At 72.8% G+C, this 57,671-nt stretch carries 48 protein-coding genes and 1 pseudogene (1 of these 49 running past the window's edge); 36 read left to right on the top strand and 13 right to left on the bottom strand.

The genetic code is table 11. The annotated features are described in order from the left end of the window. Together ACYVHU_RS24705 and cobO are read left to right on the top strand one after the other, a co-directional pair. Positions 1-1,326, top strand: partial view of a magnesium chelatase subunit D family protein gene (locus ACYVHU_RS24705; RefSeq protein ID WP_498949614.1) — the 3' portion only. Its footprint begins 711 nt before the window's first position; the window shows 1,326 of its 2,037 coding nt (coding positions 712-2,037); the start codon falls outside the window, past its left edge; its stop codon occupies positions 1,324-1,326. 28 nt (positions 1,327-1,354) lie between these two features. Then, positions 1,355-1,957 (top strand): cob(I)yrinic acid a,c-diamide adenosyltransferase, encoded by a 603-nt coding sequence (cobO, locus tag ACYVHU_RS24700; RefSeq protein ID WP_498949612.1) that lies wholly within the window; start codon positions 1,355-1,357, stop codon positions 1,955-1,957. Between the two features lie 36 nt (positions 1,958-1,993). Here cobO and ACYVHU_RS24695 read toward each other — a convergent pair whose 3' ends face one another. Both ACYVHU_RS24695 and ACYVHU_RS24690 read right to left on the bottom strand, forming a co-directional pair. Continuing rightward, a complete protein-coding gene (locus ACYVHU_RS24695) occupies positions 1,994-2,569 on the bottom strand; it encodes a GNAT family N-acetyltransferase (RefSeq protein WP_235001173.1) in 576 nt (191 codons plus the stop codon). Beyond that, the gene (locus ACYVHU_RS24690; RefSeq protein WP_078763850.1) at positions 2,566-3,942 is read right to left on the bottom strand and encodes a cobyrinic acid a,c-diamide synthase CobB; all 1,377 of its coding nucleotides are present in this window, start codon (positions 3,940-3,942) and stop codon (positions 2,566-2,568) included. The genes ACYVHU_RS24695 and ACYVHU_RS24690 overlap by 4 nt, the downstream gene beginning before the upstream one ends. A gap of 166 nt (positions 3,943-4,108) precedes the next feature. Between ACYVHU_RS24690 and cobI the strand changes: the two genes are divergently transcribed. The 17 genes from cobI (at position 4,109) to ACYVHU_RS24605 (ending at position 27,564) form a co-directional block, all read left to right on the top strand. Further along, positions 4,109-4,849 (top strand): precorrin-2 C(20)-methyltransferase, encoded by a 741-nt coding sequence (gene cobI, locus ACYVHU_RS24685; protein ID WP_078763851.1) that lies wholly within the window; start codon positions 4,109-4,111, stop codon positions 4,847-4,849. Continuing rightward, on the top strand, positions 4,846-5,676 hold the full coding sequence (gene cobM, locus ACYVHU_RS24680) for a cobalt-precorrin-4/precorrin-4 C(11)-methyltransferase (protein WP_498949610.1): 831 nt from the start codon (positions 4,846-4,848) through the stop codon (positions 5,674-5,676). Before cobI ends, cobM begins: the two co-directional genes overlap by 4 nt. Continuing rightward, positions 5,673-6,827 (top strand): cobalt-precorrin-5B (C(1))-methyltransferase, encoded by a 1,155-nt coding sequence (locus ACYVHU_RS24675; protein ID WP_078763853.1) that lies wholly within the window; start codon positions 5,673-5,675, stop codon positions 6,825-6,827. The genes cobM and ACYVHU_RS24675 overlap by 4 nt, the downstream gene beginning before the upstream one ends. Positions 6,828-7,079: 252 nt before the next feature. After that, complete coding sequence (cbiE, locus tag ACYVHU_RS24670) at positions 7,080-8,336, top strand: precorrin-6y C5,15-methyltransferase (decarboxylating) subunit CbiE (protein WP_432939318.1); 1,257 nt, start codon at positions 7,080-7,082, stop codon at positions 8,334-8,336. 58 nt (positions 8,337-8,394) lie between these two features. Beyond that, entirely contained in the window at positions 8,395-10,146 is a 1,752-nt protein-coding gene (cobJ, locus tag ACYVHU_RS24665; RefSeq protein WP_078763855.1) for a precorrin-3B C(17)-methyltransferase, read from the top strand. Between the two features lie 467 nt (positions 10,147-10,613). Beyond that, positions 10,614-10,880, top strand: coding sequence for a 4Fe-4S dicluster domain-containing protein (locus tag ACYVHU_RS24660; protein ID WP_432939323.1), 267 nt, complete (start codon positions 10,614-10,616; stop codon positions 10,878-10,880). Then, entirely contained in the window at positions 10,877-11,515 is a 639-nt protein-coding gene (locus ACYVHU_RS24655; protein WP_078763857.1) for a precorrin-8X methylmutase, read from the top strand. Before ACYVHU_RS24660 ends, ACYVHU_RS24655 begins: the two co-directional genes overlap by 4 nt. Positions 11,516-11,594: 79 nt before the next feature. Then, positions 11,595-12,518 (top strand): sirohydrochlorin chelatase, encoded by a 924-nt coding sequence (locus ACYVHU_RS24650; RefSeq protein ID WP_078763858.1) that lies wholly within the window; start codon positions 11,595-11,597, stop codon positions 12,516-12,518. A gap of 113 nt (positions 12,519-12,631) precedes the next feature. Further along, positions 12,632-13,681, top strand: a complete 1,050-nt coding sequence (gene cobC, locus ACYVHU_RS24645) for an Rv2231c family histidinol phosphate aminotransferase CobC (protein ID WP_078763859.1) — start codon at positions 12,632-12,634, stop codon at positions 13,679-13,681. 213 nt (positions 13,682-13,894) lie between these two features. After that, positions 13,895-16,318, top strand: a complete 2,424-nt coding sequence (cobT, locus tag ACYVHU_RS24640; protein WP_498949608.1) for a nicotinate-nucleotide--dimethylbenzimidazole phosphoribosyltransferase — start codon at positions 13,895-13,897, stop codon at positions 16,316-16,318. A gap of 260 nt (positions 16,319-16,578) precedes the next feature. Further along, positions 16,579-17,898, top strand: coding sequence for a uroporphyrinogen-III C-methyltransferase (gene cobA, locus ACYVHU_RS24635; protein WP_078763861.1), 1,320 nt, complete (start codon positions 16,579-16,581; stop codon positions 17,896-17,898). Between the two features lie 32 nt (positions 17,899-17,930). Continuing rightward, a complete protein-coding gene (locus ACYVHU_RS24630; RefSeq protein ID WP_078763894.1) occupies positions 17,931-19,718 on the top strand; it encodes a GTPase in 1,788 nt (595 codons plus the stop codon). Continuing rightward, positions 19,715-22,213: a GTPase gene (locus ACYVHU_RS24625; RefSeq protein WP_078763862.1), complete on the top strand. Its 2,499-nt coding sequence runs from the start codon at positions 19,715-19,717 to the stop codon at positions 22,211-22,213. The genes ACYVHU_RS24630 and ACYVHU_RS24625 overlap by 4 nt, the downstream gene beginning before the upstream one ends. A gap of 609 nt (positions 22,214-22,822) precedes the next feature. Further along, on the top strand, positions 22,823-24,103 hold the full coding sequence (locus ACYVHU_RS24620; protein WP_235001175.1) for a GGDEF domain-containing protein: 1,281 nt from the start codon (positions 22,823-22,825) through the stop codon (positions 24,101-24,103). 62 nt (positions 24,104-24,165) lie between these two features. After that, positions 24,166-25,266 carry a DUF4192 domain-containing protein gene (locus ACYVHU_RS24615; RefSeq protein ID WP_498949606.1) on the top strand — a complete coding sequence of 367 codons (1,101 nt, stop codon included), beginning with the start codon at positions 24,166-24,168 and terminating at the stop codon, positions 25,264-25,266. A gap of 18 nt (positions 25,267-25,284) precedes the next feature. Then, the gene (gene ettA / locus ACYVHU_RS24610) at positions 25,285-26,949 is read left to right on the top strand and encodes an energy-dependent translational throttle protein EttA (RefSeq protein WP_078763865.1); all 1,665 of its coding nucleotides are present in this window, start codon (positions 25,285-25,287) and stop codon (positions 26,947-26,949) included. A 132-nt stretch (positions 26,950-27,081) separates the two neighbouring features. Then, positions 27,082-27,564, top strand: a complete 483-nt coding sequence (locus ACYVHU_RS24605) for a globin (protein ID WP_235001176.1) — start codon at positions 27,082-27,084, stop codon at positions 27,562-27,564. Here ACYVHU_RS24605 and ACYVHU_RS24600 read toward each other — a convergent pair. The 3 genes from ACYVHU_RS24600 to ACYVHU_RS24590 form a co-directional block, all read right to left on the bottom strand. Beyond that, positions 27,545-28,741, bottom strand: a complete 1,197-nt coding sequence (locus ACYVHU_RS24600) for an MFS transporter (RefSeq protein WP_078763867.1) — start codon at positions 28,739-28,741, stop codon at positions 27,545-27,547. The two genes, ACYVHU_RS24605 and ACYVHU_RS24600, sit on opposite strands and share 20 nt — an antisense overlap. 45 nt (positions 28,742-28,786) lie before the next feature. Continuing rightward, positions 28,787-29,188, bottom strand: coding sequence for an acyl-CoA thioesterase (locus ACYVHU_RS24595; RefSeq protein ID WP_498949604.1), 402 nt, complete (start codon positions 29,186-29,188; stop codon positions 28,787-28,789). Positions 29,189-29,369: 181 nt separating this feature from the next. After that, a complete protein-coding gene (locus tag ACYVHU_RS24590; RefSeq protein WP_078763869.1) occupies positions 29,370-31,469 on the bottom strand; it encodes a prolyl oligopeptidase family serine peptidase in 2,100 nt (699 codons plus the stop codon). A gap of 346 nt (positions 31,470-31,815) precedes the next feature. Between ACYVHU_RS24590 and ACYVHU_RS24585 the strand changes: the two genes are divergently transcribed. Both ACYVHU_RS24585 and ACYVHU_RS24580 read left to right on the top strand, forming a co-directional pair. Continuing rightward, on the top strand, positions 31,816-32,316 hold the full coding sequence (locus tag ACYVHU_RS24585) for an HNH endonuclease (RefSeq protein WP_078763895.1): 501 nt from the start codon (positions 31,816-31,818) through the stop codon (positions 32,314-32,316). A gap of 105 nt (positions 32,317-32,421) precedes the next feature. After that, entirely contained in the window at positions 32,422-32,619 is a 198-nt protein-coding gene (locus tag ACYVHU_RS24580; RefSeq protein WP_078763870.1) for an FmdB family zinc ribbon protein, read from the top strand. Positions 32,620-32,682: 63 nt separating this feature from the next. Here the strand turns inward: ACYVHU_RS24580 and ilvD are convergent, their stop codons facing one another. Both ilvD and ACYVHU_RS24570 read right to left on the bottom strand, forming a co-directional pair. After that, positions 32,683-34,554, bottom strand: a complete 1,872-nt coding sequence (ilvD, locus tag ACYVHU_RS24575) for a dihydroxy-acid dehydratase (RefSeq protein ID WP_078763871.1) — start codon at positions 34,552-34,554, stop codon at positions 32,683-32,685. 247 nt (positions 34,555-34,801) lie between these two features. Continuing rightward, positions 34,802-35,470, bottom strand: coding sequence for a nuclease-related domain-containing protein (locus ACYVHU_RS24570; protein WP_432941671.1), 669 nt, complete (start codon positions 35,468-35,470; stop codon positions 34,802-34,804). A 349-nt stretch (positions 35,471-35,819) separates the two neighbouring features. On the opposite strand from ACYVHU_RS24570, the gene ACYVHU_RS24565 reads away from it, so the two are divergent. Beyond that, positions 35,820-37,250 (top strand): amidase, encoded by a 1,431-nt coding sequence (locus ACYVHU_RS24565; RefSeq protein ID WP_498949602.1) that lies wholly within the window; start codon positions 35,820-35,822, stop codon positions 37,248-37,250. A gap of 24 nt (positions 37,251-37,274) precedes the next feature. Here ACYVHU_RS24565 and ACYVHU_RS24560 read toward each other — a convergent pair whose 3' ends face one another. Then, positions 37,275-38,486: an MFS transporter gene (locus tag ACYVHU_RS24560; RefSeq protein WP_498949601.1), complete on the bottom strand. Its 1,212-nt coding sequence runs from the start codon at positions 38,484-38,486 to the stop codon at positions 37,275-37,277. Between the two features lie 154 nt (positions 38,487-38,640). Here ACYVHU_RS24560 and malQ point away from each other — a divergent pair, with 154 nt between their 5' ends. Then, a complete protein-coding gene (gene malQ / locus ACYVHU_RS24555; RefSeq protein ID WP_078763875.1) occupies positions 38,641-40,698 on the top strand; it encodes a 4-alpha-glucanotransferase in 2,058 nt (685 codons plus the stop codon). 18 nt (positions 40,699-40,716) lie between these two features. Here the strand turns inward: malQ and ACYVHU_RS24550 are convergent, their stop codons facing one another. Continuing rightward, the gene (locus ACYVHU_RS24550) at positions 40,717-41,988 is read right to left on the bottom strand and encodes an SLC13 family permease (protein ID WP_078763876.1); all 1,272 of its coding nucleotides are present in this window, start codon (positions 41,986-41,988) and stop codon (positions 40,717-40,719) included. A 477-nt stretch (positions 41,989-42,465) separates the two neighbouring features. Continuing rightward, positions 42,466-45,009, bottom strand: a complete 2,544-nt coding sequence (gene pepN, locus ACYVHU_RS24545; protein WP_498949600.1) for a M1 family aminopeptidase — start codon at positions 45,007-45,009, stop codon at positions 42,466-42,468. Positions 45,010-45,239: 230 nt separating this feature from the next. Here pepN and ACYVHU_RS24540 point away from each other — a divergent pair, with 230 nt between their 5' ends. The 5 genes from ACYVHU_RS24540 to ACYVHU_RS24520 all read left to right on the top strand — a co-directional run bounded on the left by ACYVHU_RS24540 (position 45,240) and on the right by ACYVHU_RS24520 (position 48,525). Next, complete coding sequence (locus ACYVHU_RS24540; RefSeq protein WP_078763878.1) at positions 45,240-45,851, top strand: mycothiol-dependent nitroreductase Rv2466c family protein; 612 nt, start codon at positions 45,240-45,242, stop codon at positions 45,849-45,851. Positions 45,852-45,877: 26 nt separating this feature from the next. Beyond that, the gene (locus ACYVHU_RS24535) at positions 45,878-46,036 is read left to right on the top strand and encodes a hypothetical protein (RefSeq protein ID WP_200813762.1); all 159 of its coding nucleotides are present in this window, start codon (positions 45,878-45,880) and stop codon (positions 46,034-46,036) included. A 101-nt stretch (positions 46,037-46,137) separates the two neighbouring features. Further along, positions 46,138-47,562, top strand: coding sequence for an aldehyde dehydrogenase family protein (locus ACYVHU_RS24530; protein WP_078763879.1), 1,425 nt, complete (start codon positions 46,138-46,140; stop codon positions 47,560-47,562). A gap of 239 nt (positions 47,563-47,801) precedes the next feature. After that, entirely contained in the window at positions 47,802-47,939 is a 138-nt protein-coding gene (locus tag ACYVHU_RS24525) for a hypothetical protein (RefSeq protein ID WP_200813763.1), read from the top strand. 118 nt (positions 47,940-48,057) lie between these two features. Continuing rightward, the gene (locus tag ACYVHU_RS24520; RefSeq protein ID WP_078763880.1) at positions 48,058-48,525 is read left to right on the top strand and encodes a ribose-5-phosphate isomerase; all 468 of its coding nucleotides are present in this window, start codon (positions 48,058-48,060) and stop codon (positions 48,523-48,525) included. Between the two features lie 20 nt (positions 48,526-48,545). On the opposite strand, the gene ACYVHU_RS24515 is transcribed toward ACYVHU_RS24520, so the two are convergent. Beyond that, a complete protein-coding gene (locus tag ACYVHU_RS24515) occupies positions 48,546-48,776 on the bottom strand; it encodes a hypothetical protein (protein ID WP_498949598.1) in 231 nt (76 codons plus the stop codon). 491 nt (positions 48,777-49,267) lie between these two features. Between ACYVHU_RS24515 and ACYVHU_RS24510 the strand changes: the two genes are divergently transcribed. The 6 genes from ACYVHU_RS24510 to ACYVHU_RS24485 all read left to right on the top strand — a co-directional run bounded on the left by ACYVHU_RS24510 (position 49,268) and on the right by ACYVHU_RS24485 (position 54,309). Continuing rightward, positions 49,268-50,371: a PP2C family protein-serine/threonine phosphatase gene (locus ACYVHU_RS24510; RefSeq protein ID WP_078763882.1), complete on the top strand. Its 1,104-nt coding sequence runs from the start codon at positions 49,268-49,270 to the stop codon at positions 50,369-50,371. 275 nt (positions 50,372-50,646) lie between these two features. Next, complete coding sequence (gene mgtE / locus ACYVHU_RS24505) at positions 50,647-51,987, top strand: magnesium transporter (RefSeq protein ID WP_078763883.1); 1,341 nt, start codon at positions 50,647-50,649, stop codon at positions 51,985-51,987. 94 nt (positions 51,988-52,081) lie between these two features. Beyond that, entirely contained in the window at positions 52,082-52,339 is a 258-nt protein-coding gene (locus ACYVHU_RS24500; RefSeq protein ID WP_078763884.1) for an antitoxin, read from the top strand. Positions 52,340-52,472: 133 nt separating this feature from the next. After that, the gene (locus ACYVHU_RS24495) at positions 52,473-52,709 is read left to right on the top strand and encodes an antitoxin (RefSeq protein ID WP_078763885.1); all 237 of its coding nucleotides are present in this window, start codon (positions 52,473-52,475) and stop codon (positions 52,707-52,709) included. 97 nt (positions 52,710-52,806) lie between these two features. Further along, entirely contained in the window at positions 52,807-53,001 is a 195-nt protein-coding gene (locus ACYVHU_RS24490) for a hypothetical protein (RefSeq protein WP_078763886.1), read from the top strand. 480 nt (positions 53,002-53,481) lie between these two features. Next, complete coding sequence (locus ACYVHU_RS24485; protein WP_078763887.1) at positions 53,482-54,309, top strand: M23 family metallopeptidase; 828 nt, start codon at positions 53,482-53,484, stop codon at positions 54,307-54,309. Between the two features lie 8 nt (positions 54,310-54,317). Here ACYVHU_RS24485 and ACYVHU_RS24480 read toward each other — a convergent pair whose 3' ends face one another. Next, positions 54,318-55,109 (bottom strand): ABC transporter ATP-binding protein, encoded by a 792-nt coding sequence (locus tag ACYVHU_RS24480; protein ID WP_078763896.1) that lies wholly within the window; start codon positions 55,107-55,109, stop codon positions 54,318-54,320. A gap of 187 nt (positions 55,110-55,296) precedes the next feature. Here ACYVHU_RS24480 and ACYVHU_RS24475 point away from each other — a divergent pair, with 187 nt between their 5' ends. Continuing rightward, a complete protein-coding gene (locus ACYVHU_RS24475; RefSeq protein ID WP_432939356.1) occupies positions 55,297-55,833 on the top strand; it encodes a (2Fe-2S) ferredoxin domain-containing protein in 537 nt (178 codons plus the stop codon). Between the two features lie 596 nt (positions 55,834-56,429). Continuing rightward, positions 56,430-57,134, top strand: a pseudogene (locus ACYVHU_RS24470) (MerR family transcriptional regulator); the annotation flags it as partial. A gap of 127 nt (positions 57,135-57,261) precedes the next feature. Here ACYVHU_RS24470 and ACYVHU_RS24465 read toward each other — a convergent pair. Beyond that, positions 57,262-57,671, bottom strand: a 410-nt coding sequence (locus ACYVHU_RS24465; protein ID WP_498949595.1) for an ATP-binding cassette domain-containing protein, incomplete at its 5' end; no start/stop codon positions are given.

The following is a 57,671-nucleotide window of genomic DNA, read 5'->3' as shown; positions in this document are numbered from 1 at the left end:
GATGAGGAGGCGCGTCTGGCCGCGCACATCCGGGCCGCTCGGCGGCGTCTGCCCCGGGTCGTCCTCACCGACGCGGCGCTGCGGCAGATCACGGCCGTGTGCGCGGCCTTCGACGTGGACGGGTTGCGCGCCGACCTGGTCACCGCGCGCGCGGCGATGGCGCTGGCCGCCTGGAGGGACCACCCGGAGGTCACCTCCGACGACGTCCGCGACGCCGCCCGCCTGGCGCTGCCGCACCGGCGTCGGCGCGACCCCTTCGACGCCCCCGGCCTCGACGAGGACCGTCTGGACGAGGCGCTCGAACAGGCCGGGGCCGACGACCCCTCCGACCCGGGGGACGGCCCCGAGGGGCCGGACGGGCCGGACGGGCCCGGCGGGGGCGGCGGGGGCGGCCCCGCCCCGCGGCCAGGGGATCCCGACGCCGCGCCGCCCGCGGCCTCCGGACCCGAACGGCCGCAGACCACCCCCGAGGACACCCCTCAGGAGGGCGGCCCCGGCGGCTCCGGCGAGACCGCAGCCGATCCCGGCGAGACCTACCGGCCGCGGTTGCTCAGCGTTCCCGGGCTGGGAAGCGGCGCTCCCGGCCGCCGCTCCCGCGCCGAGACGCCCTCTGGCCGCACCTCGGGGGCGCGGCTGCCCCGCGGACGGATCGGGGCACTGCACCTGCCGGCGACCCTGCGCGCCGCGGCTCCGCGGCAACGCGACCGCGGGCGCAGTACCGGAGGTCTCGTCCTGGCCCGCAGCGACCTGCGCGAGGCGGTGCGTGAGGGCCGGGAGGGCAACCTCGTCCTGTTCTGCGTCGACGCCAGCGGCTCCATGGCCGCGCGTCAGCGCATGCGCGCCGTCAAGGGGGCCGTGCTGAGCCTGCTGCTCGACGCCTACCAGCGGCGCGACAAGGTCGGACTGGTCACCTTCCGCGGCCGTGAGGCGGAGGTGGCCCTCCCGCCCACCTCATCGGTCGAGGCCGGCGCGCGCCGGTTGCGGGAACTGCGCACGGGCGGGCGGACCCCCCTGGCCGCGGGCCTGACGCGCTCCGCCGAGCTGTTGCGGGTGGAACGGCTGCGCGATCCGCGCCGTCGCCCCCTGCTGGTGGTCGTCACCGACGGCAGGGCCACCCACGGCGGAACCGACGCGGTGCTGCGCGCCGGGGCGCGGATCAGGTCCACGGGGGTCGAGACGGTCGTCGTGGACTGCGAGGACGGTCCGGTGCGTCTGGGCGGGGCGGCGCGGCTGGCCGCCGTCACGGGCGGCAGCGCGGTCCGGCTGGCGGAACTGGGCGCGGACGCGCTGAGCGGACTGGTGCGGCACGCCCGCCGCGCCGCCTGAGAAGCATCGACGAGGAGACGACACAGCCATGCCCCAAGGCAAACCCACCCACGTCCCCGACGACGGGCTCACCACCCGCCAGCGCCGTAACCGGCCGCTGCTGATCGTCCACACCGGCCCGGGCAAGGGCAAGTCCACCGCCGCCTTCGGCCTGGCCACCCGCGGATGGGCGCAGGGCTGGGACATCGGGGTGTTCCAGTTCGTGAAGTCCGCGAAGTGGCGGATCGGCGAGGAGAAGGCGTTGCGCGTCCTGGGCGAGTCCGGCGTCGGTGGCCGTGTCGCCTGGAACAAGATGGGCGAGGGATGGTCGTGGATCCAGCGCCCCGGGACCGAGGCCGACCACGCCGCCGACGCGGCCGAGGGCTGGGAGCAGATCAAACGTGACCTCGCCGCCCAGACCTACCGGCTCTACGTGCTCGACGAGTTCACCTACCCCATGAAATGGGGGTGGGTCGACGTCGACGACGTCGTGGCGACCCTGCGCGACCGGCCCGGGAGCCAGCACGTGGTCATCACCGGCCGCGACGCCGATCCCCGCCTGCTGGAGGCGGCCGACCTGGTCACCGAGATGACCAAGGTCAAACACCCGATGGACGTGGGCCAGAAGGGCCAGCGCGGCATCGAGTGGTGACGCCGGCGCGCCCGCCCCGCCGGGCGCGCCACCCCGTCAGGCCGCGAGGTCGGAGGGGATGAGGCTGTAGACGGCGAGGTCGGCGCGGCCCACGTGCAACACCATCGCGTTGCGTTCGACGCCCTCGAAGACGAAACCGGCCTTCTCGGCCACCCGGCGTGACGGGAGGTTGCCGGTCGCGGCCTTCAACTCCACCCGTTCGAAGCGCTGGTCGCGCAGCGTCCAGTGGGCGACCGCCGTGACGGCCTCGGGCGCGTACCCCCGTCCCCGCGCCCACGGCCCCAGCCAGTAGCCGACCTCGGTGGTGCGCGCCGCCCACAACGTGCGCAGCAGACCGAACGCCCCCAGGAAGGCGCCGGTCGCCGTCTCCACGGCGGCCCACTGCTGCCCGTCCCCGCAGATCCTGCTCTGTGGCGCCTGCACCCGGCACCACTCCTCGGCGTCGGCCCGGGTGTACTCCCGGCCGGGTGCCGGAAGGGGCAGCCACCTTCGGGTCAGCGGGTCGGTCATGCCCCGCAGGACCCCGTCGACGTCGCCCTCGGTGAACGCGCGCAGGGTCAGCCGCTCGGTCTGGAGGATCACGCTCGGCATGACCTGGTGCGGGGTGGTCATGGTCTGGGCCTTCCGGTTCGCAGGCGGGCGGCGCGCAGGAAGCGGGTCGCGCACTCGGGCGCGCCGGCCCAGTGCAGGTGGAGGTAGGAGGCGATCAGCGCGGCGTTCGCGAAACCGTCGCCGCCGCCGTTCTCCCACCGCCAGGCCGGGACCGCTCCGTGGGAGGGGGAGAGCGCGGTGCGGTGGAACTCGTGTCCGCGCACCCGTGTCCCGCCGGCGGCGACCACCGAGTCGCGCGCGGCGACCGCGGTGCGGTACCCCAGCGTCAGCCGCTCGGTCATGTGGGCGTCGGCGGGAACGACACCGCACATCGGCGCGCCGTCCAGGCTGCGCGCGAGATAGAGCAGTCCCGCGCACTCGGCCACGATCGGCGCGCCCGCGCGGGCCAGGGCGGCGACGCGGCGCCGCAACGGGGCGTTCGCCGACAGCGTGGCGGCGTGCACCTCGGGGAAACCGCCGCCCACGACGATCGCGTCGCTGCCCTCGGGCAGCGCCTCGTCCCGTAACGGGTCGAAGGGGACGACCTCGGCGCCGCCCGCCTCCAGCAGCTCGGTGTTCTCGGTGTAGGAGAAGGTGAAGGCGGCCCCACCGGCCACCGCCACGTGCGCCCGGGCCGGAAGGGCGTGCCCGGCCCGGGCCAGCTCCGCCGCGGGATCCCACGGCGGCGCGCTCAGCGGCGCCGCGGTCTGGGCCAGCGCGACGATCGCCGCCAGGTCGCATGAGGAGGCGACCAGCGCGGCGAGCGCGGCGACCCCCTCGCGCGCCTGCGGGGCCCTCTCGGCGGCGGGGACCAGGCCGAGGTGGCGCGAGGGCGCGGCCACGGCGTCGCTGCGCCGGATCGCGCCGAGGACGGGCACGCCGCAGCCCGCCAACGCCCGGCGCACCAGGGCCTCGTGCCGCTGCGAGCCGACCCGGTTGAGGATGACACCGCCGACGCGGACCCGCGGATCATAGGTGCGAAACCCGTGCACCAGCGCGGCGACCGACCTGCTGGTGCGCGCGGCGTCGACGACGAGGATGACGGGCGCGCCGAGCAGGGCGGCGACATGGGCCGTGGAGGCGTAGTCGCCCGGGCCGGGGAAGTCGTCCGGTTCCACCGCGCCGTCGAAGAGCCCCATGACCCCCTCGACCACGGCGATGTCGGCTCCGGCGCTGCCGTGGCGGAACAGCGGGACGATCCGCTCCTCGCCGCACAGCACCGGATCGAGGTTGCGCGGTGGCCGTCCCGTGGCCAGCGCGTGGTAGCCGGGATCGATGTAGTCCGGTCCGGCCTTGTGCCCCGAGACCACCATCCCGCGCGCCGCCAACGCCGCCATGAGGCCCGTGGCCACGGTCGTCTTCCCGCTGCCCGAGGCGGGCGCCGCGATCACCACCCGCGGTACCTGACGCACGTCCCCTCCTTCACCGAACCGGCGTCCCAGGTTAAGGCCGATGGCGGGCGCGCGCGGCCCGGCCCCGGCCCACCCGCCCCGAAACGGCCGGGGACCCCCGGATAGCCTGGGCCGCGGCGTGATCGGTGATGCGGAGAGCACGGTGGGGATGAACACAGGCGTACGGCTCGTCGGGGTCGGGGTGGGGCCGGGAGACCCGGAGCTGGTCACGGTCAAGGGGATACGGCGGATGCGCGAGGCCGACGTCGTGCTCGTCCCGGTCATGTCCCACGACGAGCAGGGGCGCGCCGAGGCGACCGTGCGGGCCCACGTGGACGCCGCGCGGATCCGCCGGGTCGTGTTCGCCCTCAACGACCGCGGCGGACGCAGCGAACGGCGGGTGCGCGCCTGGGACGAGGCGGCCCGCACCGTCGCCCACCACTTCGCCGAGGGGGCGACCACCGTCGCCTTCGCCACCATCGGCGACCCCAACGTCTACTCCACCTTCACCTACCTCGCCCAGACCGTGCGCGACCTCGTCCCGCGGGTGGAGGTCGAGACGGTGCCGGGCGTCACCGCCATGCAGGACCTGGCCGCGCGCTCGGGCAGCGTGCTCGTCGAGGGGACCGAGCCGCTCACCCTCTTGCCGGTCACCGGCGGGGTGGAGCGGCTGCGCGGGGCACTGGCCTCCGAGGGCACCGTCGTCGCCTACAAGTTCGGCCGTTTCGCCGGTGAGGTCGCCGACGCGCTGCGCGACGCCGGCCGGCTGGGGGAGGCCGTGTACGGCGCGCGGTTGGGCCTGGCCGGCGAGGAGATCGCCCCCATGGCCGAGCTCGACGGCCGGCCCCTGCCCTACCTGTCCACGCTGGTCGCGCCCGCCCGCCGCGACATTCGAGGGGGAAAGCTGTGAGCGACGAACGCGCCACCCGACCACGCCCCGGCAGGGTCACCTTCATCGGGGCCGGCCCCGGGGCCGCCGACCTGCTGACGATCCGCGCGGCCCGCGCCATCGGGGCCGCCGACGTGGTCATCTGGGCGGCCAGCCTGGTCCACCCCGACGTGCTGGAGCACGCCCGCCCCGACGCGGAGATCGTCGACTCGGCGAAACTGCCGATGGAGGGGGTGCTGCCCTACTACGAGCGCGCGCTGCGCGAGGGCCTGCACGTGGTGCGCATCCACTCCGGCGACCCCTCCCTGTGGGGGGCGATGCAGGAGCAGCTCGAACGCTGCGCCGAGCTGGGGGTGGCCACCGAGGTGGTGCCGGGGGTGTCCAGTTTCAGCGCGGTCGCGGCGATCGCCGGGCGGGAGCTCACCGTCCCCGAGGTCGCCCAGTCGGTGATCCTCACCCGCCTGGGAGGGGGGAAGACACCGATGCCGGCGGGGGAGGAGGTCCGCGAGTTCGCCCGGCACGGCACCACGATGGCCCTGTTCCTGTCGGCCGCCCGCTCCGGGAGGTTGCAGGCCGAGCTGCTGGAGGGCGGCTACCCGCCCGAGACCCCGTGCATCGTCGCCTACCGCGCGACCTGGCCCGAGGAGCTGGTGGTGCGCTGCATCCTCGCCGATCTGGAGGCCACCGTCAAGGAACACCGGTTGTGGAAGCACACCCTGGTGCTGGTCGGCCCGGCCCTGGCCGCGGGCGGCACCCGGTCGCACCTGTACCACCCGGGCCACTTCCACGAGCATCGGCGCGCCGACCGCGCCGCCCGGCGGGCGCTGCGCGAGGCCGGGCGGGCATGAGCGGGGCCTTCGAACCGGGACCGGAGCTGCGCGAACCCGATCTCCCCCGCACGATGAAGGTGCGCCCCAAGGCGCTGCGCACCGGGTGGACGACGGGAACCTGCGCCTCGGCCGCGGCCAAGGCGGCGGCCCACGCCCTTGCCACGGGGCGGCCGGTGGAGGTCGTGGAGGTGGCGCTCCCCTCGGGCCGGCGGGTCACCTTCGCCCCGCAGCGCTGCGAACTGCTCTCGCCCGACCGGGCCGAGGCGGTGGTGGTCAAGGACGCCGGCGACGATCCCGACGTGACGCACGGGGCGCACGTCACCGCGACCGTGACCCGGCGCGCGGAGGCGGGGCTGGAGCTGGACGGCGGTGTGGGCGTGGGCGTGGTGACCCGGCCGGGCCTGGGGCTGGAGCCGGGCTCCCCGGCGATCAACCCGGTGCCGCGCGAGATGATCACCCGGGCGGTGCGCGAGGTGATCGACGTCGAACACCAGGGGGTGCGGGTCGTCATCAGCGTGCCCGAGGGCGAACGGATGGCGCGCAAGACCACCAACGCCCGGTTGGGCATCCTCGGCGGCATCTCGATCCTCGGCACCACGGGGATCGTGCGGCCCTTCTCCACCGCGTCGTGGCGGGCCAGCGTCGAACAGGCGGTGGCGGTGATGGCGGCCCAGGGGGAGACGACGCTGGTGCTGTGCACCGGCGGGCGGACCGAGAAGGGCGCGATGCTGCGCCATCCGGAGCTTCCCGAGGTGTGCTTCGTCGAGGTGGGCGACTTCACCGGTGCCGCGCTGCGCCGCGCGGTGGAGCACGGGGTGCGCCGGGTCGTCTTCGTCGGGATGGCGGGCAAGCTCACCAAGCTCGCCGCGGGCGTGCTGATGACCCACTACACCCGTTCGAAGGTCTCCACCGGGCTTCTGGGCGAGATCACCCGGGCCGTCGGAGGAGGGGAGGAGCTGGCGCGCGAGGTCGCCGCGGCCAACACCGGCCGGCACGCCTACGAGCTGTGGGAGGCCGCCGGGCTGCTGGGCAGCGCGGGGACCGAGCTGTGCCGCAGGGTCGCCCGCGTACTCGCCCGCTTCACCGATGGGGCGTTGGAGACCGAGGTCGCGATGGTCGACTTCACGGGGCGCCGGGTGGTGGCCGCCTCGTCGCCCGCGTCGGAATGAGGAGGGCCACCGGGCGCCCCGCGCCGAAGGGAGACCCGGCGGGCCGGGACGGCCGCGCGACCGCCTCCCCCGCCCCCGCACGCCGCCACGGGCGCCGCTTCTGGGATCCTTGGTGCCCGTGATCGACAATGGAGCCCGGTGGGGGCGCGCAGACGGACCCCCCACCATCGTGGCGACGCCCGGCGTCCGCCCGTCGCCGGCAGGGGACCGGCCGGGCGCAGGACCGCTTCCCCGCGCTGGGGGGACGGGCGGATGATCACCGTCATCGGCGTCGACGGCGGGCCGCTGGGAGCCGAAGCCGTGGCCAGCCTCGCCGGAGCGGCGTGCGTGGCCGGAGCCCAACGGCACCTGGACGCGGTCGAGGTGCCGGCCGGGACGCGCCGGATCGCGATCCGCGCCCTCGACGCCGCGCTGGAGCAGATCATGTCCGACCCCGGGCCGGTCGCCGTGCTCGCCTCCGGAGACCCCGGTTTCTTCGGGATCGTGCGGGCGCTGCGCGCGCGGGGGGCCGAGCCGAGGGTCCTTCCCGGCGTCTCCTCCGTCGCTTTGGCCTTCGCCCGGCTGGGGCTGCCCTGGGACGACGCGGTCGTCGTCTCCGCGCACGGCCGCGCCGAACAGGGGCGCGGCCCCCGGCGGGCGCTCGCCGCGGCCCTGGCCCACCCCAAGGCCGCCATCCTCACCGCGCCCGGCGGGGCCGGACCCGAGGCGTTCCTGCCCGCCCTGCTGGCCGCCGGCCGCAGGGTCCACGTCGCCCAGCGCCTCGGCACGGCCGACGAACAGGTCACCCTGGTGGGGGAGGGGGAGGCGTCCCGCCGGACCTGGGCCCACCCCAACGTCGTGGTGGCGGTGGACCCCGAGAACGCGGTCGCCGCCACGATGGCCTGGACGTCCGGCCACCCGGGCGCTCCCGACGGTTGGGCGCTGGGCGAGGACGCCTTCGAGCACCGGGCGTCGATGATCACCAAACCGGAGGTGCGCGCCCTCGTGCTCGCCCGTCTCGGGCCGCGTCCGGGGACCGTGGTGTGGGACGTGGGGGCCGGCAGCGGCTCGGTCGCGGTGGAGTGCGCCAGGTTCGGGGCCCACGCGATCGCCTTCGAACGTGACCGCGCCGACCGGGAGCGGATCCGGCGCAACGCCGCCGCGCACGGGGTGCGGGTGGAGGTGGTCGCCGGTACGGCTCCGGCCTCCACCGAGGCGGCCATGTCCCCCGACGCCGTGTTCGTCGGCGGCGGCGGTCCCGCGGTGCTCGCCGGGGTGGTGCGGCGGCGGCCGGCGCGGGTGGTGGTGGCGCTCGCCGCGGTGGACCGCGTCCGTCCGGCCCACGACCTGCTGGCCGAAGCCGGCTACGTGGTGTCGGGCGCCCAGGTGCAGGCGTCACGGCTCGCGCCGCTGCCGGGGGGCTCGCTGCGGTTCGCCGCGGCCAACCCGGTGACCGTGCTGTGGGCGACGGGCGCCGAGACGACGGGAGAGCAGGGCGGGGCCGTGTCGCGCGGGCTCGCCGGGGCCTGATCCGCGCGCTTCGCCGTCCCCGCAACGGGGATCGCGGCGCGCAAGACGAAAGGTGGACATGAGCGAGATCGGCGTCATCGCCGTCACGGCGGCCGGACGGGCGGCGGCGGAGCGGCTGGCAGCGGCCTGGCCCGGCGAGGTCGAGGTGGTCACGGCGCAGCGCCCGGCCGACGCGCTGCGTTCGGCCTTCACCCGCTGCCGGTCGGTCGTCGCCTTCCTCGCCGTCGGGGCGGCGGTGCGGGTGCTCGCCCCGCTGCTGGCGGACAAGCGGAGCGACCCGCCCGTCGTCTGCGTCGACGAGTCGCTGCGGTTCGCCGTCGCCCTGCTCGGCGGTCACCACGGGGCCAACGAGCTCGCCCAACGGGTCTCCGGGGTCTTGGGGTGCGCGCCTGTGGTCACCACGGCCAGCGACAGCGCCGGCGTCACACCGCTCGACGCCTACGGGGCCGATCTGGGGTTCGTCCTCGACGATCCGGGGCCGCTGGCGCGCGTCGGCGCGGCGGTGCTCTCGGGTGAGCCCGTCCGGTTGGAGGGCGCCACGGGGTGGCCGCTGCCGGCCCTTCCCGGCAACGTCTCCGCCGACCTGCCGGAGGGCGAGGCGGCCGCCGTCATCCGGGTGAGCGACCGGGCCGACGACCCGGCGGGTCCGCGGAAGACGCCCGTCGTGACCTATCGGCCGCCCTCCCTGGTCGTCGGGGTGGGCTCGGCGCGGGGGGTGACGGCCGAGGAGGTCGGCGCCCTCGTCGACGGCGCGTTGGCGCAGGCCGGGCTGGCGCCGGCCTCGGTGCGCGCCCTGGCGACGGTCGACCTCAAGGCCGACGAGGAGGGCATCCTCGCCGCGGCCCGGGAGCGCGGCTGGGAGGTGGTGACCCACGCCGCCGCGGACCTCGCCGCGGTCGAGGTGCCCAACCCCAGCGAGGTCGTCCGCTCCGAGGTCGGCACCCCCAGCGTCGCCGAGGCCGCTGCGTTGCGCACCGCGGCCGGGGCCGGTCGCGGGGCCGAACTCGTCGTGCCCAAGCGCAAGTCGGCCGCGGCGACCGTCGCGGTCGCGCGGCTCGTCCCACGCGGACGGTTGGCCGTGATCGGCCTGGGACCCGGCGCCCGCGACCTCACCGTGCCGCGCGCGGTGGCCGAACTGGAGCGGGCGTCGGTCGTGGTCGGCCTGGACCAGTACGTCGACCAGGTCCGCGACCTGGTGCGGCCGGGAACGCGCGTGCTCGCCAGCGGCCTGGGCCGGGAGGAGGAACGGGCCCGCAGGGCCGTGGAGGAGGCGCGCGGGGGAGCCGCGGTGGCGCTGATCGGCTCCGGCGACGCCGGCGTCTACGCCATGGCCAGTCCCGCGCTGGACTTCGCGGGAGCAGACATCGAGGTGGTGGGCGTCCCCGGCGTCACGGCGGCGGTCGCCGCGTCGAACCTGCTCGGCGCGCCGCTCGGCCACGACCACGCCTACATCTCACTGTCGGACCTGCACACGCCCTGGGAGGCGATCGAGCGCCGGGTCCGCGCCGCCGCCGAAGGCGACTTCACGGTGGGCTTCTACAACCCCCGCAGCCGCAAGCGCGACTGGCAGCTCCTCCGCGCGCTGGAGATCCTCGCGGAGCACCGCCCGGCCGAGACCCCGGTCGGCCACGTCCGCAACGCCGCGCGCGAGGGGGAGCGGGTCACCCTGTCCACGCTGTCGGACATGCTCGCCGGGGGCGTCGAGGAGGTGGACATGTTCACCGTCGTGCTCGTCGGTTCCTCGGCGAGCCGGATTGTGGCCGGACGGTTCGTCACGCCACGCGGCTACCGGTGGAAGGACGTCGGCTGAGCGCGCGCGCCTCGTGAGGGCCGCGCCGCCTCCTCGGACGCGGAGGGGCCACGACCCCGGCGGCGCGGGGCCGCTCCCGTTGCGAGGGCCGCAACGGGCGCCACCGGTGTCCGCGCTCCACGGGCGGAGCCGGCCTCCGGCGACGCCGGCCCAGCGCTGCTCCCGGGCGTCGGCCCGCCGGCCCCGGCCCGGCCCGCGGCGTCCGCGCGAAGCGGTGCCGGAAACCTCCAGAGCACGGCGGCGAGGAGTGTGAGGGGCCTGCGCCGGCCTTCCGGACGCCATGGCGGCAGGGCAGGGCGGCGCCGCACCGTGACAGCGCCGCACCGGTGCCCCGGGGCGGGCCCGGGAGCGCGGTCCCCGGCTCTCCCGGCCCGCGGTGGTGTCGCCGGGAGGTCGGGGACCCCGGCATGTACGCTGGTCGGGCTCGCCGAGGGAATCGGGTGTCCTACCAGGGGAGGGGCGTGGCCGTGTCGGACGTCGTAGTGGCGTCGGCCCCGGTCCTCGTCACGCCGGCGTGCACCGCGTGCGGCGCCTGCCTGCTCACCTGCCCCGAGCACGCGATCCGTCCCGTCCACTCGACGCCACGGCACGACGCCCAGGGGCGCGGCGCCGCGCTGGTCATCCTCGTCGACCGGTGCACCGGGTGTCTGGAGTGCGTCGAGGTCTGTCCGGCCGACGCCGTCGTCGAGGTGAGCGGTCCCGTCCACGAACACGCCGGGGGTATACGTCCGTGAGCCGTCAGGTCCACCCGATCGAGGTCGAGTCCTACCGCATCCTGCGTTCCCGGATCGACCTGTCCCACCTGCCCGAGTACAGCAGGGCCGTCACCGAGCGGGTCATCCACGCCAGCGCCGACCTCGACTACGCCTCCGACCTGGTGATCGACGACGAGAGCGCCGCTGCCGCCGCCGCGGCGCTGGCCGCCGGCGCCCCCGTCGTCACCGACGTCGCGATGGTCGCCGCGGGGATCACCGCGCGCGAGACGGTGTGCCGCATCGCCGACCCGATCGCCGAACGCCTGGCCCGCGGCGCCGGCATCACCCGGTCGGCGGCCGCCGTGCGGCTGGCCTACTCCGAGGTCGGTCCCGGGGCGGTGTGGGTGGTGGGCTGCGCCCCGACCGCCCTGGAGGAGATCATCGCCCGCAAGATCGAGCCGGCCCTGGTCATCGGCCTGCCGGTCGGGTTCGTCGGCGCGGCCGAGTCCAAGGCCGCGCTGCGCGCCAGCGGACTGCCCCAGATCAGCAACATCTCGGAGAAGGGCGGCTCGGCGGTCGCGGCGGCGGCGCTCAACGCCCTGCTGTACGGGCCCACCCCGGTGGCGGAGGAGGCGGCGGAGGAGGAACCCGCCGAGGCCCGCGCCCACGTCTGAACGTCCCCGCCGCCCACGGGACTCCCGGAGTTCCGGTGCCCCCTGGCGGGGTTCCCCCGAAGATAGTGAAAGGTGACGGATGAGACCCCCCTTGCTGCTCGTCGGACACGGGACCCGGGACGCCAAGGGCGTCGCGGGGTTCGAGGCCTTCGTCGAGCGACTGAGACACCGGTTCGACGACCGTGACGTGGCGGGAGGGTTCATCGAACTGTCCCCGCCTCCGCTCACCGACGCCGTCGGCGACCTGTACGAACGGGGCCACCGCCGTGTCGTCGCGGTGCCGATGATGCTGGTCGCCGCCGGGCACGCCAAGGGGGACATCCCGGGGGCGCTGGCCCGGGAGCGGGAACGCCGTGCCGGTTTCGACTACGTCTACGGTCGTCCGATCGGGCCGCACCCCACGATGCTCGACCTGCTGGCCGAGCGTATGGACGACGTCCTGGGCGCTGACGAGGACGGACGGGCGGAGGGGGAGACCGCGGTGCTGCTCGTCGGGCGCGGCTCCACCGATCCCGACGCCAACGCGGAGGTGTGCAAGGTCGCGCGCCTGCTCCAGGAGGGGCACGCCGCGCGGCGCGGCGTCTCCTTCGTCGAGCCGGCGTTCGTCTCGCTGGCTTGGCCGGGGGTCCCCGAAGGACTGGAACGGGTCCGCCGTCTGGGGGCCCGGCGCGTCGTCGTCCTGCCCTACTTCCTGTTCGCCGGGGTACTGCCGGACAGGGTCGTGGACCAGGCCACGGCGTTCGCCTCGGCCCACCCGGAACTGGACGTGCGGTGCGCGCCCGTGGTGGGCGACTGCGACGGGCTGGCCGACGTGATCGCCGAGCGCTACGACGAGGCCGTCGCCGGCGACATCCGGATGAACTGCGACACCTGCGTCTACCGCATCGCCCTGCCGGGCTTCGAGGACAAGGTCGGCGCGCCGCAGACGCCCCACCACCACCCCGACGATCCCGCCCACGGCCACGGCCACGGACATGGCCACGGACATGGGCACGGCCACTAGGGGCTGATCCGTGGCGGCGAGGGGCGTCCCCTCGACGTCCCCGCTCCCCGCCACCGGTATATGGTTCGCCCTGTTGTTGCGATCTGTCCTTTTCGGGTGGAGCGGAGTGGGCCATGCGCGTGGAGGAGAGGTCGGACCGCGCCGACGGGATCGGTGTCGACCTGCGTCACCACGGTGATTCCGAGGTCGGGCCGGACCTGCTGGACTTCGCGGTCAACGTTCGCGCGGGGACGCCGCCGCGGTGGCTGGCCGAACGTCTCGCCGCCTCCCTGGAGGACCTCGCCGCCTACCCCGACCCGCGCCCCGCCCGCGAGGCCGTCGCCCGCAGGCACGGGCGCGCCCCCGACGAGGTGCTGCTGACCGCGGGCGCGGCCGAGGCGTTCGTGTTGATCGCCCGGTTCGCCCGGCCGCGCCGCGCGGTCGTGGTGCATCCGCAGTTCACCGAACCCGAGGCCGCGCTGCGGGCCGCGGGACACGAGGTCCACCGGGTCCTCCTCCCGCCGGACTACACGCTGGACCCCGCCCTGGTTCCCGACGACGCCGACCTGGTCATCATCGGCAACCCGACCAACCCCACCTCCGTCCTGCACCCCGCGCGCACCCTGGCCCGGCTGGCGCGCCCGGGCCGGCTGCTCGTCGTGGACGAGGCGTTCGCCGACTGCGTGCCGGGAGAGCCCGAATCGCTGAGCGGCCGCGCCGACCTGCCGGGGCTCATCGTCGTCCGCAGTCTCACCAAGACCTGGGGACTGGCCGGCCTGCGCGTCGGCTACCTGCTGGCCGAGGCGGCGCTGGTCCGCTCCCTCGCCGAGACGCAACCCCTGTGGGCGGTCTCCACCCCGGCGCTGACGGCCGCCCTGGAATGCAGTTCCGACCGCGCCGTCGCCGAGGCCCGGGAGTGGGCGCGCGAGCTGGGCGGGGAACGCGACCGCCTCGCCGCCGAACTGGCCGGTCTGGGCCTGCGCGTCACCCCCAACGCCGCGGCGTCGTTCCTGCTCGTCCGCTCACCGCAGGCCGACCGGCTGCGCACCCGGCTGCGCGCCCACGGGATCGCCGTGCGCAGGGGGGATACGTTCCCGGGGCTCGGAACGGAATACCTGCGCATCGCGGTCCGGGATCGACAGACCAATGAACGGCTGACCCGAACTCTGGCAGAGTTGCTGTGAATCGTCTTGGGACCGCCGGCGAGGGCGGCGCCCGCACGCGGCGGACGCCGAGGGGGAGACCGGCACCGCCGCGACGGCAACGACGAGGGGAGACGACGTGCCGAGACCCGCAGGGAGCGGACGCACGGCAACGCCACGTGACGCGCTGACACCGCCCGTGGACGGCAGCCCTGTCCGTCCGCCGACCATGTTCCGCGACGCGGGAGGGATGCCATGACCGCTGACGACAACGGCCGCCCGCACGGAGCCGCCGTCCCGGACGAGCACGAGCACACCGCCAGGAACGCCACGCCCGAGCCGGCCGCCGTGGACGCTCCGCCGGTCCGTGAACCGACCCGGTGGGAGGCCCTGACATCGGCCCCGCCGGTGGGCGGCGGTGGACTCCTCGACGACCTGCCGGAACAGGGGCGCGGGGCATCCCCGCTGCGCCCCGGGACCGCCCAGGAGGGACCTTCGGCCGTCCGGCGCGGACTCAACCCCGAATGGCGCAACCCCTTCTTCCCGCCCGCGCACGGCAACGCCTCCGCCGACCCCCTCTCCGACCCGGACGAGCCCGAGACCTCCTCCCAGCGGGAGGAACCCGCCCCAGCAGAACCGTCGGCCGGCGGCGCGCCCCGCTCGGCCGACCCCCGTACACAGGACACGGACCACCTCTTGGAACCCAACGTCATCCCCTTCCGGGGGAGCACGCACGACCGGACCACGGCGTCCACCACGTCACGGCGCGCGGCCGTTCCCGCCTCCGAGGCGATCACCCCCGCCTCCGAGGCGATCACCTCCGCGGCCGAGGACGGCGCGGTCGCCGACCGGCCGGCGGAGCGGGCGGCGGCCCCCGCGCCCGAGCCGCCCGAATCCGCCCGCGCCCTTCCCACCGAGTCCGTGGCGCCCTCCCCCTACAGGGGACCCGCCAGGCACGCCTATCCCGCCGCCCAGCGTGACGCCGTCTACCGGGCGATCCGCGAGCGGCGCGACGTCCGTGTGGGCTTCCGCGGCGACCCGATCCCCCACGAGGTGCTGACCCGGGTCCTGGAGGCGGCGCACCAGGCGCCCTCGGTGGGCTTCTCCCAGCCGTGGGACTTCGTCGTCATCGATGACACGCAGACCCGGACACGTGTCCAAGAACTCGTGCGCCGCCAACGCGAGGCCTACGCCTCCTCCCTCCCCGGAGCGCGGGCCCGGGCCTTCTCGGGCCTGAAGGTCGAGGCGATCCTCGACACGCCGGTCAACGTCGTCGTCACCGTCGACCCCACGCGCGGCGGCCGGCACACGCTCGGCCGGCACGCCCAACCCCAGACCGCCGGCTACTCCGCCTCGCTGGCCGTCGAGAACCTGTGGCTGGCGGCCCGCGCCGAGGGTCTGGGCGTCGGCTGGGTCAGCTTCTTCGAGGAGCGCGCCCTCGCCCGCGAGCTCGACCTCCCCCCACACCTGGAGATCGTGGCGTACCTGTGCGTGGGGTACGTGGACGACTTCCCGACCGAGCCCGAGCTCTCCCTCAGCGGGTGGGCGCAACGCCGCCCGCTGTCGTGGGCGGTCCACCGCGACCATTACGGCCGCCGCGGCCTGCCCGGCGAGGCGCCGACGAGCCTGCTGGAGGAGACCGTCGCCGAGATCGGCCCGCCGAACGCGCGCGCCGTCGCCGAGGCGCGGGAACGACAGGGCCGTATGACCACGCCGCCCGGCGCGCTCGGTGTCCTGGAGGACGTCGCGGTGCAGCTCGCCGGTCTGGCCGGCGAGGCCCAGCCCCCCATTCCCGAGCCCGCCGCCGTCGCGATCTTCGCCGGTGACCACGGCGTGCACGCCCAGGGCGTGACGGCCTGGCCGCAGGAGGTGACGGCGCAGATGGTGCGCAACTTCCTCGACGGCGGAGCCGTGGTCAACGCCTTCGCCGGCCAGGTGGGGGCCGAGGTCACCGTCGTGGACGTGGGCGTCCTCGCCGACCTGCCCACCGTGCCCGGCCTGCTGCCCCGCAAGGTCGCCCGCGGCACGGCCGACTTCACCCGGGGGCCGGCGATGAGCCGGGTCCAGGCCGGATACGCCATCGAGGCCGGCATCGAGGTCGCCCGCGACCTCGTCGCCGCGGGCAATCGCTGCCTGGTCACCGGGGACATGGGAATCGCCAACACCACCCCCTCGGCCGCGCTCATCGCCGCCTTCACCGGCCGCGACCCGGCCGAGGTGACCGGACGCGGCACCGGGGTGGACGACGCGATGCACGAGCATAAGATCGAGGTCGTCCGCGCGGGGCTGCGCGCCAACCGGATCGACCCGGCCGACCCCGTCGGCGTGCTCGCCGCGGTCGGCGGGCTGGAACACGCCGCGCTGACCGGGTTCATCCTCGGCGCGGCGGCGCTGCGGGTCCCGGTCCTGCTCGACGGCGTGATCGCGGGCGCGGCGGCGCTGGCCGCCGCGGCCCTCAGCCCCGACGTCCTGCACGCCTGTGTCGCCGGCCACCGATCCAGCGAACCGGGGCACTCGGTGGTCCTGGAACACCTGAGGCTGCGCCCGCTGGTGGACCTGGAACTGCGCCTGGGCGAGGGGTCCGGGGCCCTGCTCGCGCTGCCGTTGCTCCAGGGGGCGGTGCGGGCGCTGCGCGAGGTCGCCACCTTCGACAGCGCCGGTGTGACCGAACGCTCCTGAGAGAGACCGCCCACGTGAGCCGTGGCACACGGGGGAGGAACCGCCGGGCTGTGGGCATGTTCCCGGCCCGGCACGGTATTTTTTGGGGCATCGCCGGATATGACGCTGCTGTTGATCACCAGGGGGCCGATCAGGCAGGGTGGACACGCCTGCGGCCGCGTGCCGCGCGGATCCGGTGCGCCGCGTGAGCGGCCGGTGCCCGGCGGAGCGCCACGTCCCCTGAGGCGCAGGGGAACGAACGGGATCTGGAGGCTGCCTCGATGACCTACCTTCTCGGGCTGCGGATGGAGGGACGCGACGTCCTGGTCGTGGGCGGGGGCCGGGTCGCCCAACGCAGGGTGCCCGTCCTGCTCGACGCCGGAGCGCGCGTCGTCCTGGTCGCCCCCGAGGTCACCCCCGCCCTGGAGGATCTCGCCGCGTCCGGACGCCTGATCTGGCACCGGCGCGCCTACCGGCCCGGTGACGTGACCGCAGACCTCTCCGACGGGTTTTGGCTGGTCCACGTCGCCACGGACGATCCCCACGTCAACGCGCAGGTCATGGCGGAGGCCGAAGGGGCCCGCATCTGGTGCGTCCGCGCCGACGACCGCCACGCCTCCAGTGCCTGGACCCCGGCCGCGGGGACGGCCGCGGGGGTCACCGTGGGCGTGATCGCCGACGGTGACCCGCGTCGTGCGGCGGGGCTGCGCGACGCGATCACCGAGGGGCTGGCCGAGGGCGCTCTCGACGCCCGGCGCGGGCGCGAACCGCTGCGCGGTGTCGCTCTCGTCGGTGGCGGGCCCGGGGACCCCGGCCTGATCACCGTGCGCGGACGCCAATTGCTCTCCCAGGCCGACGTCGTCGTGGTCGACCGTCTCGCGCCCACCTCCCTGCTGGACCAGCTGCCGGGCGATGTCGAGATCATCGACGCGGCGAAGATCCCCTACGGCAGATCGATGGCCCAAGAGCGGATCAACCAGGTGCTGGTCGAACGGGCCAAGGCCGGGAAGTTCGTCGTCCGCCTCAAGGGGGGCGACTCCTTCCTTTTCGGACGTGGAGGCGAAGAGGTCGCCGCCTGTGTGCGCGAGGGGATCCCCGTCACGGTCGTCCCCGGGGTGACCAGCGCGCTCGCCGCGCCGGCCGCCGCCGGGATCCCGGCCACCCACCGCGGGGTCGCCCAGGACGTGCACATCGTCTCCGCCCACGTCGCCCCGGGCGATGAGCGGTCCACCGTCGACTGGGCGGCTCTGGCCCGTCTGCGGGGGACGATCGTCGCCCTGATGGGGGTGGAGCGCGTCGGAGCGATCGCGGACGCCCTCACCGGACACGGCCGTTCCCCGGACACCCCGGTGGCGGTCGTCCAAGAGGCCACGCTGCCGAGCCAGCGTGTCCTCACCGCCACCTTGGGCACCGTCGCCACCGAGGTCGCGCGGGCCGGTATCCGACCGCCGGCGGTCCTCGTCATCGGAGAGGTGGTGAACACGGCTCGCGACCTTGACATACTGCACATGGGCGGGCACGTCGCCGGATCCGCTTTTCTTCCCGGCGGAACCGCCGGCACCGGAAGTGACACCGCCTCCGAGGGGAATCGGGTTCTGTGACCACGAAGGCCGACGAGAAGGGCGGAACCGCCATGCCCCGGCCGCCTGCTGAGCCGGACGCGACGGGATCGGGCAGGCCCGGAACGAGGGGAACCCCCCCGTCCGCCGCCCAGGGACGGCGAACAGGCCCCAAACACCGGGGGCCCGTCGCCAGCGACGCGCAACTGGAGAGACTCCTTGAGACGCTGCGCGCTCGGGTCCAGGGCATCCGCTTCGCCGAGGGGATGCCCGGTGCCAGCGAGGGCAAGACCGCCCGCAGCGACGTCCTCGACCAGCTCAACGACTACGTCCTGCCGCGCGTACGGCGTGCCGACACCCCGCTGCTGATCGCCGTCGCCGGCTCCACCGGAGCCGGCAAGTCCACCCTCGTCAACAGCCTGGTGGGCGAGCAGGTCACCACCACCGGTGTGCGCCGGCCCACCACCAACAGCCCGGTGCTCGCCTGCAACCCGGCCGACGTCGACTGGTTCAGCGAGGCGGCGTTCCTCCCGTCGCTGCCCCGCGTGCGTCAGCAGGGACTGGCCATGCCGGGCAAGGACGGCATGCTCGTCCTCGCCGCCAGCGAGTGCATGCCCGAAGGCGTGGCGCTGCTGGACACCCCCGACGTCGACTCCGCGGTCGCGGCCCACCACGAGTTCGCCGCGAAGTTCCTCGACGCGGCCGACCTGTGGGTGTTCGTCACGACCAGCCGCCGTTACGCCGACGCCAGGGTGTGGGAGTTCCTCCAGGTCGCCCGCGACCGTGACACCTCGCTCGCCGTGGTGCTGTCGAGGGTGCCCAGACGCGGCCGGGAACAACTCGTCGACCATTTCGGGGCGATGCTCGAGGCCAACGGCCTGGGCGGGGCGGCGCGGTTCGTCATTCCCGAAACCGACCAGATCGCCAACGGCCGGTTCACCGCGGGCACCGCCGACCAGGTCCGTGGCTACCTCGCCGACGTCGCCGGCGATCTCGCCCTGCGCGACACCGTCGCGCGCCGTACCTTCGCCGGGGTGCTCGACAGCTTCCGCACCCGTGTCCCCGAGCTCGCCAAGCAGGTCGAGATCCAGGTCGAGGTCGGCAGGACGCTCGAGGCGGCCGTCTCGGAGGCCTTCGGGACCGCGCACGCCGAGGTCGAGGCGGCCCTGGGCGAGGGCGCGCTGCTGCGCGGCAACGTGCTGGCCCGCTGGCAGGACGTCGTCTCCAGCGGAGAACTCCTCCGTTCCCTGCGGGTGCGCAGCCGCCGTGGCGCCAAGAACGAGTCCGCCGCCGAGGCGACACGGGTCCAGGCGCTGGAACAGGCCATCCACGACGGCCTGGAGACGCTGGTGGTGACCGCGGCCCAGCGCGCGGGCGAGGAGATCATGGACCGCTGGGCCCAGGTCCCGGGCACGCAGGAACTCGTCGAGCGGCACGGGCTGGGCGCGACCCCGGTCGGCCTGGACCGCAGGACGCGCGAGGCCGTCGCCGCCTGGCAGCGCCGGGTGGTGGGGCTGATCGCCTCCGAAGGGGTCACGAAGCGTTCGGTCGCGCGTTTCGTCACCTACGACGAAGAGGCGTTCGCGCTGGTGCTTATCGTCGGTCTGCTCGGGTTCGACGCTTCCGAGGACAGGGCCGGCGGCGGGGCGGCCCCACAGCGGCTCCTCAAAGCGCTCTTCGGCGCCGAGTCCCTGCGTAACATTGGGACCAAGGCGCGCCACGACCTCCACGCGCGCATCGGTGAGCTTTTCGACGAGGAGAAGCGCCGCTTCGCCGCCGCGCTGTCCGCCGCCGACCTGCCGGGCGAGGACGACGCCGTCCAGCTCTACCAAGCCACATACAACCTTGAGATTGCGCGATGACGACTCACCGGAACCCCGCCCCAGTCGACGAGACGACGGAGGACGTTGATCCCCGGGAGACGGCCACGCGTCCCGCGGGCGCTGACCGACATTCGCAGGAGGGCCGGTACTCGGCTGCCGCGCCCGCCGAGCCGGACGCCTCCGAGCCCCTCCGCCCCGCCGCGGCCCCGCCCGATGGGGGCGGAGACACGGGCGGCGCCTTCCCGCCCCTGCGCCGGGCCGCCGATCACGCCGCCACCGGGCCGACCTGGGTGGCCCCGCGCGAGCGCGAGGACACCGCGAACGCGTCCGCCGCCGGCGCGGAAGGCGAGCCGCGGTTGCGTCCGGCGCGGCACGGCGATGTCCTGGACGGCGACGCGGCGGCCACTCCCGGGGGACGGCCCGCCTTCCGGTACGCGGTTCCCACCGCGGGCACCTCCCGGCCCCACTCCGACTCCGAGGCCGGCCCCTTCGCGCGGCCCGACAGCGTTACCGACACGCCGGTTCCCGAGAGCCAGGGGCGTCACGCGGCGCCCGTCCGGCCCACCGTCCAGGTCCCCCCGGCCGAGGAGGAGCCCTCCGAGACCGAGGCGGTGTCGCAGGCCGGCGGTTCCTCCGTCGACCCCGACGACCCCGAGGACCTGGCCGGCTGGGTCGGCAGTCTCACCGAGGCCGTCGCCGATGACGATTCCATCGCCGGCCGTCGCAGCGCGTCCGGCCCCGCACACGGCACCGCGTCAGAGCCCGAGGAAGCCCTGTCCGAGCACGCGGCGGTGCCGCCCGCGGAGGAGCAGGAGGCCGACCAGCGCCTCGACGGGGCCCCCTCCTGGACGCCGGCCGAACCGGTGGAGGAGGAAGAGGAAGAGGAGTACCGGCCGACCAGCTACGAGACGTGGCGGCCGATGCCCGAGACCACGCGCGCCGAACTCATCGCACGCCTGGACGCGCTGGCCACGCTGGTCGAGATCGGCCGCGACCACTTCGCCCCCGACCTCATCGAGCGGGCCCGGCACCTGCTCGGACACGCCGGCGCGCGCCTTCGGCTGTCGGCCGACCACACCGTCGTCGCGTTGGCGGGCGGCACCGGAAGCGGCAAGTCCTCGCTGTTCAACGCGCTGTGCGGGCTGGACCTCTCCCGCGTCGGCATCACCCGGCCCACCACCTCCTCGGCGCACGCCTGCGTCTGGGGGGACGAGGGCGCGGGCGGGCTGCTCGACTGGCTCGGAGTCCCGCCCCGCCACCGTCACTCGCGGGTCAGTGAACTCGACAAGGGCGACTCCGAGCTGTCCGGGCTCATTCTGCTGGACCTGCCCGACCACGACTCCGTCCGGGCCGTCCACACGGCCGAGGCCGACCGTCTCATCGGCGCCGTCGACCTGCTGGTGTGGGTCCTGGACCCGCAGAAGTACGCCGACGCCGCCGTCCACCACCGTTACCTCGCCGAGATGGCCGACCACGGCGCGGTCACCGTGGCGGTGCTCAACCAGGTCGATCGGGTGGCCGACGACGAGGTCGAGGAACTGCTCACCGACCTGCGGCGGTTGCTGGAGACCGAGTCCGGTGTCCACCCCAGGATCCTGACGGCGTCCACGGTCACCGGCCACGGCATCCGCGACCTACGCGACCTGCTCGTACGCACCGTCTCCGACCGGCGTGCCTCGATCGACCGGCTCGCCGCCGACCTCGACCAGGTGACGCGGGACTTCCAGCGTTACCTGGCCGACGGCGAGGCGCCCCGAATGCCCGATGAGATCCGCCGGACCCTGGTGGCCGATCTCGCCCGCGCCGGAGGCGTGAGCGCGGTCGCCGACGCCACCGACACCGTCTACGAACGCCGGGGGAGCAGGCTGGTCGGCTGGCCGGTCACCCGCTGGGCGCGACGGCTGCGCCGCGATCCACTACGGGCGGTGCGGCTGGACTTCCTCCGCGACGGCCTCCCCGAAGGCCCCGCCGGGCCGTTGGGGGCGCAGCACGCCGAGATCGACTCCGCCCTGGTCGCGGCGGCCGACCAGGCGGCGGCGGGTCTGCCCGAGCCGTGGCCGAAGCGGATGCGCGAGGCGGCTCGGGCCAACGCCGCCCAGCTCTCCGACGACCTCGGCGGCGCGGTCGCCGGGGCCGTGCCCGACCCGAAGGACACCCCCGGCTGGTGGACGGCGGTGCGCGCCCTGCAGTACGCGCTCGCCGCGCTCGCCGGGATGGGGCTGGTCTGGCTCGTGGAGTTGGTCGTCAGTTCCGCTCTCGGCGGGCTGACGGGGATGGCTGTCCTGGACGACCCCGTCTTCATCGGGTTCGCCGCGGCGCTGTCCGCTGCGACGCTGCTGGTCGGCTGGTTGACCGGGGTGGGCTGCCGCAACCTGGTGGGGGTCGCGGCGGGGCGCCGCCGCGAGGAGGTGGAGGAGAAGGCCACCGAGCGCGTCCGCGAGATCGCCGTGCAGCGTGTCGTGACCCCCCTCGAACACGAGCTCGCCGAGTACCGCAGGTTCGCCGAGGCGTTCAAGGCCGCCGCGGGACGATGAGCGGCCGAGGACTCCGGTAAGGAGGGAGGGGCCGGACGGGGATTCCCGTCCGGCCCCTCCGCGCATGTGGCTGTGCCCGGAGAATCGGACTAGCCCCACTGGACGACAGAAGCCATGGCTTCCTCCAAACCCTCCTCCGAAAAGGCGGATGGCATCGGCCACCGAGATTGGTCGTCTCCCTCGGTGGAATGCCTCGCCTACCCCCTCCTGAACTTCTCGGCCGCGCACACCCGTGCCGGCCTGCCCCGCCCCCGGTCCGGAAGCGACCCGAAGGCGTGGCGCTCCACCGATGATCCACCGTCGCAACCAGGAGATCGCCCGCATGGCCCGTCCCGGCCATGTGCACGGCATCCGGGAACGCGATGGCACGCGAACTCGTCCGAGAGTTGACGACGAGGTGAAGCAGGGCCAATCTAGCGGTTTTTCCCTTCGATGCACAGTTAGCGATTACAGTATTACTGTATGTAAACACCTGTTCGAGGCCGGCTGTCGCGTGATCCGCGGGAGCGGGGCGGTGTTTGCCGATGGGGGCGGGGCGGGAGCTGGGAGGTCGGGATGACGGTGGCACAGCGAGCCGTTACCGAGCGTGAGCGTCCCTGGGCGCCGCGAATGCGCGAGTGGCCCTTGTTCTCCCAGCCGCGCGCCTTGGTGTGGTTCATCGGCCTGGTCATAACCGTCGATCTGCTCTGCGGCGCCGGGGCGGTCGTTTCCAGCGACCTCGTCACCGCCGAGGTGGTGGCCTTCGTCGCCCTGGTGCTGTGCGCGGCGGTCTGCGTCGAGGCCATGCGGCGTCTGGGGATCCCCGCGGGGATCACCCGCGACCTGCTCGGCGCCTGGTGGATACCGGTGTTCCTGCTCCTCCCGCCGGTGTACTCGCTGCTGGCCCCCGTTCCGATCTACCTCATGCTGCAGTACCGGATCCGGCGGGCCATCGTGTTCCGCCGGGTTTTCAGCGCGGCCTCGGTGGCGCTGGCGGGCTTCACCGCCTCGGCGGTGTTCGACTTCGTCGCGCCCCAGGACGTGCTGTTCTCGACCGTCCTCGGCGGCGCCGCCGTGGGCGACACGCTCATCAGCGCCCGCGGTTTCGTGGCCGCGGCGGCCTGCTGTGTGCTGTTCACGGTCCTCAACACCATCGTCGTGGCGATCGCGGTCCATCTCAGCACCTCCGAGGGGACGCGACGGCGCCGGATGTGGGACCGCGAGACCGTGCTGCTGGACGGGGCGGAACTGTGCGTCGGCCTCATCGTCGCCATCCTGTGCGGGCTGTCCCCGCTGCTCCTCCTCGTGGCGTTGCCGCCGGTCCTGCTCCTCCAGCGCAGCCTGATGTTCCAGCAGTTGCAGACCGCGGCCCGCACCGACCCCAAGACGGGGTTGCTCAACGCCACCACCTGGGAGCACGAGGCCGAAGCCGAACTCGCCCGCGCGCTGGAGACCGGTCGCCCGGTCGCGGTGCTCATCGTCGACATCGACCACTTCAAGAGGGTCAACGACACCTACGGTCACCTGTTCGGCGACCAGGTTCTGCTCGGCGTGGCCAACACCATCACCCACCAGTTGCGTCAGTACGACATCGTGGGCAGATTCGGTGGCGAGGAGTTCGTCGCGCTGCTCCCGGGTGCCGACATGGCCGAGGCCTGCCGGGTGGCCGAGCGGCTGCGCTCACGCGTGGGGCGCATGGCGTTGCCCGTGGACGAGACCACGGTGTCCGTCACGATCTCCGTGGGGGTCGCCCTTCTGCGGGTCCACGGACGCGACCTCATCGAGCTCATGGCGGCCGCCGACCTCGCCCTCTACCGGGCCAAGGACTCCGGCCGCAACCGGGTCCGGCTTCCCGCCACGCCCGCGTCCGCGCTCCGCGACTCCGAGCCTCCCGCGGCCACCGCCGACTAGAACTGTCCACAGGCGCGCGGACGATGTTGATGCGCCACCCGGCGGCGACGCATCGTGTCTGCATGGTGACTCAACGCCCTCCCGGTTCCCCCGTCCGCCTTCCCCTTGCCACGCCCACCGACATCATCGCCGCCGTCCCCTACCTCCTGGGCCGCCATCCCTCCCACTGCCTGGTGGTTCTCGGGGCCCGCGGAGCAGCGTCCCAGGTCAGGCTCGCCGGGCGTTGCCCGTTGCCCGAGGAGGCCACGGCCGTTCCCGGGCTCGTCGCCGGGCTTGTCGAGCGGTTGGCGCGCGATCGGTGCGACCAGGCCGTCCTCGTCGGTTATGGCCCGCCGGAGCGGGTCGCGCCCTTCGCCCACGAGTTGGGCGAGGTCGCGGCGGCGTCCGGCGTCGCCCTGCGCGAAGCGCTACGGGTCGACGGTGGGCGCTACTGGTCCTACCTGTGTCCGGAACCGGCCTGCTGTCCGCCCGAGGGGACCAGATACGACGTCGTTTCCTCCACGATCCCCGCCACCGCGGTGCTCGCCGGCCTGGCGCCGCGGGGCGGCTCGGCCGTGCCGCAGGCCCTGGTGGCCCCCGTGGCGGGGAGCGTCAGGGACGAGATGGAACGCGCCACCCGGCGAGCCGAGGTCAGGCGTGGCCGTATGTGCGCGGAGCGGGAGGGGGCCGTCCCGGTCGAGTCCGCGCTGCTGGCCGAAGGTGCGCGCGCGGTGGCCGAGGCGGTGGACGACGCCCGGGCCGGAAGGCTGCCGGGCTCCTGCGACCGTGTGGCCTGGCTGGGCGTCCTGCTGGCGACCGTGTCGGTGCGCGACGAGGCATGGGCGCGTATCCGCCCCCCGGACGCGGCCGCCCACGTCCGCTTGTGGCGTTACGTGCTACGCAGGGTCGAGCCCTCCTATACCCCGGCCCCCGGCGCGCTGCTGGCGTTCGCGGCCTGGCAACAGGGCGACACCGCGCTGGCCGACGCCGCGCTGGACCGGGTCGACTCCGCGTCCCCCGGCTATCCCATGGCCGTCCTCCTCCGCCAGGCCCTGCAAAGGGGAGTCTCCCCGCGTGACTGGCCCCAACGGGGGGCTGGGCGTGCCGGTGAGCCGCCACCGCCGCACGGCCCGACGGCGGGACAGCGTTGGGCGGGTCCGGACTGGCCGGGGCACCGGCGGTGACGCCCTAGTCTTGAAGACATGCCGGAGTACATCTACACGATGCGAAACGTGCGCAAGGCGCATGGTGACAAGGTTGTCTTGGACGACGTCTCGGGTTCCTTCCTCCCCGGGGCCAAGATCGGTGTCGTGGGGCCGAACGGCGCGGGCAAGTCCACGCTGCTGAAGCTGATGGCCGGCCTTGAGCAGCCGTCCAACGGCGAGGCCCGGCTCATGCCCGGGTTCACCGTGGGCCTTCTCGCGCAGGAGCCGAAGCTCGACCCGGACAAGACGGTCCTGCAAAACGTCGAGGACGGTGTGGCCGAGACCAAGGCGATGCTCGACCGCTTCAACGAGATCGCCGAGCAGATGGCCACGGACTACTCCGACGACCTGCTCGAAGAGATGGGCAAGCTCCAGGAGCAGCTCGACCACCGCAACGCCTGGGACCTCGACAGCCAGCTCGCCCAGGCCATGGACGCCCTGCGCTGCCCGCCCGCTGACGCCAACGTTTCCGTCCTCTCCGGTGGTGAGAAGCGCCGCGTGGCGCTGTGCAAGCTCCTCCTCGAACAGCCCGACCTGCTGCTGCTCGACGAGCCCACCAACCACCTCGACGCCGAGAGCGTCCAGTGGCTGGAACAGCATCTGGCGAACTACCCCGGCACCATCATCGCGATCACCCACGACCGTTACTTCCTCGACCACGTCGCCACCTGGATCCTCGAGATCGACCGTGGCCGGCTCTACCCCTACGAGGGCAACTACACGACCTACCTCGACACCAAGGCGGCCCGCCTGAAGGTCGAGGGCCAGAAGGACGCCAAGCGGCAGCGGCGCCTTCAGGAGGAGCTGGAGTGGGTCCGCTCCAACGCCAAGGCCCGCCAGACCAAGAGCAAGGCCCGCCTCCAGCGGTACGAGGAGATGGCCGCCGAGGCGGCCAAGACCCGCAAGCTGGACTTCGAGGAGATCCAGATCCCGCCGGGTCCGCGCCTGGGCAACACCGTCGTCGAGGTCAAGAACCTCACCAAGGGCTTCGACGACCGTCTGCTCATCGAGAAGCTCAGCTTCTCCCTGCCGCCGAACGGCATCGTCGGCGTCATCGGCCCCAACGGTGTCGGTAAGACGACGCTGTTCAAGATGCTGGTCGGCGAGGAGCAGCCCGACTCCGGCGAGATCACGGTCGGCGACACGGTCAAGATCTCCTACGTCGACCAGTACCGCGGCCGCATCGCCGACGACAAGAACGTCTGGGAGACGATCTCCGACGGCGAGACCTTCATCCGGGTCGGCGACGTCGAGATCCCCAGCCGGGCCTACGTCGCGGCCTTCGGTTTCAAGGGATCCGACCAGCAGAAGTCGGCCGGGGTCCTCTCCGGAGGCGAGCGCAACCGGGTCAACCTCGCCCTCACCCTCAAGCAGGGGGGCAACCTCCTCCTGCTGGACGAGCCGACCAACGACCTCGACGTCGAGACGCTGGGCTCGCTGGAGAACGCGCTGCTGGAGTTCCCCGGCTGCGCCGTGATCACCAGCCACGACCGCTGGTTCCTGGACCGGGTGGCCACGCACATCCTGGCCTGGGAGGGCGACGCCAACTGGTTCTGGTTCGAGGGCAACTTCGAGTCCTACGAGAAGAACAAGATCGAGCGCCTCGGCCCCGACGCCGCGAGGCCGCACGCGGTCACGCACCGCAAGCTGACCCGCGACTGAGCCGGCCGCTGTGGACGCGCCGGTCCGCTCCCGTACCGTGGAGTGAGGCCGGCGCGCCCCTTTCAGGCCGGCCCCCGGGTCCGTCACGACATAGGCTGGCAGGCGACTATGACTTCCCCGCACGATGACAAAGTGACGTTCTACGAGGCGGTGGGGGGAGAGGAAACCTTCACCCGTCTCGTCCGGCGTTTCTACGAGGGGGTCGCCACCGACCCCGTGCTGCGGCCGATGTACCCCGAGGAGGACCTCGGGCCGGCCGAGGAGCGGCTTCGGCTGTTCCTCGTCCAGTACTGGGGCGGTCCGCGCACCTACAGCGAGCGCCGCGGCCACCCCCGGCTGCGGATGCGCCACTTCCCCTTCCGGATCGGTGGCGAGGAACGCGACCGCTGGCTGGCGCACATGCGCGCCGCGATCGACGACCTCGCGCTGCCCCCCGAAGCCGAGCGGATGATGTGGGACTACATGGTCCACGCGGCCCACAGCATGGTGAACGTGCCCGAGGAGACCAGCGCTCCCGTCGGGCAGGTGGCCGATCCCACCGGCATCACCGTGCGCTCCGCCGATGACACCCCCGACGACGACGATGGCGAGGCCATCACCGTCTCGCTGAAGTGATCCCGCCGGCCGGATGTCCTGGCGGGACGACGGCGATCGCCAGGCCGCAGAACAGCGCCGTCCCCGCGAAGGCGACCGCGTAGCCCCACGTCTGGATCAGGGCGCCGGCGATCAGGGGGGTGAGCGTGGCCGCCACCGATTGCAGCGAGTTCTGCACCGCCATGGCCCGGCCCGCCCAGGCCAGGCCGGCGGTCTCGGCGACCGCGGTGAACGTCAGCCCGTTGTGGCTCATGGACAGCAGTAGGCACAGCGCCAGCAGGACCACGCCGGCGGCCGAGGAGGTCCACGCCGCGCCGGCGAGCAGCAGCAGGGCCGCTCCGGTGGCGGCCGCGATGATCCGCACGGGGCCGAGCCTGTTGCCGATCCGGTCCGACCAGGCGCCCGCGCCCAGCCGGACCAATGCGCCGGGAAGCTGGACGAGCGAGATGAACACCCCCGCGGTGGCGGCTCGCCACCCGTGCTCGTCGACGAGGTAGACCAGCGCGTAGGTCATCAGCGCCGACTGGGGTACCCCCAGCAGCATGCTCGTCCCGTGGACCCGCCAGATCGTGCTCCGCAGGTAGGGGGAACCCGTCGCCCCCTCTCCGCCGGGGTCGGCGCGTGGGGCCCGCGCCTGTCGCGCCCCCGTCGCGAAAAGCGCGGCCAGGGGCGCGGTGGCCAGCGACAGGCCCGCGGGCAGGAGCATCGCGGTGACGAAGCCGTACCGCTCGGCCAGCAGGGGGAGCAGGGCCGCGGCCAGGGCCATGCCCAGAGGCTGGGCCGCCTGCCGGATCCCCATGGCCAGGCCACGCTCGTGCGCGGCGAACCAGCCGAGCACCAGACGCCCGCTGGCGGCGTTCACCGGCCCGCTGGCCGCCCCCACCAGGGCGAGCAGCACTCCCACGCCCACGGGCGAGTCGACGGCCGCGAGCAGGGCGAGCACGCCGGCGGTGAGAAGCAGGCTCAGGGTCATCGTGACCCGCTCGCCGTAGCGGTCGATCGCCACGCCCCAGGCGAGCAGCGTCAGCAGCAGGCCCAGGCTGGGCATTCCCGCCAGGGTGCCGGCCTGGGCGACCGTCAGACCGTAGGCCGCGCGCAGTTCCGGGATGACGAACGGCACCCCGAACAGCGCACAGATGCTGGCGATCTGGGCGGAGATCGCCACGCAGAGGACGAACCAGCGGTTTGCGGCGAGCACCGGACCAGACTAGGGCGCGGGCGACGAGGGGGAAGGCGCGGGGCCTCAGGGGGAGGGCTCTCCGGCGACCTGGTAGGCGGCGAGGTGGTCGCGTTCGTCCTGGTCGAGCCGGCGGACCCGTTGGGTGTCCAGGTCGAAGCCGACGAGCACCGACTTGGCGCGTACGTAGAGGTGGTCGTCGTCGACGATCTCGTACTCCAGGGTGAAGCTGGCGTTCTTCACCTCGGTCACCCATGTCTCGACGCGGACGGGCTCGCGGCGCAGCAGGATCGGACGGACGTAGTCGACCTCGTGGCGTGCCACCACCAGGCTGCCGAAGCGTGTCCGTCCCTCGCCGTCCCAGCGCAGGAAGGAGATACGGGCGTCTTCGAGGTAGGTCAGCATCCGTACGTTGTTGACGTGGTTGAGCGGGTCGAGGTCGGCGAAACGGACGTGGGCCAGGTACACGTGCCGGCGCGCCGCCGTTCCCGCCGTCGGTCGTGGGTGCCTCGGTCGCGGCCTCTACCACGGTTCTTCCTACTTCCTTTCGCGGGTGTTCCATCCCTGATTGTCGCAAGTGTCCATTGGGATCGGGGAACGGGCCAGGCGCCGTCCCGTCCGGGACCGGCCCCGGACGGGACGGCCGGGGTCAGGCCGAAGGGAGCCCCAGGCCGGTGTAGTAGGCGAGGAAGGCCAACTGGTCGGCGCCAAGCCCCACGCTGCGGCTCACCGAACGAGAACTGTGCCCGACCTCGGCCTCGCGGCGTAGCAGGATCGGGCGTTCCTCGATCGACGCGGACGTCGCGTGCTGCACCGCCGCGCACATCTTGCGGGCGTGTAGCGGATCCACCCGGGTGTCGTTGTCGAAGACCGTGAACAGGGTCGCCGGGTAGGCGACCCCTTCGGCGACGTTGTGGTAGGGGGAGTAGCCGAGCAGCCAGCCCAGCGCCTCGGGGTCCCTGGCGCTGCCGTACTCGACATCCCACAGCTGGCCCAGGCCGAACCGCTCGTAGCGGACCATGTCCAGCAGGGGGGCCGAGCACACGGCGGCGGCGAACAGGTCCGGTCGTTGGGTGATCATCGCCCCCACGAGCAGTCCGCCGTTGCTGCCGCCCATGACGGCCAGTTGTCCCGATGTGGTGACACCGGACGCGATCAGGTGCTCGGCGGCAGCGGCGCAGTCGTCGAACACGTTCTGCTTACGCCCGAGCATGCCGTCGCGGTGCCACTGCTCGCCCTCCTCCAGGCCGCCGCGCAGGGACGCGATCGCGTACACGCCGCCCGCCCGGATCCAGGCCAGCGCCGTGGCCGAGTAGACGGGGGTCAGCGAGACGGAGAACCCGCCGTAGCCGTAGAGGATCGTCGGCCGAGGGCCGTCGGCGTCGGCCGGGGAGATGACGAGCATCCGCACGGGGGTCCCGTCACGGGAGGTGTAGGTGACCTGCTCGGTACGCACCGGTGGAGCCTCCGCCGAACCGGGCGGGTCGGCCCAGGTGGTCACCGCGTCGGTGCGCGCGTCGTAGTGCAGGACCCGCATCGGCGAGGTGGTGTCGGTGTAGGTGAACCAGGCCTCGTGGCCGCCCTCGGGCCGTTCCATCAGCCCGCCGACCGATCCGAGCCCGGGCAGGGGGAGCGAACCGCGTCGTGCGCCGGTGGGCAGGTCGTGTACGTCGATCTCGCTGATCGCGTGCCGGCGGTGTGCGACCAGCAGGGTCGGGGTGGGGGCCTCGGGACCGTCGAGGATCGCATACCCGCTGAGGACGGAGTCGGAGTCGGCGGCGACGAGGGTACGCCAGTGCTCGTACCCCGGTGTCTCGGGGGAGGTCACGCACAACCTGCCGCGTGGCGCGTCACGGTCGGTGAACAGGTACAGCCGGCCGTCGCGGCCCACGTACGGGGAGACCTCGGCGTCCACGCCCTCCTGGATGGTCGAGAACCGTGGTCTCTCGGGGCCGCTCAGGGACAGGTCGGCGATCCAGGCGTCGTTGCGAGGCGAGGTGCCGCGGGTGGAGGTGAGCAGCAGCCAACGACCGTCCCGGCTCACCGCGACCCCGTAGTACTCGGTCTTGTCCCGATCGGACCCGAAGACGAGCACGTCCTCCTCGGCCGGACGGCCGATGCGGTGCAGGTAGACGCGCCGGTGGTACTGCTCCTCCCCCTCGGGGACCTGGTCCGACGGGAGCCTGCGGACGTAGTAGAAGGCTTCGCCGCCGGGCAACCAGGCGATGGGGGAGTAGCGGCAACGGTCGATGGGGCCGTCCACGATCTCGCCGGTGGCCACGTCCATGATCCGCAGCAGGGATTCCTCGTCACCGCCCTCGGAGAGCTGGTAGGCGAGCAGCCGGCCGTCGAGGTCGGGGCGCCAGGAGTCGAGCGTGGTGGCGCCCGTGGGGTCCAACGAGGTGGGATCGACCAGGACACGCTCGTTCCCGCTCGCCGGGTCCACGGTGTAGAGCACGCCGTGTTCCTGCTCGGCGGTGCGCCGGGTGAAGAACTGTCGTTCGCCGCGCCAGATGGGAGCGCCGACGAAGCCGGCCCCCAGGAGTTCGTGCAGTTGTTCACCGAACCAGGCGCGGCCGGGCAACCGGGCCGCCATGTCGCAGAAGAGCGTGTCCTGGGCGGCCGCCCACTCCTTGGTGCGGGCCGAGTCGGCCTCCTCCAGCCAACGGTAGGGGTCGGCGACCAGACGGCCGTGCAGGGTCTCGGTGAGCTCAAGGCGCTCAGCTGCGGGGTAGCGGCGTTCAGGCATGGTCGAACTCTATCCACCGACCGCTCCGTGGTCGTCGGGGAAAGAGGAAGGGAGAAGCGCGATTATTCCCTTCCGTCTTGTTTTTTCGACACTCCGAATAAATGGGGTGGCGGCAACCTGGCCAGACAAAGCAAACTGAAAGCGGGACGTTACTCGGCGGGAACCACCCACGGGAGGTCCGTGTGGCAACGCGAACAGAACCGGTCGCAAGGCCGGTCCACAGGGAGGTCTCCTGGCTGGCCGACAGGCTGGCCGGGGACGAGACAGGGTCGGCCGGAGTACCGGCCTCCCAGGAGCCAGCATGAGCGCCCGGCGCGGCTCGGAGGGCGGCACAGTCAGCCGTCACGTGCTGCTGCTCAACGCCAGCTACGAACCGTTGACGACGCTGCCGCTGCGTCGGGCGATTCTGCTGGTACTCCGGGAGAAAGCCGAAGTGGTCCACGGGGACGCGGCGGGAACCGTGCTCCATTCGGCGACGATGGCGCTGTCGGTGCCATCGGTGATCAGACTCCACCGCTACATCCGGGTGCCCTACCGGCGTAGGGTCCCACTCACCCGGGTGGCGTTGATGCGGCGCGATGGCTACCACTGCGCCTACTGCGGGAAACGGGCCGAAACCATCGACCACGTCATCCCCCGCAGCCGTGGTGGCGCGCACACCTGGGAGAACGTGGTGGCCTCCTGCAAGACGTGCAACCATCGCAAGGCCGATCGCCTCCTCGACGAGCTCGGCTGGGAACTGAACGTGACCCCCACGGTTCCCCGCGGGATGCACTGGAGGCTGATCAACGGCGAACAACACGGCGATCCCCTGTGGGCGCCGTACATGGCGAGGGTGGCGGCCTAGCCCCTGGCGTCCGGGACGGGCCGGTCCCAACCGTCCCGGACGATCGCGGATCGCCGTGGTCCATCGGACTCGAGACAACCGGTCGGCTGCTTCTATCCTGCTCTCATGCCTCGATACGAATTCCGCTGTCGCGCCTGCGACGACACGTTCGAGATCTCCCGGCCCATGGCCGAGTCCGCCGACCCCGCCTCCTGCCCGCGGGGACACGACGACACGGTGCGCCTGCTGTCGACCGTCGCCGTGGGCACAACCGCGAGCCCGCCCTCGGGGGGCGGCTGCTGCGGAGGCGGCTGCTGCGGCTGAGCGGCCGCCGCGCCGGGGCGGGAGCGCAACCGTCTCCCGTCCCGGCGCCTGCGTTACCGGGCGCTACCGAGCGGGCCGCTCCAGCTGCGAGACATCGCGGGCGGCCCCGGTCGAGGCCGAGGTGGCCATGGCCGCGTAGGCGCGCAGCGCCGCGCTGACCTGACGCTCGCGGTTCTTCGGACGGAAGCCGCCGAGCTCCTCCAACAGCTGCGCGCGCCGGTCGGCGAGCTCCTCGGCCGGCACCTCCAGCACCAGGCCGCGGTTGGGGATGTCGATGCTGATGATGTCGCCGTCGCGGACCAGGGCGATGTCACCCCCCGCCGCGGCCTCGGGTGAGGCGTGCCCGATGGACAGACCCGAAGTGCCGCCGGAGAAACGGCCGTCGGTGATCAGCGCGCACGATTTGCCCAGTCCACGGCCCTTGAGGAAGCTCGTCGGGTAGAGCATCTCCTGCATGCCGGGCCCTCCCTTGGGGCCCTCGTAGCGGATGACGACGACGTCGCCGGCCTCGACGCGCTTGCCGAGGATGCCGTCGACCGCCTCCTCCTGGCTTTCGAAGACCTTGGCCGGACCCCGGAAGGTCCACAGCTCCTCCTCGACCCCCGCGGTCTTGACGATGGCGCCGTCAGGGGCGAGGTTGCCGTAGAGGACGGCCAGACCGCCGTCGGCGGTGTAGGCGTGCTCGACGTCGCGGATGCAGCCGTTCGCGCGGTCGGTGTCCAGGCTGTCCCAACGGACGTCCTGGGAGTAGGCGCGCGTCGTGCGCTTCCCGCCGGGGGCGGCGTGGAACAGCTCGACGGCCTCGGGCAGCACGCTCTCGGAGGCGATGTCCCAGTTGGCCAGGTACTCTCCCACGGTCGTGCCGTGCACGGTCGGCAGCGAGGTGTCGAGCAGCCCGCCCCGCGCCAGCTCACCGAGGATGGCGGGGATGCCGCCGGCCCGGTGGACGTCCTCGATGTGGTACTTGTCGGTGTTCGGCGCGACCTTGCACAGGCAGGGCACCCGCCGGGACATCGCGTCGATCTCCGGCAGGCCGAACTTCACGCCCGCCTCGGTCGCCGCGGCCAGCAGGTGCAGGATCGTGTTGGTCGACCCGCCCATCGCGATGTCGAGCGCCATGGCGTTGCCGAAGGCGGCCGGAGTGGCGATCGACAGGGGCAGGACCGATTCGTCGTCGTCCTCGTAGTAGCGCTTCGCGGCCTCGACCACCAGACGTCCGGCGTCCTCGTAGAGGCGCTTGCGGGCGACGTGGGTGGCCAGCACGGTGCCGTTGCCCGGCAGGGCCAGGCCGATCGCCTCGGTCAGGCAGTTCATCGAGTTGGCGGTGAACATGCCCGAGCAGGAGCCGCACGTGGGACAGGCGGCCTCCTCCATCTCGTCGAGCTCGGCCTGGGAGACGTTCTCGTCGGCGGCGGCGATCATCGGGTTGATCAGGTCGAGCTTGCGGACCTTCGTGGCGGTGCCCTCGACCACGGTGACCTTGCCGGCCTCCATCGGGCCGCCCGAGACGAACACCGTCGGGATGTTGAGCCGCAGCGCCGCCAGCAGCATGCCCGGGGTGATCTTGTCGCAGTTGGAGACGCACACGAGCGCGTCGGCGCAGTGCGCGTTGACCATGTACTCCACGGCGTCGGCGATGAGCTCACGGCTGGGCAGCGAGTAGAGCATGCCGCCGTGGCCCATGGCGATGCCGTCGTCCACGGCGATCGTGTTGAACTCCCGGGGCACGCCTCCGGCCTCGCGTACGGCGTTCGCGACGACGTCGGCCACCTCGCGCAGGTGGACGTGGCCCGGCACGAACTGGGTGAAGCTGTTGGCCACCGCGACGATCGGCTTGCCGAAGTCCTCGCGTTCCACGCCGGACGCGCGCATGAGAGCGCGCGCGCCGGCCATGTTCCTGCCATGGGTGACCGTGCGTGAGCGAAGCGCGGGCATGGGGTGGGCTCCCGTCGAGACGAACGTGGATCCGCGCCTTCGGGGCGCTACGAGGTGGCACGGACCTGGAGACGGGGCCTCCGCGGGGTCGGTCCGGCCGCCCGTGTCGCTCCGGGGCGGGGTGGATCGATGAAGTTCCTTCGATGGTAGCCCCGTGCGCGACCGGCCGATGTCTCGACTGCGAAGATAGGGTGTCCACATAATGGGATGGACGGCCGGTGGCCGTCCATCCGCGGGCGATGGGGACTCAGTAGGCCGGGGGCAGCACCTTCTCGGCCGCGCGGTAGATCTCCTCGATCTCCTCCTCGGACAGCCGGTCCTTTCCGGTGCGCAGCCACTTGCGGACCTTGGTGCCGACGATGATGTCGACCTTGCGGAGGTTGTGGTGGTCCCAGGGCATGCTGGGCCCGTAGATCGCGAGGGCGGGGCGAACGGTGATGGGACGGCCCAACTCCTCGCTGATCAGCCGTTCGGCGGTGCGGGCCTCCTCAAGCGCCTCGTCGATACGCTCGTTCTTGGAGAAACGGCCGTGGTAGAGCTTTTCGAGCTTGTTGCGCAGCGGAAGGCGCTTGTCCCAGGACTCGGAGTCGATCGAGAACGCGCCGCGCCGTCCCACGATGAAGTGGTCGATCAGCCCGTTGCCGCCGGGGATGCGGCGCGCGTGCAGGACGCGGTAGCCCAGCCGCCGCATGACCTTGAGCTGGGCCTCGGTGCGTCGTTGGGCGGCGGAGGGCCTGCGCCATTGGGGGACCTCCGAGCGGCGTCGCGACGTGTGCACGGCAAAGCCGACGGCGACGAAGACGCCCAGCGTGATGCCGAGCCGCGCGTCACTCGTGAGCAGTCCCGCCCCCAGCGCGACGGCCACGGCGACGGCGCCGTGGAGCACCCAACGCCGGGCGTCCTCGGAGGCCAGCAGGGTGGCGTAGGTGGCGCGGACCGCGCCGACGGCCCCTCGGCTTCCCGGTCGGCCGCCGCGGGGGGCGAAGGGCGAGGTCGCGATCGGGCCCCGTCGCCGGGCCGTGCCGGCGGGTGGGGACGTGCCGTTCTTGGTGCTGGTTCCCGGTTCCACGTTGCAGAGCGTAGCCGCATAGGCAAGCGAGTCCTAGTGCATCCGAACTCACACTTTTGTCGCCTGAGGGGCCCGTCTCGCTATGTGTCCCGACAGCCCCGAAAGGGAATAACGTCTTTTCGACCTCTCTGGAGAGGTCCCACCGGAGACGGCCGTTGCGGCTGAGGGGGCACGCCCGTGCCCCTACGCTCGAAGCGTGGCAGAGATCCATGATCTGAGCGCGATCGAGCAGGCGGCGGCGGTGCGCCGTCGGGAGCTCTCCCCCGTCGAGATCGCCGATCACTACCTCGACCGGATCGGGCGACACGGGACCACCGTCGGCGCCTTCATTACGGTCACCAGGGAACTCGCGGAGCAGCAGGCGCGTAACGCCGAGAAACGGGTTCTCACAGAACCCGTGGAGGACCTGCCGCCCCTGCTGGGCGTCCCCGTCCCGATCAAGGACCTCGACATGCTCGCCGGCCAGCCCTGGACGTCGGGGACGAACACGCACTCCGCCGTGATCGCCACCGAGGACGAGGCGTTCGTCGCGGAGCTCCGCCGGGCCGGCGCGATCTTCACCGGTAAGACCAACACGCCGGAGTTCGGCCTCAGCTGCTACACCGAGAACGACATCGCCCCCGCCGCGCGTACGCCCTGGGACCTCAGCCGTTCGGCGGGAGGCTCCAGCGGCGGTGCCGCGGCGGCGGTCGCGGCGGGACTCGCGCCCATGGCGCAGGGAAGCGACGGAGGGGGGTCCATCCGGGTGCCCGCCAGCGTGTGCGGGCTGTTCGGTCTCAAACCGAGCCGGGGCAGGGTCACCAACGCCCCGCGCCGGCCCGACCTGATCGGGCTGTCGGCGACCGGACCGCTCAGCCGCACGGTGGCCGACGCGGCGCTCATGCTCGACGTCATCTCGGTCTCGCGACCCGGGGACTACTACGCGCTGCCTCCCCTGGGCGGGGGACGGACCTTCCTCGAACTGGCCGGACGCGAACCGGGACGGCTCCGGATCGCGCGCTTCGCCCGGCCTCCGGTGGCGGACGCCGTGGTGCACCCCGATGTCCTGGCCGCCTACGAGGAGGCGACGCGGCTACTGCTCCGCCTGGGGCACGAGGTCGAGGAGATCCCCGTGCCGTTCGACCCCGGCATGCTCGACCTCTTCGGCACGGTGTGGGCGGTGATGGCGGGCCGCGCCGTGGTGGCGGCCGAGCGCGAGGCCAGGCTGCGTCCGCTCACCAGGTGGCTGCGCGAACGCGCGGCGAGGACCACGGCGGCCCAGTACCTCGACGCGACGGCCGGCCTGCAACAGGCGGCCCGGGCGGCACTGCCGCGGATGGCCCCCTACGACGCGGTGCTCACCCCGACCCTGGCCGAGCCGCCCGCGCCGGTCGGGCGCTTCACCGACCTGGACGACCCCGCCGCGGAGTTCCGGGAGATGACGCTGTACACGCCGTTCGGCACGGTCTACAACATCACCGGCCAGCCCGCGGTGAACCTCCCCCTGCACTGGAACACCGAAGGGCTGCCGATCGGCGTCATGCTCGCGGGGCGGATCGGCGACGAGGCGACGCTGCTCTCGCTGTCGGCGCAGCTGGAGGCCGCCCGTCCCTGGGCCGACCGCAGGCCGCCGATCTGGTCGAGCTAGGACGGCTCTCCCGGGGACGGCGGCTCAGACGGCCTCGGAGGCCTTCTCGGGGAGGGGGCGCAGGAACAGCGACAGCGCCGCCGCCGCGAAGGTGAGGACGGCGGCCCCGCCCACGCCGGCGGCGATGCCGCCCAGGTCGATCAGCCAGCCGGTGACCGGCGACGCCACGGACATCCCGGCGGTGATCGCGGTGGACATCCAGCCGAACGCCTCGGCGCGTCGTTGAGGCGGTGCGATGTCGCCCAGCCGCTCCATGACCGCGGCGAGGGTGGGGGCGATCGCGAGGCCCGCCACGAACAGCACCGGTGACACCATCCACGGGGACGACAGGTGCGTGATCGGTGGCAGCAGGGGGATCAACAGCGTGATGCCCGCGGCGGCACCGAAGGCCCGCAGCGGGATGCGGGCCTGTCCGCTCAGGGTACCCGCGACCAGTCCGCCGACGAGGGAGCCCGCGGCCCAGATGGCGGCCAGGCCACCGGCGTTGCCCGGAGCGCCCATTTCGCGGGCCCAGGCCACGATGACCAGGTCGACAGAACCGAGTCCGCCGACCATGAGCAGGCACATGAGGAGGACGAGCACCAACGGGGGAGAGGTGAGCAGGGAGCGGCGCGGGCCCTTCTCGGCGGGGCCGTCCTGCTCGTCGGCCTCGGTGACCCCGGCCCGGCGCAGGGCCAGGGCGAAGCCGATGGAGCCGATCAGGGCGATCGCCGCGAGCAGCGCGACAGCGGCGCGGGCGCCGGCGAAGCCGACCGCTCCCGCGGCCAGCAGCGGGCCGATGATGAACAGGGTCTCCTGGAGCGTCGCCTCGGCGGCGTACACGGACTTGCGGACCTGCCCCGTGGTGATGCGGGGCCACAGGGCGCGGCCGATCTGGTTGGCCGGTGGCAGGAACACCCCGGTCACCAGGGCCAGGGGGACCGACGCCCACCACCAGGAGGCCGGGAGGACCACGAGCAGGGACAGCCCCACGGCGTAGACGACCCCGGAGACGAGCATCAGCCGGTCGGTGCCGCCCCTGTCGGCCATCCGACCGCGGATCGGCCCGGCCAGCGCCGAACCGATGGTCAGGGCGCCCGAGACCACTCCGGCCAGGGCGTAGGAGCCGGTCCAACCGGCGACGAGGAAGGTGACGGCGATCGGCAGGCCCGCGACGTGGAGGCGGGCCAGGAGCGACCAGGTGAGGAGAGAGGCGAGATGGGGGACCTCGAACACCCGATGATAGGACTTCAGCACTTGTCTGATTATGCCGGTTGCCGGGGGCGAAGTCTGGCTATTTTGGCAGGCCGCAGCGATGCTCCTGGAACGCCCGGGTCCGGTACCGGCCGCTTTCCGGCTCCGGCGCGGCGCGCCGGTTAGGGCGTGCCCCGGCAGGGCATCATCGGTTTCTGTGAGGGATGCGGAGCTGGCCCAGCTGGCCGAGGAACACGGTGTCGCGACGTCCTACGCCGACTGGCGGGGGGAGCGGGCGCCGGTCAGCGTCGACACCCTGCGCCATGTCCTCACCGCCTTGGGGCTCGATGTCACCGATCCCCGCGCCGCGCTCGAGGAACACCGGAGCCGCCGCGCCGACCGCCTGCTCCCGCCGGCGGTCGTGATCCGGGCCGGCCGGGCGCCGAGTCTCGCCCTCCCCGAGGGCGCGCGCACCTGGATCGAGCTGGGCGACGGTTCCTGGGCCGATTCGGGGACCCCGCCGCCCCTCGGGATCCACGTACTGCACGCCGAGCACGCCGACGTCCGGCAGCACGTGCCCCTGCTGGTGGTCCCGGACCGGCTACCCCAAAGGCCCGCCTCGCCAGGCCGGCGCGCCTGGGGGCTGATGGCCCAGCTCTACTCCGTCCGTTCCCGGGCCTCCTGGGGGATGGGCGACCTGCGGGACCTCGCCGACCTCGCCGATTGGAGCGCCCGCGACCTGGGGGCCTCCTTCACCCTGATCAACCCCGTCCACGCCACCGAACCCCTTCCGCCGGTGGAACCCTCCCCCTACCTGCCGGTGGGCAGGCGCTATTCCAGCCCTCTCTACCTGCGCGTCGAGGACGTCCCGGAGTACGCCCTCCTCGAACCCGAGCAGCGTGAGGAGGTCCAGCGCCTGGCCCGGCCACTGCGAGAACGGGGCCGCACGGCCGACCTGATCGACCGCGACGCCGTGTGGGCCGCCAAGCGCGCCGCGCTGCACATCCTCTACCAGGTTCCCCGTCCCCCCGAGCGGGAGGCCGCCTACCAGGCCTTCCAGGAACGCGAGGGGGCGTCCCTGGTGGAGTACGCGACGTGGTGCGCGTTCGCCGAGGAGCACGGGAGCGACTACCGGGGCTGGCCCGAGGCGTTGCGCGACGCCACGCACCCCCGGGTGGGGGCCGAGGCGATGCGCAACTGGACCCGGGTGGACTTCCACCGGTGGACGCAGTGGCTGCTCGACGAACAGCTCGCCGCCGCCCAGGGGGCCGCGCGGGCGGCCGGCATGCCGATCGGGATCGTCCACGACCTCGCCGTCGGCGTCCAGGGCGGCGGAGCCGACGCGTGGATGTACGCCGGCGCGCTCGCCTCGGGGGTGAGCGTGGGGGCGCCGCCGGACGCCTTCAACCAGCAGGGGCAGGACTGGGCGCAACCGCCCTGGCATCCGATCCGGCTGGCCGAGCGGGGGTATGGGCCCTTCGTCGCGCAGATGCGTCAGGCCATGAGGCACGCCGGCGGCATCCGGGTGGACCACGTGATGGGGCTGTTCCGACTGTGGTGGGTGCCCGAGGGGGCATCGCCCGCCGAGGGAACCTACGTCCGCTACGACCACGAGGGGATGGTCGGGGCGCTGCTGCTCGCCGCGCACGAGTGCGACGCGCTCGTGGTCGGCGAGGACCTCGGCACGGTCGAGCCCTGGGTGCGCGAGCACCTGGCCGAACGCGGGGTCCTCGGCACCTCCGTACTGTGGTTCGAGCGCGGGGAGGGGGGCCGTCCGCGCCGCCCCGAGGAGTGGCGGACCGACTGCCTGGCGACCGTGGCCACCCACGACCTGCCGCCCGTCGCCTCCTACCTGTCCGCCGAGCACGTCGAGCTGCGCGACCGTCTCGGCCTGTTGACCAGGGCGGTCGAGGAGGAGCGCGCCGACGCCGAGGCGCAGGTGGCGGCCTGGCGCGGGATGCTCGTCGATCTCGGGCTGTTGGACCCCGACACCGACCCGCTCTCGGACCAGGCCGCCGTCATCACCGCGCTCCACGCCTATCTGGCCATGACGCCCGCGCGGTTGGTCGGTGTCGCGCTCACCGACGTGGTCGGCGACCGGCGCATGCAGAACCAGCCGGGCACCAAGGACGAGTACCCGAACTGGCGGGTTCCGTTGACCGGAACCGAGGGGGAGCCGGTGTTGCTGGACGACCTGATGGCCGATCCACGGTTGGGGGAGACGGTCCGCCGCGCGCTCCGACCGGTGTCCGAGGGACTGGGGACGGGGCGGTAGCAGGACCGCCGGCCGGCCTCACACCCCTCCGGGGACGACGAAGACCAGCCACGACAGCAGGGGGGCGGCCACGATCATCACCGTTCCGAAGAGGAGGAGCCCGCGGTAGACCCGGTCACGCTCCCCCTCGGGCGCGTTGGCCAGCGCCAGCGCCCCGTTGGTGGAGAAGGGCGAGACGTCCACCAGCGAGGAGGACAGGGACAGGGCGATCATCAGCCCCAGCGCCCCGACCTGCCCGGTGGAGATGAGCGGCACCGCCAAGGGGATCAGCGCGCTGAGCATGCCGGTGGTGGAGGCGAACGCCGAGACCACGGCCCCGATGAGGCAGATCAGCAGGGCGGCCGGGAGCGGGGAGCCGATCGCGGTCACGCCGGTGCCCAGCCAGGAGATCGTCCCGGTCCGCTCCAGCAGCTCCACATAGGTCACCAGCCCGCCGACGAGCAGCACCACGCCCCAGCTCACCTGGTCGACCGCGCCCTTGGCCGCGGCGGGGAACAGCACCGCCAGCGCGCCGGCGACCGTGACGGCGAGGAAGCCGATGTCGAGCCCGAACACCAGTGATCCCACGACCAGGACCACGACGCCCGACAGGGTGGTCACACGTTCGGCGTCGAGGACGATCGGCCGCGCCGACACCGCCACGGGCGGATCGCCGTCCCGTCCCGCCTCGGCGCGGGCGTCGGCCCCGGGGGGACGGCGCCGGCCGAGCAGGAGGACGGTGACCAGCGCGACCACCGTGGCTCCCAGGAACGTCGCCGCGTACAGCGCCAGCGGGGCCGCCCCCATCTCCTCGGCGTCCATCACCCCGTTGACGATGATGCCGAAGATGCCGAGGGGGGAGAAACTACCTGCGGTGGCGCCCAGGTTGGTCACCAGGCCGATCAGAAGAGGGCTGATGCGGTACACGGCCGCCAGATTCATCGCGATGGGGAAGAGCACCGCCACCGTCGCGGGGCTGACCGCGCCGATCGAGGTCAAGACGGCGGCCAGCGCGAAGAACACCCAGGGAACGGCGGCCGGACGGCCGCGGACCAGCCGTACCGTGTTGTGGACCAGCCAGTCGACGCACCCGTTGGCCCGGGCGATGGCGAAGAGGTAGGTCACTCCCACCAGGGTGACGAACAGTCCGCCGGGGAAGCCCGCGGCGATCTCCTCGGCGCTTTCGCCGGCGAACACGGTCCCGACCACGAAGGCGGCGACCAGTGCGACGATGCCGATGCTCACCGGGCGGGCCAGGGCGATCGCGAAGACGAGGATGAGGACGAGGGCGGGAAGGACGTGCGGTGACACGGCGGTCGGGCTCCGGGGTCGGTGAGGGGCGGGCGGCGGGCCGGGCGCTTTCCGGAGCTTCGGGGGGCCACGGGCGCCGTGGCGGGGAAGCGGGGCGGGGACGGGAGGGCGCGTCCGTTGCCCGGCGCCCCGGGCTTCGGGTGACCCGGCGGGGACGGCCGTCCCGACGTCCCCGCCGGAGGGGTGTGGACGGCCCGCGGGCCGGGTGCCTCGGCCGGTCGCCCCGTGCCGCGCGCGCCGCGGTGACTTCCGGTCCGGGACGCCCTTCCGCGGGGCCGCGGCACCGAGCGAGGGGGCCGGGCGTGAGGAAGGCCGAAGAAGCAACGTTCTCCTCACGTGCCGACAATGCGATCGCTGTGTCGCGGAGCACGCGACGTGGGTCACATCGTGCCAGACCGTGAGGGAACGGGGGCGGGGAGACGACGACAGGGCCGCCGCGACGGATCGCGGCGGCCCTGTCCCTGTGCCTTGGAGGGGTCAGCCCTTGGCGGCCTCGGCGTCACGCGCCTGTGCCCGCAGGGCCCGTTCCACGCCGGAGCGGCCCTCGACCAGCAGGCGGCGCAGCGCCGGAGCCGGCTTCTCGGCCTCGATGTAGGCGTCGGTGCGGCGCAGCGTCTCCTCCTCGATCAGGTAACCGGGGTAGGCGAACTCCGCGAACGTCTGCGCGAACTCGCCGGTCCACTTCTCCCACGCCGTGCCGAGCAACGTGTAGTACTTCTCGACGTAGGGGCGCAGCAGCTCACGGTGGGCCGGCTCGGTGAAGCCGAGCAGCGTCGCGCGGAACTCCGCGTTGGCCATCTCGGCGGCGGCGATGCGCTCCCAGGCCAGTGCCTTGGCCTCGGGGGTGGGGAGCGCGGCCCGGCAACCGGCGGCGGAACGCTGGCCGGTCGCGGTCGGGTCGGACTCCAGTTCGGCGTCGATCTCGGCTTCGCCGGCCACGCCGTGCACCACCAGGCGCCGCAGCAGCGTCCAGCGCAGATCGGTGTCGATCTCCAGGCCCTCGACCGTGAGCGCGCCGTCGAGCAGGCCCTGAAGCAACGACAGGTGCTCCCCGCTGATCGCGGCGTCGGCGAAGCCGTGCGCGTAGGCGAGCTGGAGGTCGCTCCCGGGCTCGGCCGAGGTGAGCAGGTCGCGCAGCCGGTCGGCCAGCAGCCTGAACCCGGTCTCGCGCCAGGCGGGGTCGGCGTAGTTGTGCAGGGCGGAGACCGCCTGACGCAGCAGGGTCTGGGCCACCATGACGTCGCTGACGCCGCCGATGCCCGAGATCACCAGTCCCACGTAGTCGCGCGCGGCCATCTCCGCGTCGCGGGTCATGTCCCAGGCCGCGGAGAACGCCAGCGCCCGCGGCAGCGACTCGCGGATCTCGCCGATGCTCTCGACGACGGTCCGCAGCGACCGCTCGTCCAGGCGGATCTTGGTGAAGGTCAGGTCGTCGTCGTTGATCAACACGAGGTCGGGCTGGGCCTTGCCGACCAGCTGGGGAACCTCGGTGCGCGCCCCGGTGACGTCCAGCTCGATCCGCTCACGGCGGACGACGCCCTCGTCGGTGCGGTCGTACAGGCCGATCGCCAGCCGGTGCGAACGCAGCGTCGGGTAGTCCGGGGCGGCCTCCTGGAGCACCGCGAACGACGTGAAGTTCCCGTCGGCGTCCACCTCGAACTCCGGACGCATCGTGTTGACCCCGGCGGTCTCCAGCCACTCACGCGACCAGCCCGAAAGGTCCCGGCCGGAGGCCCGCTCCAGCTGGCGCAGCAGGTCGGCCAGTTCGGTGTTGCCCCAGGCGTGCTCCTTGAAGTACTCGCGCACCCCGGCGAAGAAGGCGTCCACGCCGACGTAGGCGACGAGCTGCTTGAGCACGGAGGCGCCCTTGGCGTAGGTGATGCCGTCGAAGTTGACCTCGACCGCCTGCATGTCGGGGATGTCCGCGGCGATGGGGTGGGTGGAGGGGAGCTGGTCCTGGCGCAGCGCCCACGCCTTCTCCACGTTGGCGAACGTGGTCCAGGCGTCCTTCCACTTCGTGGCCTCGGCCTGGCAGTAGACGCTGGCGAACGTCGCGAAGGACTCGTTCAGCCACAGGTCGTCCCACCAGCGCATGGTGACGAGGTCGCCGAACCACATGTGCGCCATCTCGTGCAGGATGGTCTCGGCGCGGCGCTCGTAACGCGCGTCGGTCACGCGGGAGCGGAAGACGTAGTCCTCCAGGAACGTCACCGCGCCGGCGTTCTCCATCGCGCCGGCGTTGAACTCCGGGACGAAGAGCTGGTCGTACTTGCCGAAGGGGTAACGCAGGCCGAACAGGCCGTGGTAGAAGTCGAAGCCCTGCTTGGTCACCTCGATGATCGCGTCGGCGTCGAGGTGCTCGGCCAGTGACGCCCGGCAGAAGACGCCCAGCGGGATGCCGTCGTGCTCGTCGCGCACCACGTGGTAGGGGCCGGCGATGAGCGCGGTGATGTAGGTGGACATCCGCTTGGTCGGGGGGAAGTGCCAGCGCACGGCCTGCGATCCCGCGACCGGCTCGCGCTCGACGTCGGGCGCGCTGTTGGACACCACCTCGAAGTCGGCCGGCGCGATGACGGTCAGTTCGAAAGTGGCCTTCAGGTCCGGCTGGTCGAAGCACGTGTACATGCGGTGCGCGTCGGCCGTCTCGAACTGCGTGTAGAGGTAGGTCTTGCCGTCGACCGGGTCGACGAAGCGGTGCAGCCCCTCGCCGGTGCGCATGTAGGCGGCGTCGGCGACGACGCGCAGTTCGTTGTCGGCGGCAAGGCCCGACAGCCGGATGCGCTCGCCGTCGAACACCTCGGCGGGGTCGAGCGCGCGGCCGTTCAGCTCGACGGAGCGCACCGACGGGGCGGTCAGGTCCACGAAGGTGTCCGCCCCCGGCTCGGAGCAGCCGAACCGGATCACCGTGGTCGACCCGAACGTCTGGTCGCTGCCGGTCAGGTCGAGCTCGACCTCGTAGGAGGAGACGGTGAGGATCCGAGCCCGCTCTCTCGCCTCGTCGCGCGTCAGGTTGCCCGCCACAGGCTCCGCTCCCTTCGCGGCCGCCGTCCTCGCCGGCCGCCGTTCGATGACGGTCGCCGTCAACGCGGGTCTGCGCGCGTGGCGACCTCGGATGTCTTCCGGGGGCGATCCTGCCACGCATCGCCCTGGAATGCGGAACCGGCCGCCATGGTTGGCCAGTGTCAGGGCGGAAAATCCGCTCTGGACCCTGACGGCCCGATCCGTCGGGAACGAGGTGTGAGGAGACGGAAGTGGCCGAGGAACGCACAAACGCCGACCTGTGGTTTGACCCGGTGTGCCCGTGGGCCTGGATGACGTCGCGGTGGCTGCTGGAGGTCGAGAAGGTCCGGCCGGTGCGGGCTCGCTGGCACGTGATGAGCCTGTCGGTTCTCAACGAGGGCAGGGACCTGCCCGAGGACTACCGTCAGCTGCTCGCCGAGGCGTGGGGGCCGGTGCGGGTGGCCATCGCGGCGGAACAGCGGTTCGGCAACGACGTCCTCGGTCCGTTGTACACCGCGCTGGGAACCCGTTTCCACAACAAGGGGGAGCCGCGCACCACCGCGACGATCGCGGCGGCCCTCGCCGACGCGGGGTTGCCGGCCGACCTCGTCGAGGCGGCCGATTCCACCGAGTACGATGACGCGCTGCGCGCCTCCCACCACGACGGGATGGACCGGGTCGGCTACGAGGTGGGTACCCCGGTGATCTCGGTCGACGGCGTATCCTTCTTCGGCCCCGTCGTGTCTCCCGCTCCCAAGGGGGAAGAAGCCGGGAAGCTGTGGGACGGGGTGCTGCTGGTCGCGGGCGTCGACGGCTTCTTCGAGCTCAAGCGCAGCCGCACCCGTGACCCGATCTTCGACTGACCGATCACACCCGTGGGAGGGTTGGCATGAGCACACCTGACGACGAGCGCCCGGTGGGCCCCTTCGACGACGACTTCGAGGTCCTTCCGGACGTGACCGCGGACGAGCGCGGATACGGCTGGGGTGAACCCGACCACGACAACGACGCGCGGTTGCTCGAGGAGCGCCCGCCGCACTGGGGGTGACCTCGCCGTCGGCGGAACCGGACGCCCGGTTCCGCCGACGGTAGCGTTCCTGTGACCTCCCGGACGAATATCAGAATCGGATTCTGGGAAAGGGTGCGGGCATGCGATCCCTCTACATCAACGGAGCCTGGACCGAGTCCGCCTCGGCGCAAGCCCTCGACGTCGTCAACCCCGCCACCGAGGAGGTCGTCGACCGGGTCCCGGTGGGCGATCCCAAGGACGTCGACCGCGCGGTCGCCGCGGCGCGCGCGGCCTTCCCCGCCTGGTCGGCGCTGCCCCTGGCCGAGCGTCTGCGTCATCTCGCGAAGGCGCACGAACTCCTCACCGCCCGCGCCGGCGACATCGCCCGCACCATCGCCACCGACATCGGCTCGCCCCTGCGTTTCGCGACGCAGGTGCAGACGGGCCTGCCCATCACCATCCTGCGCTCCTACCTCGACCTGCTCGGCGGGGAGACGGGGGCCCGCTACTTCGAGGGGGAGAAGGTCGGCACCTCGCTGGTGGTCCGCGAACCCTACGGCGTGGTCGGCGCGATCACCCCGTGGAACTACCCGCTCCACCAGATCGTCCTCAAGGTGGCCCCCGCCCTGGCCGCCGGCAACACGGTGGTGCTCAAACCGACCGAGATCGCGCCGCTCGCGGCTTATGCCCTCGCCGACATCCTCCACGACGCGGGGCTGCCGCCGGGGGTGTTCAACCTCGTCTGCGGCACGGGTCCGGTCGTCGGCGAGGCGATCGCCGCCCACCCCGATGTCGACGTGGTCTCCTTCACCGGGTCCGGCCGCGCGGGCAGGCGCGTCAGCGAGGTCGCCGCGGCGACCGTCAAGAAGGTGTCGCTGGAACTCGGCGGCAAGTCGCCCAACGTCATCCTCCCCGGCGCGGACCTGGGGCGCGCCGTCAAGCGCGGTGTCGCCGATGTCATGCGCAACAGCGGGCAGAGCTGCAACGCGCTCACCCGCATGCTGGTCCACCGCGACTCCTACGACGAGGCGGTCGGGCTCGCCGCCGAGTACACGGCCAACCATGTCGTCGGCGACCCCTTCGGCGAGGGGGTGCGCGTGGGGCCGCTGGTCTCCGCGGCGCAGCGCGACCGGGTGCGCGGCTACATCGAGCAGGGGATGGCCGAGGGAGCGCGCCTGGTCACCGGCGGCGCCGAGCCGCCCGAGGGGCTGGAGCGCGGCTACTACGTCCGTCCCACGGTCTTCGCGGACGTGCGCAACGACATGCGGATCGCCCAGGAGGAGATCTTCGGCCCGGTGCTGGCGCTGATCCCCTACGGCTCCGAGGACGAGGCCGTCGAGATCGCCAACGACACCGTCTATGGGCTGGCCGCCGCGGTGTGGTCCGGTGACCGGGAGCACGCGGTGGCGGTGGCCCGGCGGCTGCGGGCCGGACAGGTCGAGGTCAACGGCGGCGCCTACAACCCCCTCGCGCCGTTCGGCGGGTACCGGCAGTCGGGCGTCGGCCGGGAGGCCGGACTCTTCGGTCTGGACGAGTTCTGCGAGATCAAGGCCATCCAGTTGTGACATCGGGCACGGGCGGGAGCCGGCACCGGCCTTCACGCCCGTGCCCGCCGGAAACGGTGCCGCCGCGCGGTGTCCCCGGCGTCCGCGCCCCGGACGTAGTGGTCGACTCCAGCGGTTAACCTCGGTTTCCGTCCAGGCGGGGCGTCTCGGTGGGGAAACGGACGTCGAATCACAGGCCGTGTCCCCCTATGACAAGATGACCGCCGAATAGTCCCCCGTTTCCTCCAAGGTGGTTGAAGTTGAGCAAGTCCACGCCGTCCAAGGCCACGCCGTTGAGCAAGGACATCAAGGCCATCGTCCTGACCAACCTGGTGGCCCTGTTCTCGACGATCCTGTTCGCGGCTTTGGGCCTTGGCGTCTTCTACGCCGCCATCTGACCGGCCTCACGGTCTCGGCGGCACACGGCGACGAACCCGCCCGTCCCGTGCCTCGGTGGACCACCGGACGGGCGCGGCCGGTGCTTTCGGCACCGCGCGACCTGCGACACTAGGAGCCGTGCGTGTTTACCTTGGATCCGATCATGCAGGTTTTGAACTCAAAGAGCACCTCGTCTCCTGGCTGAAGGAACGAGGGCACGAGGTCGTCGACGCGGGCCCCGTCGCCTATGACGCGCTCGACGACTACCCGCCGTTCGTGCTGCGGGCCGCCGAGGGGGTCGCCGCCGACCCGGGTGCCCTGGGTGTCGTCATCGGTGGGTCGGGCAACGGCGAGCAGATCGCCGCGAACAAGGTCGCCGGCGTCCGCGCGGCCCTGGCCTGGAGTGTCGAGACCGCCGAGCTCGCGCGTCAGCACAACGACGCCAACGTCGTCTCGATCGGAGCCCGGATGCACTCCCTCGACGAGGCGACCCGCTTTGTCGAGGTCTTCCTCACCACGCCCTACAGCGGCGAGGAACGCCACAGCCGCCGTATCGCCATGCTGGGCGAGTACGAGCGTACGCGCGAGCTTCCCCCGCTTCCGTAGCCGCGCCCGCCCGCCGCGCCCTAGCGCCGGCGGCGCCGCTCGCGCCGCCGGCCTCGACGCGCGGCCCGGGGGACGGGGGGAACGACCAGCTCCTCGCTCCCGGACGGTTCCCGCTGCGTCCCGCCCGGGGACGGGCCGGGCGCTCCCGTCTCCTTGTCGCCCCAGGGGTCCCCGTCCGTGTGCTCCCCGCGGGGGCGCGACACGTCGCGGACCCGCATCGCGGTCGACAGGGTGATATGGCTGCGCGCCATGGAGACCTTCCTCTCCGTCCACCGGCCCTTGCCACGGACGTCCCTACCCGCGTGGCCTTCCTGGGAAGCCTTCCGGCCGGGGCCCGCCACGGGTTCTCGGAGGGACGGCCGGCGGTGCGGCCGGCCGGGTGGGCACGGGGCCGGGGACAGCGGCCCGCGGACCGAGGAGGAGGTCACACCGGTCCCCGGCGGTCCTCCGTGCCTTCGGTCGCTTTCGTGAGGGGTGCCCGGTTACTCCTGTGATCGTGCTCTCCCCGGAAACCGTGTTCGAGGGCCTTCAGGTAAGTGATCTCTCCCTGAATCGGGGGTAAACCACGCTGGACGCCTGACGTCTTCGAGGTTCTCGGCCCATACTGGACCATGAGTAGTTCTGCGGAGTTTTCGGCGTGCACGCTGGGCGGATATCGGCTGACTCGATCCGCGGGGGTGCGGCTCAAAAGCCCGTGGTGTGACGTGCCCGGTGCCGTTGGGCGCGCTACAGTGCGGCCACGATGAAGACCCCGCCCCTCCTTAAACCCGTCCGCTACGCGCGTTCCCTGGCGCAGCGGATCGTCACCCTGCTCAAACGCAAGGTGCTGTTCCGTTACCGTCTTGTGCTGATCACGCTCGTGGTGCTGGCCGTCGGCATCGGTATCGGGGCGGTGTGGGGTCCGGCCGGTTGGTTCCCGCCCAGCGCGGTCATCCTCACGGTGCTCGCCGGAGGGCTGCTGCTCAAACGAAAGAGCCTGGCCTTCCTCCTCGGGGTGGTCGCGGCGGTCCTCCTGTTCACCGCGTTCGCGCTCGACTTCGGCCAGGTCGGTCCGGGCCTCCTGGTGACCATCGGCGTCACCGCGGTCCTGGCCTACCTGCTGTCGGGGGTGCGCGAGCGGCTCGGTGTGCAGGGGCTCAGCGGCGAGAAGATGCTGCTGGAACTGCGCGACCGGTTGCGCGCGCAGGGGAGGCTGCCGGACCTCCCCACCGGTTGGGGGTCCACGGCCGTCCTCCAGCAGGCCGGTGGGTCGTCGTTCGGCGGGGACTTCGTCGTGTCGATGCGCCGGGGCGACCAGTTGGACCTGGCGGTCGTGGACGTCTCGGGCAAGGGGGTGGACGCCGGCACCCGCGCGCTGCTGCTGTCGGGCGCGTTCGGCGGGCTGATCAGCGCCGTGCCCAGCGGCGACTTCCTCGCGCACTGCAACGACTACCTCATGCGCACCGCGGTGGGCGAGGGATTCGTCACCGCCGTTCACCTCAGCATCGACCTCAACACCGGTGACTACCTGATCGCCTCGGCGGGACATCCGCCCGCGGTGCAGTTCGACAGCGGCACCGGGAACTGGTCGACGACGGAGGCCAAGGGCGTGGTGCTCGGCGTCATCCCGGAGATGACCTACACGCCGGTCAAGGGGCGGCTGAGGCCGGGCGACGCCATCCTGCTCTACACCGACGGCCTGATCGAGACACCCGGCGAGGACCTCGACGCGGGGGTGGACCGGCTCCTCGGGGTGGCCGACCAACTGCTCGCCGAGGGCTTCGAGCAGGGGGTGCCCAGTGTCGTCGACACGTTGAGCGGGGACAAGAACGACGACTGCGCACTCGTCGCGATCTGGCGTTCCTGACGCGCCGGTCGGCCACCGCGGGGTCCGGTCACCTCTTCGCGGGGCGCGTGGATGTCCTCCTTTCCCCGGCACGCCGGTAAGGTCGGGGTGTTCCTCGGGCGGGGTGGGGAAGCCGTTCGACGGACTCCCTCCACCCCGTGGGACCGGCGCGCCGCGCCCCATCGCGAACAACCGCCACCTCCCGCGTCCGCTCGCTGTGGCCGCGGTCCGGCCGGTGTCCCACCGGGGCCGAGCCGGTCGCTGGACGGCGTGGAAGTGACGAGGGGGTGCCCGGCATGGCGGACGACGAGCGAGTCGACCTGGTCGACCTGGTCCACAACAACGACCTCACCGGCATACGGTTGTGGCTCGCCGAGCATCCGCCCTATGAGATCGCCGACGAGCTCGCGCGCATGGACAGCCATCTGGCGATCATCCCCTTCCGGCTGCTCGACAAGGACCGCGAACTCGAAGTCTTCGAGGAGCTGGAACCGGTCCACCAGCAGGAGATCCTCATCGGGCTGCGCGACGGCGCGTTCCGCGAGCTGTTGGAGGAGATGGACCCCGACGACCGCGCGCGGCTGATCGGTGAGGCACCGGCCAAGATCGCCACCCGGGCCCTGGCCGGGTTGAGCCCCGCCGAACGCAAGATGACCGCGGCGCTGCTCGGCTATCCCGAGGAGTCGGTCGGCCGCTACATGACGCCGGAGACCGTCGTCCTGCACCGTGACCTGACGGTCGGCCGGGCGCTGGAGGTGGTCCGGGCCAAGGGCGCCGACGCGGAGACGGTCTACACGCTGCCGGTCGTCGACGACGGCCGCCGGCTGGCCGGAACGGTACAGCTCAGTGATCTCGTGGTGAGCGCGCCGGAGACGCTCATCAAGGACATCGTCGACGTTCTCGTGCCGCGCGTGCGCGCCACCGAGCCGGCCGAGGGCGCGGCCCGCCTCATGCAGGAGGCCAACCTGGTCGCGCTCCCGGTCGTGGACTCCGAGGAGCGTTTCGTCGGCCTGTTGACGTTCGACGACGCGCTGGAGCTGATCGAGGCGGCCGACTCCGAGGACATCGCCCGGCAGTCCGGTGCCAGCCCGGTCGCCGGACACTACGTGGCCGCGAGCGTGCTGCGCCTGGCCCGCGCCCGTTCGGTGTGGCTCTTCCTGCTCATCGTGGCCTCCACGCTGACCGTCAACGTGATGCAGGGGTTCGAGGCGACGCTGGAGCAGGTCACGGCCCTGGCGCTGTTCGTCCCCATGCTCACCGGCACGGGAGGCAACGTCGGATCGCAGTCGGCGACCGCGATCGTGCGGGCGTTGGCGGTGGGCGAGGTGCGCGTCCGCGACCTGCCCAAGGTGGCCTGGAAGGAATGCCGGGTGGGGTTCCTGCTGGGGATCATGCTGGCCGCGATCGCCCTGCTCATCGGTTCCTTCCTCGTGGGGGTGCAGATCGCCGTCGCGGTGGCCACCTCGGTCGTCGCGGTCTGCACGTGGGCGGCGATCATCGGCAGCACCATGCCGTTGCTGGCACGACGTGTCGGTGTCGATCCGGCGGTCGTCTCCGCGCCCTTGGTCTCCACCCTCGTGGACGCCACCGGCCTGCTCATCTACTTCACCGTCGCGCGGGCGATCCTCGGCGTCTGAGCCGGGGCGCCGGCGAATCGGGTATCAATCTGGACCGGATGGGTATGCCCACGTCACGGATGTTGCACAGCCGTGTCGTACAGGGGGAGCGAGCATGGCCAGACTTGGGGACGCCTTCGACAAGTTGAAGAAGGCGGCGAGCCAGCACGGCGGCAAGGTTTCGGCGGGCATCGACAAGGCGAGCCGGGTCGCCAAGGAGAAGACCGGCGGCAAGTACGACCAGCACATCGACCGGGCGGGAGACGCCGCGACCGAGTACCTGCGCCGCCAGGCGCGCCAGGAGCGCCCCACAGGGCCGGAGAGGCGGACCGAGGGACGGCCCGACGCCCCGGGGACGGGCGAACGTCCCTAGCGGGATCGATCCACGGCCCCGGCCCACCGGCCGGGGCCGTTCCACGTCCCGGACGGAACCCCGGGCCCGCGCGAAGCGTTGACGGGGTGAAGAGGGGAGAGCACTCCCCGAACAGGCAAGGGAGGAGACGTCGATGGCCGGTCTGAAGGGCCTGCTCCGGCAGGCGTTCGCCTATGTCCGCCGCAACCCGCACCAGGTGAACCGGGGAATCCGGTCCGCGGGGACCTTCGTCAAGCGTCGTACCGGAGGCCGCTACAACCGCCAGGTCGACCAGCTCACCTCCGCCGCCGACCGCTACCTGGGACGGGGCAGGCGGAACGGGTACGGTCGCCAGGGGCACTACCGGCCCGATGACCGCTGGGGTCGGTGACTCTCACCGTCGCGTCAGACCCGAGGATGAGTGGAGCGGCGATAGCGGGGCAGGGGAGGAACGGAACGACTCCGAAGGAACCGAGGAGGAACCCCGGATGTCCGCTCTCGACCGTCTCGTCGGACAGGCCCGCCGCGCCCTGCGTACCGGCGCCGCCCCTCGTCCGCGAGGCCGCACCCGTCCCTACCCGCGGGCCGGCCGGCCCGCGCGCCGCCGTTCTCCCGAGAACGAGTTGCGTCGCGCCGTGGGCCTGTTGCGCCGTTTCACCGCGCGTCGCCCTCGCCGCTACTGACACCGATCGGCCGGTCTTCTTCCCGACGCCGCCGAGGCCGAAATGGCCTCGGCGGCGTCTTCTGGTCACCGTCGTCCCTGCTTGCAGCGGACCCTCCGATTTCGTCCGTGTCGTTGTCCGCTGCCGTGGCCGTGCCTATGGTCTGGCATCGGAGACATCGACGGAAAGGCAGGACGTGCAACATAGGCGGCATGTGTTGACCCCGGTCCTGGTCGCTGTGGTGGGAGCGGTGGCCACTCCGGCCCCGGCGGCCGCGGAGGAGCTGGCATCGGTGACGGTGAGCCCCATCGTGCAGTCCCACCTGCATGACGTGGGCGTCACCCAGGACCCCCGTTCACCTGGTCTCGCCGGAGGACAAGGACGAGTTCATCGACGCGCCCAACATCGGCTGGACCTGAGTCCGAGGAGTCCGGCGAGCGCCGCCGGACACGGTCCCCGGTCCGGGTCCGCCGGCCCGGGGACGTCCACGATGATGGGGGCATGCCACCCACCACCACGGCCCGTCCGCGGCCGACCCTCGTGCCGCGGATCGCGGCCCGCGTCCGGATGCCGTTGCTGTGGGGCGCCACAGTGCTCCTCCTCGCCGGAGGGCTCGTGGGGATCGACTGGTGGGTGCGCCTGCCGGCCTTCGCGGTCGCCCTGGTCGTCGGGCTGAGGGTGGGCCGGGTCCGGTGTCCGCCACGGGAGGTGCGGCCACCCGTGCGCGGCCGGTGGATGGCGCTGGGCGGGCCCGCCGAGCGGGTCCCGAGCCAGGGCACGCACGCCTACGGACAGGGGTATGCGCTCCTCCTCGTCGCCGAGCCGGGGGCGGGCACACGACCCGATATCGGCTGGAGACCGCTCAGCCGTCCGCCCGGGGATTTTCCCGGGTTCGGGGCGCCGGTGTACGCGCCGGCCGCCGGCGTCGTGGTCGGTGTGTGCGGCCGGTGGCGCGACCACCGCAGCCGGACCTCCTGGCCCTGGCTGTTGGGCATGGCCGTCGAATCCGCGCTACGGGAGCTGTGGGGGGCCTCCGGCCTGTTCGGCAACCACGTCGTCATCGACCTCGGGGACGGTTGCTACGCCCTGCTCGCCCACCTGCGGAAGGGGTCGGTGCGGGTCCGGCCGGGGCAGCGCGTCGAGGAGGGGGAGGAGATCGCCGCCTGCGGGAACTCGGGGGCGTGTGTCGAACCCCAGGTCCACTTCCAGCTCATGGACGGTCCGCGGCCGTGGAGGGCGGCGGGCCTCCCCTTCCGCTGGGCCCCCGACAGTGTCCAAGGGGTCCCCGAGGACGGGGTGCCGCGAGCCTGGCGGCCGTTCCGGGCCTGAGACGGGGGTCACCCCAGGTCGGGGGGTGCCGGGGGCGCGGCCCGCGCCACCCAGCGGCCGTCGTGGCGGTCGATCCGGATGGGATGGTCGAAACAGGTGCTGACCGCTTTGCCGGTCAGCACCTCTTCCGCGGGACCGCTGGAGACCACCTGGCCGCCGCGCAGGAGCAGCGCGTGGGTGGTCGTGGCCGGGAGTTCCTCCAGGTGGTGGGTGACCAGCACGCTGGCCAGCGCCGGCTGTTCGCCGCGGAGCCGGTCCAGGCCGCTGAGCAGCTGTTCCCGGGCCGAGACGTCCAGGCCGGTCGCGGGCTCGTCCAAGAGGAGCAGCCGGGGCGCGGGCATGAGCGCCCGGGCGATCAACAGGCGTCCGCGCTCCCCCTGGGAGAGGTCGGGCCACCGCGCCTCACCGAGCCGTTCGACCCCCAAGACGCGCATCAGGTGGGCCGCGCGCGTCTCCTCGTCCTCCCGTGGCGTCCACCTGGGCGGGGGCTCGATGGTGCCGGTGGCGCCGGTGAGGACCACCTGGCGTCCGGTCAGGGACGATCGCAGGGGGTGGCGGGGGTCGACGTGTCCGATGTGTCGGCGTAGCTCCCGCAGGTCGACCCGGCCCAGGCGGTGGCCGAGCACGTGGACCTCGCCACGGGTCGGGTGCCGTTGTGCCCCGAGCAGGCTGAGCAGGGTGCTCTTGCCGGCACCGTTGGGCCCCAGGAGCGCCCAGTGCTCCCCGGGGCGTACCACCAGGCTCACCTGGTCCAGCAGGAGGCGTCCGGACCGGACGAGGTCCACGTGGTCGACGGCCATGACGGGGGAGTGCCAGGCGGCCTCCTCGGGGGATGTGTGCACGTTGTCCCAACTTCCGCGCCGAGTGTGACGGGGCCACGCTATCCGGTTCCGGCTGGAGCGGGGGAGGCGCGATGGCCGGTCAGCGGCCGAAGCGCGCGGATACGGTGGGGCGAAGGGGACATTCGACGGCGGGAGGGCGAGTGGGGTGAGCGCGCGGGGACGGCCATGCCAACTCGTCGTGTGCCGGGGCTGTTGCTGTGGGAGGAAGAAGAAGCGTCCCGGTGTCGATCACCAGGGGCAGCTCGCGCGACTCAGCGCTCTGCGCGACCACGAGGGGCGCGACATCCCGGTACGGGTCAGCACGTGCCTGGGCATCTGTTTCAAGGCCAACGTCGTGGTGGTCCAACCCTCCTCCGAGGGACGGGCCCGCGGCGGACGTCCGGTCTGGTTGGGGGATTTCCTCGAGGACCGGCTGGTCGACGACCTCGACGACTGGATCTTCGACGGAGGCCCGGGGATCTCACCCCTCCCAGAGGCGCTACAGCAGCACCTGACCTCCAAGGACGCCGAGAAGCCGAAGAAGAAGTCCGGCAAGAAGTCGAAGAAGGAGAAGAAGCCCAGGAAGGAGAAGGGCGAGAAGGGCGCGGCGCGGGGGAGGGCCGAACCCGTGAAGAGGGAGAAGAAGTCCAAGAAGGACAAGCGGAAGAAGGCGAAGGACGGGAAGGCCGGAGAGCGGGCCTAGAAGCACCCGGCCGCAACGCCGGCCCGCCGTCGGGGTGGACGCGGCCCACGGAACCGGGTTGACCCTCACGTCGCGTGAGGCTGAAGGGTGGGGCGCATGAGCGACCACCACAGCGCGCCGGAGACGAGTCCCGTGCCCGCTCCCGGCCCGGACGCGGTTCTGCCGGAGCCGTTCCGTGGTGTCTTTGAAACGCCCGCGTCCGTGACGATCCCCACGAACGGCGAGTCCGGAGACCCGCCGATTCAGGCTCCTCGAGCCGTTCGGCGCCTCCTGCGGGCTGCCGCGTCCGCGCCGGTGGGCGTTTCCGGGACGTGCCGCTCGTCCCGGCGGGAGGCGTTTCGGAGCAGAGGCCGGCGATGGGCGTCGGTCTCGCGTCTCTGCTCGGCCAGGTCGGCTCCCCGGTCCGGGCCTGTCGCCCGCCGCGGCCCGACCCGGTCCACGGGGGTATCCCCGGAACGCCTGCGATGTGGCGGTGACCACCCCGAGAACGCGTGGACCGTCTTCACCGCGGTGCGGCCCTTCGCCTCAGCCGGTCGGGAGGCGCGCCCCCTGGAAGCCGTCGGGGACATCCCGCCGGGTGCCGACCGTGGCGGACAATGAGAAGCATGTCCGATGTCACTGACGTCGATGGCCTGACCGTCGGTCAGGTCGCCTCGCGTCTGGGCGTGACAGTCCGCGCGCTGCACCACTGGGACGAGATCGCTCTGGCGCGGCCGTCGCTGCGCACGGCCGCCGGATACCGGCTCTACACCACTGGTGATCTGGAACGTCTGCACCGCATCGTCGTCTACCGCGAGATCGGTCTCGGCCTGGAGTCGATCCGGGCCATCTTGGACGATCCGACCGTGGACGTGCCCGACGCGCTGCGCGCGCAACGCGCCGGGGTCGCCGAACGGATCGACCGCCTCCAGCAGCTCAGCGCCGGACTGGACCGGATGATCGACGCCCACGAGCGCGGCCTGTTGCTGACCGCCGAGCAGCAGGCGGCGATCTTCGGCCCCCGGTGGGACCCGGACTGGCCCGCCCAGGCCCGTCAGCGCTACGGAGACACGGCGCAGTGGCAGCACTACGCCGAACGCTCGGCCTCTCGCGGGCCGGAGGAGTGGCGGGCCATCGCCGACGCCGTTGTCGGCTTCGAGCGCGCCCTCGGGGACGCGATGGAGGCCGGCGTCGCCCCCGGCAGCCCGGAGGCCGACCGGCTCGTCGAGAGGCATCGCGAGATCTTCGCCTCGTACTTCCCCCTCACCAGGCAGATGCAGGTCTGCCTGGGCCGCAAGTGTGAGACCGGCCCGGGATTCGCCGCCCACTACGACGGCATCCGCGCGGGCCTTGCCACGTGGTTCCGTCAGATCATCGACGCCAGCGCGCGCCCACGGCATCGACCCCGACACCGCGACCTGGCAGTAGCGCGGATCCACGGCTGGACGCCTAACGGGTACTTCCCGTCCGCTTCTCCTGCGGGGCGAACTGCGTGCGGTACAGGGCGGTGTACAGGCCGCCGTGGGCGAGGAGCTCGTCGTGGGTCCCCGACTCCAGGACACGGCCGTCCTCGAGGACGAGGATGCGGTCGGCCTCGCGGACGGTGGCCAGCCGGTGGGCGATGACCAGGGAGGTCCGCCCCCGCAACGCGGTACGCAACGCCTCCTGCACCGCGGCCTCGGACTCGGCGTCCAAATGCGCGGTCGCCTCGTCCAACACCACCACCGAAGGAGCCTTGAGCAACAACCGCGCGATCGCCAGACGCTGCTTCTCCCCACCCGACAACCGGTACCCACGATCCCCCACGACCGTGTCCAACCCATCGGGCAACGCATCCAGCAGATGCCCCAACCGCGCCG

It is taken from the genome of Marinactinospora endophytica (genome assembly GCF_054780875.1).
Note: the sequence above shows the minus strand (reverse complement) of the source record. Positions and strands in the feature narration are given on the sequence as shown.

Excerpts from the sequence above, each read along its gene's own strand:
- ACYVHU_RS24500 (WP_078763884.1), top strand. The coding sequence starts at position 52,082 with ATGGCCAGACTTGGGGACGCCTTCGACAAGTTGAAGAAGGCGGCGAGC.
- ACYVHU_RS24675 (WP_078763853.1), top strand. The coding sequence starts at position 5,673 with ATGAGCGGGGCCTTCGAACCGGGACCGGAGCTGCGCGAACCCGATCTC.
- cobT (WP_498949608.1), top strand. The coding sequence starts at position 13,895 with ATGACCGCTGACGACAACGGCCGCCCGCACGGAGCCGCCGTCCCGGAC.
- cbiE (WP_432939318.1), top strand. The coding sequence starts at position 7,080 with ATGATCACCGTCATCGGCGTCGACGGCGGGCCGCTGGGAGCCGAAGCC.
- cobI (WP_078763851.1), top strand. The coding sequence starts at position 4,109 with ATGAACACAGGCGTACGGCTCGTCGGGGTCGGGGTGGGGCCGGGAGAC.
- ettA (WP_078763865.1), top strand. The coding sequence starts at position 25,285 with ATGCCGGAGTACATCTACACGATGCGAAACGTGCGCAAGGCGCATGGT.
- cobO (WP_498949612.1), top strand. The coding sequence starts at position 1,355 with ATGCCCCAAGGCAAACCCACCCACGTCCCCGACGACGGGCTCACCACC.
- ilvD (WP_078763871.1), bottom strand. The coding sequence starts at position 34,554 with ATGCCCGCGCTTCGCTCACGCACGGTCACCCATGGCAGGAACATGGCC.
- ACYVHU_RS24590 (WP_078763869.1), bottom strand. The coding sequence starts at position 31,469 with ATGCCTGAACGCCGCTACCCCGCAGCTGAGCGCCTTGAGCTCACCGAG.
- ACYVHU_RS24515 (WP_498949598.1), bottom strand. The coding sequence starts at position 48,776 with ATGGCGCGCAGCCATATCACCCTGTCGACCGCGATGCGGGTCCGCGAC.
- cobJ (WP_078763855.1), top strand. The coding sequence starts at position 8,395 with ATGAGCGAGATCGGCGTCATCGCCGTCACGGCGGCCGGACGGGCGGCG.
- ACYVHU_RS24615 (WP_498949606.1), top strand. The coding sequence starts at position 24,166 with ATGGTGACTCAACGCCCTCCCGGTTCCCCCGTCCGCCTTCCCCTTGCC.
- ACYVHU_RS24495 (WP_078763885.1), top strand. The coding sequence starts at position 52,473 with ATGGCCGGTCTGAAGGGCCTGCTCCGGCAGGCGTTCGCCTATGTCCGC.
- ACYVHU_RS24530 (WP_078763879.1), top strand. The coding sequence starts at position 46,138 with ATGCGATCCCTCTACATCAACGGAGCCTGGACCGAGTCCGCCTCGGCG.
- ACYVHU_RS24580 (WP_078763870.1), top strand. The coding sequence starts at position 32,422 with ATGCCTCGATACGAATTCCGCTGTCGCGCCTGCGACGACACGTTCGAG.
- ACYVHU_RS24625 (WP_078763862.1), top strand. The coding sequence starts at position 19,715 with ATGACGACTCACCGGAACCCCGCCCCAGTCGACGAGACGACGGAGGAC.
- ACYVHU_RS24535 (WP_200813762.1), top strand. The coding sequence starts at position 45,878 with ATGAGCACACCTGACGACGAGCGCCCGGTGGGCCCCTTCGACGACGAC.
- ACYVHU_RS24650 (WP_078763858.1), top strand. The coding sequence starts at position 11,595 with ATGAGACCCCCCTTGCTGCTCGTCGGACACGGGACCCGGGACGCCAAG.
- cobA (WP_078763861.1), top strand. The coding sequence starts at position 16,579 with ATGACCTACCTTCTCGGGCTGCGGATGGAGGGACGCGACGTCCTGGTC.
- ACYVHU_RS24620 (WP_235001175.1), top strand. The coding sequence starts at position 22,823 with ATGCGCGAGTGGCCCTTGTTCTCCCAGCCGCGCGCCTTGGTGTGGTTC.
- ACYVHU_RS24510 (WP_078763882.1), top strand. The coding sequence starts at position 49,268 with ATGAAGACCCCGCCCCTCCTTAAACCCGTCCGCTACGCGCGTTCCCTG.
- ACYVHU_RS24485 (WP_078763887.1), top strand. The coding sequence starts at position 53,482 with ATGCCACCCACCACCACGGCCCGTCCGCGGCCGACCCTCGTGCCGCGG.
- ACYVHU_RS24630 (WP_078763894.1), top strand. The coding sequence starts at position 17,931 with ATGCCCCGGCCGCCTGCTGAGCCGGACGCGACGGGATCGGGCAGGCCC.
- cobC (WP_078763859.1), top strand. The coding sequence starts at position 12,632 with ATGCGCGTGGAGGAGAGGTCGGACCGCGCCGACGGGATCGGTGTCGAC.
- ACYVHU_RS24695 (WP_235001173.1), bottom strand. The coding sequence starts at position 2,569 with ATGACCACCCCGCACCAGGTCATGCCGAGCGTGATCCTCCAGACCGAG.
- ACYVHU_RS24480 (WP_078763896.1), bottom strand. The coding sequence starts at position 55,109 with ATGGCCGTCGACCACGTGGACCTCGTCCGGTCCGGACGCCTCCTGCTG.
- ACYVHU_RS24490 (WP_078763886.1), top strand. The coding sequence starts at position 52,807 with ATGTCCGCTCTCGACCGTCTCGTCGGACAGGCCCGCCGCGCCCTGCGT.
- mgtE (WP_078763883.1), top strand. The coding sequence starts at position 50,647 with ATGGCGGACGACGAGCGAGTCGACCTGGTCGACCTGGTCCACAACAAC.